This window comes from Agromyces sp. Y558 (genome assembly GCF_059445415.1).
Genome location: NZ_JCAIUH010000004.1, coordinates 213786 through 268184 on the forward strand (window position 1 = coordinate 213786; position 54399 = coordinate 268184).

The 54399-nt window shown below is 67.6% G+C and carries 68 protein-coding genes (2 of these 68 running past the window's edge); 9 read left to right on the forward strand and 59 right to left on the reverse strand.

Translation table 11 applies throughout. The features are described 5' to 3' along the window. Window positions 1-208, forward strand: partial view of a MalY/PatB family protein gene (locus tag AC1C2T_RS18465; RefSeq protein WP_495386259.1) — the end only. Its footprint begins 950 nt before the window's first position; 208 of the gene's 1158 nt are visible here — the last part of the coding sequence; its start codon lies beyond the left edge, outside the window; it ends in the stop codon at window positions 206-208. Between the two features lie 157 nt (window positions 209-365). Here AC1C2T_RS18465 and guaB read toward each other — a convergent pair whose 3' ends face one another. Next, complete coding sequence (gene guaB, locus AC1C2T_RS18470) at window positions 366-1868, reverse strand: IMP dehydrogenase (protein ID WP_495386260.1); 1503 nt, start codon at window positions 1866-1868, stop codon at window positions 366-368. A gap of 338 nt (window positions 1869-2206) precedes the next feature. On the opposite strand from guaB, the gene AC1C2T_RS18475 reads away from it, so the two are divergent. Genes AC1C2T_RS18475 through AC1C2T_RS18490 form a run of 4 tightly spaced genes read left to right on the forward strand, consistent with a single transcriptional unit; the run spans window position 2207 to window position 6112 of the window. Beyond that, window positions 2207-3457 (forward strand): branched-chain amino acid ABC transporter permease, encoded by a 1251-nt coding sequence (locus AC1C2T_RS18475; RefSeq protein ID WP_495380234.1) that lies wholly within the window; start codon window positions 2207-2209, stop codon window positions 3455-3457. A 13-nt stretch (window positions 3458-3470) separates the two neighbouring features. After that, window positions 3471-4451, forward strand: a complete 981-nt coding sequence (locus AC1C2T_RS18480) for a branched-chain amino acid ABC transporter permease (protein ID WP_495362947.1) — start codon at window positions 3471-3473, stop codon at window positions 4449-4451. After that, window positions 4441-5352, forward strand: coding sequence for an ABC transporter ATP-binding protein (locus AC1C2T_RS18485; RefSeq protein ID WP_495386261.1), 912 nt, complete (start codon window positions 4441-4443; stop codon window positions 5350-5352). Before AC1C2T_RS18480 ends, AC1C2T_RS18485 begins: the two co-directional genes overlap by 11 nt. After that, the gene (locus AC1C2T_RS18490) at window positions 5339-6112 is read left to right on the forward strand and encodes an ABC transporter ATP-binding protein (RefSeq protein ID WP_495362949.1); all 774 of its coding nucleotides are present in this window, start codon (window positions 5339-5341) and stop codon (window positions 6110-6112) included. Before AC1C2T_RS18485 ends, AC1C2T_RS18490 begins: the two co-directional genes overlap by 14 nt. Window positions 6113-6333: 221 nt before the next feature. On the opposite strand, the gene AC1C2T_RS18495 is transcribed toward AC1C2T_RS18490, so the two are convergent. From AC1C2T_RS18495 to AC1C2T_RS18510, 4 genes are all read right to left on the reverse strand, one after another. Then, the gene (locus AC1C2T_RS18495) at window positions 6334-7638 is read right to left on the reverse strand and encodes an ABC transporter substrate-binding protein (protein ID WP_495362950.1); all 1305 of its coding nucleotides are present in this window, start codon (window positions 7636-7638) and stop codon (window positions 6334-6336) included. Window positions 7639-7894: 256 nt separating this feature from the next. Then, window positions 7895-8851, reverse strand: a complete 957-nt coding sequence (rarD, locus tag AC1C2T_RS18500; protein ID WP_495362951.1) for an EamA family transporter RarD — start codon at window positions 8849-8851, stop codon at window positions 7895-7897. Window positions 8852-9071: 220 nt separating this feature from the next. Next, on the reverse strand, window positions 9072-9368 hold the full coding sequence (gene groES, locus AC1C2T_RS18505) for a co-chaperone GroES (protein ID WP_495362952.1): 297 nt from the start codon (window positions 9366-9368) through the stop codon (window positions 9072-9074). A gap of 127 nt (window positions 9369-9495) precedes the next feature. Continuing rightward, window positions 9496-9708, reverse strand: a complete 213-nt coding sequence (locus AC1C2T_RS18510; RefSeq protein WP_495386262.1) for a hypothetical protein — start codon at window positions 9706-9708, stop codon at window positions 9496-9498. Between the two features lie 39 nt (window positions 9709-9747). Here AC1C2T_RS18510 and AC1C2T_RS18515 point away from each other — a divergent pair, with 39 nt between their 5' ends. Further along, window positions 9748-10935 (forward strand): class I SAM-dependent methyltransferase, encoded by a 1188-nt coding sequence (locus AC1C2T_RS18515; RefSeq protein WP_495362954.1) that lies wholly within the window; start codon window positions 9748-9750, stop codon window positions 10933-10935. Window positions 10936-11025: 90 nt separating this feature from the next. On the opposite strand, the gene AC1C2T_RS18520 is transcribed toward AC1C2T_RS18515, so the two are convergent. The 10 genes from AC1C2T_RS18520 to glmS form a co-directional block, all read right to left on the reverse strand. Continuing rightward, entirely contained in the window at window positions 11026-11550 is a 525-nt protein-coding gene (locus AC1C2T_RS18520) for a DUF4190 domain-containing protein (protein WP_495386263.1), read from the reverse strand. A gap of 10 nt (window positions 11551-11560) precedes the next feature. Then, window positions 11561-12325: a DUF4190 domain-containing protein gene (locus AC1C2T_RS18525; RefSeq protein WP_495386264.1), complete on the reverse strand. Its 765-nt coding sequence runs from the start codon at window positions 12323-12325 to the stop codon at window positions 11561-11563. A gap of 7 nt (window positions 12326-12332) precedes the next feature. Then, entirely contained in the window at window positions 12333-12875 is a 543-nt protein-coding gene (locus tag AC1C2T_RS18530; RefSeq protein WP_495386265.1) for a DUF4190 domain-containing protein, read from the reverse strand. 105 nt (window positions 12876-12980) lie between these two features. Then, a complete protein-coding gene (gene tsaD, locus AC1C2T_RS18535) occupies window positions 12981-14084 on the reverse strand; it encodes a tRNA (adenosine(37)-N6)-threonylcarbamoyltransferase complex transferase subunit TsaD (RefSeq protein ID WP_495362958.1) in 1104 nt (367 codons plus the stop codon). Continuing rightward, window positions 14081-14668 (reverse strand): GNAT family N-acetyltransferase, encoded by a 588-nt coding sequence (locus tag AC1C2T_RS18540; RefSeq protein ID WP_495386266.1) that lies wholly within the window; start codon window positions 14666-14668, stop codon window positions 14081-14083. The genes tsaD and AC1C2T_RS18540 overlap by 4 nt, the downstream gene beginning before the upstream one ends. Next, window positions 14665-15300 (reverse strand): tRNA (adenosine(37)-N6)-threonylcarbamoyltransferase complex dimerization subunit type 1 TsaB, encoded by a 636-nt coding sequence (gene tsaB / locus AC1C2T_RS18545; protein WP_495386267.1) that lies wholly within the window; start codon window positions 15298-15300, stop codon window positions 14665-14667. Before tsaB ends, AC1C2T_RS18540 begins: the two co-directional genes overlap by 4 nt. A gap of 10 nt (window positions 15301-15310) precedes the next feature. After that, window positions 15311-15856, reverse strand: coding sequence for a tRNA (adenosine(37)-N6)-threonylcarbamoyltransferase complex ATPase subunit type 1 TsaE (gene tsaE, locus AC1C2T_RS18550; RefSeq protein WP_495386362.1), 546 nt, complete (start codon window positions 15854-15856; stop codon window positions 15311-15313). Continuing rightward, the gene (gene alr / locus AC1C2T_RS18555; protein WP_495386268.1) at window positions 15856-17001 is read right to left on the reverse strand and encodes an alanine racemase; all 1146 of its coding nucleotides are present in this window, start codon (window positions 16999-17001) and stop codon (window positions 15856-15858) included. The genes tsaE and alr overlap by 1 nt, the downstream gene beginning before the upstream one ends. Then, a complete protein-coding gene (locus AC1C2T_RS18560) occupies window positions 16998-17366 on the reverse strand; it encodes a holo-ACP synthase (protein WP_495386269.1) in 369 nt (122 codons plus the stop codon). Before AC1C2T_RS18560 ends, alr begins: the two co-directional genes overlap by 4 nt. A 22-nt stretch (window positions 17367-17388) precedes the next feature. After that, complete coding sequence (glmS, locus tag AC1C2T_RS18565; RefSeq protein ID WP_495362963.1) at window positions 17389-19239, reverse strand: glutamine--fructose-6-phosphate transaminase (isomerizing); 1851 nt, start codon at window positions 19237-19239, stop codon at window positions 17389-17391. Window positions 19240-19327: 88 nt separating this feature from the next. Here glmS and coaA point away from each other — a divergent pair, with 88 nt between their 5' ends. Beyond that, the gene (gene coaA / locus AC1C2T_RS18570; protein ID WP_495386270.1) at window positions 19328-20284 is read left to right on the forward strand and encodes a type I pantothenate kinase; all 957 of its coding nucleotides are present in this window, start codon (window positions 19328-19330) and stop codon (window positions 20282-20284) included. A 123-nt stretch (window positions 20285-20407) separates the two neighbouring features. On the opposite strand, the gene glmM is transcribed toward coaA, so the two are convergent. The 18 genes from glmM to AC1C2T_RS18660 all read right to left on the reverse strand — a co-directional run bounded on the left by glmM (window position 20408) and on the right by AC1C2T_RS18660 (window position 35433). Further along, on the reverse strand, window positions 20408-21769 hold the full coding sequence (glmM, locus tag AC1C2T_RS18575; protein ID WP_495386271.1) for a phosphoglucosamine mutase: 1362 nt from the start codon (window positions 21767-21769) through the stop codon (window positions 20408-20410). 23 nt (window positions 21770-21792) lie between these two features. Next, entirely contained in the window at window positions 21793-22278 is a 486-nt protein-coding gene (gene rpsI, locus AC1C2T_RS18580; protein ID WP_495352960.1) for a 30S ribosomal protein S9, read from the reverse strand. A 43-nt stretch (window positions 22279-22321) separates the two neighbouring features. After that, the gene (gene rplM, locus AC1C2T_RS18585) at window positions 22322-22768 is read right to left on the reverse strand and encodes a 50S ribosomal protein L13 (protein WP_495352959.1); all 447 of its coding nucleotides are present in this window, start codon (window positions 22766-22768) and stop codon (window positions 22322-22324) included. A gap of 220 nt (window positions 22769-22988) precedes the next feature. Further along, the gene (gene truA, locus AC1C2T_RS18590; RefSeq protein WP_495386363.1) at window positions 22989-23876 is read right to left on the reverse strand and encodes a tRNA pseudouridine(38-40) synthase TruA; all 888 of its coding nucleotides are present in this window, start codon (window positions 23874-23876) and stop codon (window positions 22989-22991) included. Between the two features lie 348 nt (window positions 23877-24224). Then, window positions 24225-25280: a GNAT family N-acetyltransferase gene (locus AC1C2T_RS18595; RefSeq protein WP_495386272.1), complete on the reverse strand. Its 1056-nt coding sequence runs from the start codon at window positions 25278-25280 to the stop codon at window positions 24225-24227. Between the two features lie 89 nt (window positions 25281-25369). Further along, window positions 25370-26407 carry a GNAT family N-acetyltransferase gene (locus AC1C2T_RS18600; protein WP_495386273.1) on the reverse strand — a complete coding sequence of 346 codons (1038 nt, stop codon included), beginning with the start codon at window positions 26405-26407 and terminating at the stop codon, window positions 25370-25372. Window positions 26408-26493: 86 nt separating this feature from the next. Beyond that, complete coding sequence (gene rplQ, locus AC1C2T_RS18605; protein WP_495362968.1) at window positions 26494-27030, reverse strand: 50S ribosomal protein L17; 537 nt, start codon at window positions 27028-27030, stop codon at window positions 26494-26496. 50 nt (window positions 27031-27080) lie between these two features. Continuing rightward, entirely contained in the window at window positions 27081-28070 is a 990-nt protein-coding gene (locus AC1C2T_RS18610) for a DNA-directed RNA polymerase subunit alpha (RefSeq protein ID WP_495362969.1), read from the reverse strand. 138 nt (window positions 28071-28208) lie between these two features. Next, window positions 28209-28607: a 30S ribosomal protein S11 gene (gene rpsK / locus AC1C2T_RS18615; RefSeq protein ID WP_170024924.1), complete on the reverse strand. Its 399-nt coding sequence runs from the start codon at window positions 28605-28607 to the stop codon at window positions 28209-28211. 44 nt (window positions 28608-28651) lie between these two features. Then, complete coding sequence (gene rpsM, locus AC1C2T_RS18620) at window positions 28652-29026, reverse strand: 30S ribosomal protein S13 (RefSeq protein WP_495352953.1); 375 nt, start codon at window positions 29024-29026, stop codon at window positions 28652-28654. Window positions 29027-29205: 179 nt separating this feature from the next. Then, window positions 29206-29322 carry a 50S ribosomal protein L36 gene (gene rpmJ, locus AC1C2T_RS18625; RefSeq protein WP_282836964.1) on the reverse strand — a complete coding sequence of 39 codons (117 nt, stop codon included), beginning with the start codon at window positions 29320-29322 and terminating at the stop codon, window positions 29206-29208. 69 nt (window positions 29323-29391) lie between these two features. Continuing rightward, window positions 29392-29613: a translation initiation factor IF-1 gene (gene infA / locus AC1C2T_RS18630; protein ID WP_495352952.1), complete on the reverse strand. Its 222-nt coding sequence runs from the start codon at window positions 29611-29613 to the stop codon at window positions 29392-29394. A gap of 199 nt (window positions 29614-29812) precedes the next feature. Continuing rightward, entirely contained in the window at window positions 29813-30964 is a 1152-nt protein-coding gene (locus AC1C2T_RS18635; protein ID WP_495386274.1) for a mannitol-1-phosphate 5-dehydrogenase, read from the reverse strand. After that, complete coding sequence (locus tag AC1C2T_RS18640) at window positions 30961-31401, reverse strand: PTS mannitol transporter subunit IIA (RefSeq protein ID WP_495362971.1); 441 nt, start codon at window positions 31399-31401, stop codon at window positions 30961-30963. Before AC1C2T_RS18640 ends, AC1C2T_RS18635 begins: the two co-directional genes overlap by 4 nt. Window positions 31402-31431: 30 nt before the next feature. Then, the gene (locus tag AC1C2T_RS18645) at window positions 31432-33021 is read right to left on the reverse strand and encodes a PTS mannitol transporter subunit IIBC (RefSeq protein ID WP_495386275.1); all 1590 of its coding nucleotides are present in this window, start codon (window positions 33019-33021) and stop codon (window positions 31432-31434) included. Beyond that, entirely contained in the window at window positions 33018-34721 is a 1704-nt protein-coding gene (gene ptsP / locus AC1C2T_RS18650; RefSeq protein WP_495386276.1) for a phosphoenolpyruvate--protein phosphotransferase, read from the reverse strand. The genes AC1C2T_RS18645 and ptsP overlap by 4 nt, the downstream gene beginning before the upstream one ends. Before the next feature lie 45 nt (window positions 34722-34766). After that, complete coding sequence (locus AC1C2T_RS18655) at window positions 34767-35033, reverse strand: HPr family phosphocarrier protein (protein WP_495362974.1); 267 nt, start codon at window positions 35031-35033, stop codon at window positions 34767-34769. An 88-nt stretch (window positions 35034-35121) separates the two neighbouring features. Next, complete coding sequence (locus tag AC1C2T_RS18660; protein ID WP_495362975.1) at window positions 35122-35433, reverse strand: PTS sugar transporter subunit IIB; 312 nt, start codon at window positions 35431-35433, stop codon at window positions 35122-35124. A gap of 225 nt (window positions 35434-35658) precedes the next feature. On the opposite strand from AC1C2T_RS18660, the gene AC1C2T_RS18665 reads away from it, so the two are divergent. Next, window positions 35659-37560: a BglG family transcription antiterminator gene (locus AC1C2T_RS18665; protein ID WP_495386277.1), complete on the forward strand. Its 1902-nt coding sequence runs from the start codon at window positions 35659-35661 to the stop codon at window positions 37558-37560. A gap of 46 nt (window positions 37561-37606) precedes the next feature. Here AC1C2T_RS18665 and map read toward each other — a convergent pair whose 3' ends face one another. The 23 genes from map to rpsJ all read right to left on the reverse strand — a co-directional run bounded on the left by map (window position 37607) and on the right by rpsJ (window position 50251). After that, entirely contained in the window at window positions 37607-38434 is an 828-nt protein-coding gene (map, locus tag AC1C2T_RS18670) for a type I methionyl aminopeptidase (RefSeq protein WP_495386278.1), read from the reverse strand. Window positions 38435-38440: 6 nt separating this feature from the next. Beyond that, the gene (locus tag AC1C2T_RS18675) at window positions 38441-39091 is read right to left on the reverse strand and encodes an adenylate kinase (protein ID WP_495386279.1); all 651 of its coding nucleotides are present in this window, start codon (window positions 39089-39091) and stop codon (window positions 38441-38443) included. Next, on the reverse strand, window positions 39088-40410 hold the full coding sequence (gene secY / locus AC1C2T_RS18680; RefSeq protein WP_495362979.1) for a preprotein translocase subunit SecY: 1323 nt from the start codon (window positions 40408-40410) through the stop codon (window positions 39088-39090). Before secY ends, AC1C2T_RS18675 begins: the two co-directional genes overlap by 4 nt. A 115-nt stretch (window positions 40411-40525) precedes the next feature. Further along, window positions 40526-41200 (reverse strand): 50S ribosomal protein L15, encoded by a 675-nt coding sequence (gene rplO, locus AC1C2T_RS18685; RefSeq protein WP_495362980.1) that lies wholly within the window; start codon window positions 41198-41200, stop codon window positions 40526-40528. Then, complete coding sequence (gene rpmD, locus AC1C2T_RS18690; RefSeq protein ID WP_022893865.1) at window positions 41200-41385, reverse strand: 50S ribosomal protein L30; 186 nt, start codon at window positions 41383-41385, stop codon at window positions 41200-41202. Before rpmD ends, rplO begins: the two co-directional genes overlap by 1 nt. Beyond that, a complete protein-coding gene (rpsE, locus tag AC1C2T_RS18695) occupies window positions 41385-42077 on the reverse strand; it encodes a 30S ribosomal protein S5 (protein WP_495362981.1) in 693 nt (230 codons plus the stop codon). Before rpsE ends, rpmD begins: the two co-directional genes overlap by 1 nt. 41 nt (window positions 42078-42118) lie before the next feature. Beyond that, window positions 42119-42478 (reverse strand): 50S ribosomal protein L18, encoded by a 360-nt coding sequence (rplR, locus tag AC1C2T_RS18700; protein ID WP_495362982.1) that lies wholly within the window; start codon window positions 42476-42478, stop codon window positions 42119-42121. Window positions 42479-42480: 2 nt separating this feature from the next. Continuing rightward, window positions 42481-43017: a 50S ribosomal protein L6 gene (gene rplF, locus AC1C2T_RS18705; RefSeq protein ID WP_495362983.1), complete on the reverse strand. Its 537-nt coding sequence runs from the start codon at window positions 43015-43017 to the stop codon at window positions 42481-42483. Between the two features lie 4 nt (window positions 43018-43021). Then, on the reverse strand, window positions 43022-43420 hold the full coding sequence (gene rpsH, locus AC1C2T_RS18710) for a 30S ribosomal protein S8 (protein WP_495362984.1): 399 nt from the start codon (window positions 43418-43420) through the stop codon (window positions 43022-43024). Between the two features lie 147 nt (window positions 43421-43567). Then, window positions 43568-44155 (reverse strand): 50S ribosomal protein L5, encoded by a 588-nt coding sequence (gene rplE / locus AC1C2T_RS18715; RefSeq protein ID WP_495362985.1) that lies wholly within the window; start codon window positions 44153-44155, stop codon window positions 43568-43570. Next, on the reverse strand, window positions 44155-44514 hold the full coding sequence (gene rplX, locus AC1C2T_RS18720; RefSeq protein ID WP_495362986.1) for a 50S ribosomal protein L24: 360 nt from the start codon (window positions 44512-44514) through the stop codon (window positions 44155-44157). The genes rplE and rplX overlap by 1 nt, the downstream gene beginning before the upstream one ends. A 2-nt stretch (window positions 44515-44516) precedes the next feature. Next, window positions 44517-44885: a 50S ribosomal protein L14 gene (gene rplN, locus AC1C2T_RS18725; RefSeq protein ID WP_495362987.1), complete on the reverse strand. Its 369-nt coding sequence runs from the start codon at window positions 44883-44885 to the stop codon at window positions 44517-44519. A 32-nt stretch (window positions 44886-44917) separates the two neighbouring features. After that, window positions 44918-45238, reverse strand: a complete 321-nt coding sequence (gene rpsQ, locus AC1C2T_RS18730) for a 30S ribosomal protein S17 (protein WP_495362988.1) — start codon at window positions 45236-45238, stop codon at window positions 44918-44920. 2 nt (window positions 45239-45240) lie between these two features. Further along, entirely contained in the window at window positions 45241-45582 is a 342-nt protein-coding gene (rpmC, locus tag AC1C2T_RS18735; protein ID WP_495362989.1) for a 50S ribosomal protein L29, read from the reverse strand. Then, window positions 45582-46001 carry a 50S ribosomal protein L16 gene (rplP, locus tag AC1C2T_RS18740; protein ID WP_495362990.1) on the reverse strand — a complete coding sequence of 140 codons (420 nt, stop codon included), beginning with the start codon at window positions 45999-46001 and terminating at the stop codon, window positions 45582-45584. The genes rpmC and rplP overlap by 1 nt, the downstream gene beginning before the upstream one ends. 2 nt (window positions 46002-46003) lie before the next feature. Further along, the gene (gene rpsC, locus AC1C2T_RS18745) at window positions 46004-46756 is read right to left on the reverse strand and encodes a 30S ribosomal protein S3 (protein ID WP_495352930.1); all 753 of its coding nucleotides are present in this window, start codon (window positions 46754-46756) and stop codon (window positions 46004-46006) included. After that, complete coding sequence (gene rplV / locus AC1C2T_RS18750) at window positions 46756-47121, reverse strand: 50S ribosomal protein L22 (protein WP_495362991.1); 366 nt, start codon at window positions 47119-47121, stop codon at window positions 46756-46758. The genes rpsC and rplV overlap by 1 nt, the downstream gene beginning before the upstream one ends. 25 nt (window positions 47122-47146) lie before the next feature. Further along, on the reverse strand, window positions 47147-47428 hold the full coding sequence (gene rpsS / locus AC1C2T_RS18755) for a 30S ribosomal protein S19 (protein ID WP_495352928.1): 282 nt from the start codon (window positions 47426-47428) through the stop codon (window positions 47147-47149). Between the two features lie 12 nt (window positions 47429-47440). Continuing rightward, entirely contained in the window at window positions 47441-48280 is an 840-nt protein-coding gene (rplB, locus tag AC1C2T_RS18760; protein ID WP_495362992.1) for a 50S ribosomal protein L2, read from the reverse strand. A 17-nt stretch (window positions 48281-48297) separates the two neighbouring features. Continuing rightward, window positions 48298-48603, reverse strand: coding sequence for a 50S ribosomal protein L23 (rplW, locus tag AC1C2T_RS18765; protein ID WP_495362993.1), 306 nt, complete (start codon window positions 48601-48603; stop codon window positions 48298-48300). After that, the gene (gene rplD / locus AC1C2T_RS18770; protein WP_495362994.1) at window positions 48600-49274 is read right to left on the reverse strand and encodes a 50S ribosomal protein L4; all 675 of its coding nucleotides are present in this window, start codon (window positions 49272-49274) and stop codon (window positions 48600-48602) included. The genes rplW and rplD overlap by 4 nt, the downstream gene beginning before the upstream one ends. A gap of 3 nt (window positions 49275-49277) precedes the next feature. Continuing rightward, entirely contained in the window at window positions 49278-49934 is a 657-nt protein-coding gene (gene rplC, locus AC1C2T_RS18775) for a 50S ribosomal protein L3 (protein ID WP_495362995.1), read from the reverse strand. A gap of 8 nt (window positions 49935-49942) precedes the next feature. Further along, window positions 49943-50251, reverse strand: coding sequence for a 30S ribosomal protein S10 (rpsJ, locus tag AC1C2T_RS18780; protein ID WP_495362996.1), 309 nt, complete (start codon window positions 50249-50251; stop codon window positions 49943-49945). A 499-nt stretch (window positions 50252-50750) separates the two neighbouring features. On the opposite strand from rpsJ, the gene AC1C2T_RS18785 reads away from it, so the two are divergent. Further along, entirely contained in the window at window positions 50751-51200 is a 450-nt protein-coding gene (locus AC1C2T_RS18785) for an OsmC family protein (protein ID WP_495362997.1), read from the forward strand. A 6-nt stretch (window positions 51201-51206) separates the two neighbouring features. On the opposite strand, the gene AC1C2T_RS18790 is transcribed toward AC1C2T_RS18785, so the two are convergent. From AC1C2T_RS18790 to fusA, 3 genes are all read right to left on the reverse strand, one after another. Continuing rightward, window positions 51207-52421 carry an acyltransferase family protein gene (locus tag AC1C2T_RS18790; protein ID WP_495386280.1) on the reverse strand — a complete coding sequence of 405 codons (1215 nt, stop codon included), beginning with the start codon at window positions 52419-52421 and terminating at the stop codon, window positions 51207-51209. Window positions 52422-52526: 105 nt separating this feature from the next. Continuing rightward, window positions 52527-53720 carry an elongation factor Tu gene (gene tuf / locus AC1C2T_RS18795; RefSeq protein ID WP_495362999.1) on the reverse strand — a complete coding sequence of 398 codons (1194 nt, stop codon included), beginning with the start codon at window positions 53718-53720 and terminating at the stop codon, window positions 52527-52529. Between the two features lie 113 nt (window positions 53721-53833). Next, window positions 53834-54399 carry the final stretch of an elongation factor G gene (gene fusA, locus AC1C2T_RS18800; RefSeq protein ID WP_495363000.1) on the reverse strand. Its footprint extends 1549 nt past the window's final position, so only the last 566 of its 2115 coding nucleotides appear in the window; its start codon lies off the right edge, out of view; its stop codon occupies window positions 53834-53836.

A 54399-nucleotide genomic window follows, 5' to 3' on the forward strand; every position in this document is an offset into this window, starting at 1 on the left:
GACCTACCTCGCCTGGCTCGACCTCTCAGCTCTCGGCTGGGGTGACGACCCCGCCGCCTACGCGCTCGAACACGCCAAGGTCGCGCTCGGCATCGGCCCGACGTTCGGCGCGAGCGTCGGCATCGGGCATGCCCGGCTCAACTTCGCGTGCACGCCCGAGGTGCTGAGCGAGGCGGTCACGCGGCTGGCGGACGCGAGGGTCGGTTGAACGGTGGTCGCGGCGCTGCGCGCCGGCGCTTCGCGGCTGCGGGCCCTGCGTTTCGCGATCTGCCGCAGCACGCTTCGCAACGCTGGCGCGTCGCGGCGCTACGGCTACCGCCTTGGTGAAGGAAGCGCGTCGCAGCTCCGCTGCGCCGCGCTGACCTTCACCTGGTGTAGTTCGGCGCCTCGACGACGATCTGCACATCGTGCGGGTGGGACTCCTTGAGGCCTGCGGGCGTGATGCGCACGAACTTGCCCTTCGACTTCAGCTCGGAGATCGTGCGCGCCCCGACGTAGAACATCGACTGGCGGAGGCCTCCGATGAGCTGGTAGGCGACGGCCGACAGCGGCCCGCGGTAGGGCACCTGGCCCTCGATGCCCTCGGGGATGAGCTTGTCGTCCGACGGGACATCCGCCTGGAAGTAGCGGTCCTTGGAGTACGAGGTCTTCTGGCCGCGGGTTTGCAGCGCGCCGAGCGAGCCCATGCCGCGGTACGCCTTGAACTGCTTGCCGTTCTGGAAGACGAGTTCGCCGGGGCTCTCGGCCGTGCCCGCGAGCAGCGAGCCGAGCATGACCGTGTCGGCACCGGCGACGAGCGCCTTCGCGATGTCGCCCGAGTACTGCAGGCCGCCATCGGCGATGAGCGGCACTCCGGCGGGCTTCGTGGCCTTGGATGCCTCGTACACGGCCGTGATCTGCGGCACGCCGACACCCGCGACGACGCGCGTGGTGCAGATCGAGCCCGGACCGACGCCGACCTTCACGGCGTCGGCACCCGCGTCGACGAGCGCCTGGGCGCCCTCCCTCGTCGCGACGTTGCCGCCGATGACGTCGATGTGCGCGAACGTCGGGTCGGTCTTCAGTCGCCGGATGATGTCGAGCACGCCGGCCGATTCACCGTTGGCGGTGTCGACGACGAGCACGTCGACCCCGGCGTCGCGCAGCGCCTCTGCACGCTCCCACGCATCACCGAAGAAGCCCATCGCGGCACCGACCCTGAGGCGGCCCTCGCTGTCTTTCGTGGCGTTCGGATACTGCTCCGACTTGTCGAAGTCCTTGACGGTGATGAGGCCCGTCAGGCGACCGTCTTCGTCGATGAGGGGCAGCTTCTCGATCTTGTGCTTCGCGAAGATCGCGAGCGCCTCGTCGGGGTTCATGCCGACGCGGCCCGTGATGAGCGGCATCTTGGTCATGACCTCGCTCACCGAGGTGGTGGGCTTCTCGAAGTCGGAGACGAAGCGCATGTCGCGGTTCGAGATGATGCCGACGAGCTTGCCGTCTGCGTCGACGACCGGCAGGCCGCTGACCCGATACGTCGCGCAGAGCGCGTCGACGTCGGCGACGGATGCCTCGGGCGTCGTCGTCACCGGATTGGAGACCATACCCGACTCGCTGCGCTTGACCCGGTCGACCATGTCGGCCTGATCGGCGATCGACAGGTTGCGGTGCAGGATGCCGATGCCGCCCTGACGGGCCATGGCGATCGCCATTCGTGCCTCGGTCACGGTGTCCATCGCGGCGGACAGCAGCGGAGTCGCGACGGTGATTCCACGGGAGAGGCGCGACGTGGTGTCGGCTTCACTCGGGATCACATCGGTGTGGCCAGGCAGCAGGAGGACGTCGTCGTAGGTGAGTCCTGTGAGTCCGAACGGGTCGGCCTGGTCCATATCGCTCCTCGTGTCGAGTTATGCCCGAATGCCGCGCGCCAAGGGTCAGGCGTGCAGTACCAATGTTAAGCGAGTTTGCATCTGAGCCATTCCCGGATAACAATCGAACGCCGTTTGCCTCATGTGCGAAACGTATGAGACATAATCGGCACGTACTGTCGACGACGTTGTCGGCAGTAAAGGACCGAACCCTGACGGCCACCAGCTCGAGGGGCGCCCTTGGAGGTGCAGTGAAACCCACACGAATGCTCGCCCAACGGTCTCCAAGGAGGTGGCTCGTCCTCCTCGGAATCCTTTTGTCCGCACTCACTCTGTCCGGCATCGCAGCGTCCCCTGCGATGGCGGAGGATGGGAGTACGGCCCAGGCCACCGAGCAGGCAGAGCCGACAGAAGAGCCCGAAACGGAGTTCGAGTACCACTTCCGTGGAAACGTGCAGTACGACGGTGAACCCCTCGAGGGTGTCCAGATCACGGTCGAGGGCAACGGCTTCGAGGCCGAGACCGAGACCGACGCCGACGGACGGTGGGAGGTGGGAGTGCCCGAGAAGGAGGGCACCTTCATCGTCACGCTCGACGAGGACACGCTTCCCGAGGGTGTCATCGTCGCCGAGGAGGGCGGCGCAGAGCGCGAGGCGACGTTCGGGCTGACGCGCAACGCGTCGGTGAACTTCTTCCTCGGCCAGGGCGAGCGCGTCACCGTCAGCTTCTGGGACCAGTTCTTGGAACGTGCAGTGAACGGGCTGAACTTCGGGTTGCTCCTCGCGCTGGCGGCGGTCGGGCTCTCGCTGATCTTCGGCACCACGGGATTGTCCAACTTCGCCCACGCAGAGCTGATCACGTTCGGCGCGCTGATGACGTTGACCTTGGGGAGCACTCTCGCGCTGCCTATCTGGCTCGCCATCATCATCGCGGTGATCCTCAGCGGCTTGCTCGGTTGGGGACTCGATGCTGCGATCTGGAAACCTCTCCGAAAGAAGGGCCTCGGTCTCATCCCGCTGATGATCGTCAGCATCGGTCTGTCGCTCGCTTTGCGGTACACCTACCAGTACTTCTACGGCGGCCAGACCCAGCAGCTCGTCGGCGCGACGGGCGTCGCCCGATTCTCGCTCGGCCCGATCTCGCTCAGCTGGATCGACGTTGCGAGCATGGCGACCAGCGTCGTCGTACTGCTCGCCGTCGCCTACTTCCTGTTGCGGACCCGCATCGGAAAGGCGACCCGGGCTGTTTCCGACAATCCCAGCCTCGCCGCCGCGAGCGGCATCGACGTGAACTTCGTCATCCGCATCGTCTGGGTACTCGGCTCAGCGCTGGCCGGCTTGTCGGGGATCCTCTGGGCGTATTTCCGGCCGGGTGTCAGCTGGGACATGGGCTTCCAGATCCTGCTGCTGGTCTTCGCCGCGGTGACGCTCGGTGGCCTCGGCACCGCCTTCGGTGCACTCCTCGGCGCCGTCATCGTCGGACTCTTCGTCGAGTTGTCGACGCTGTGGCTGCCGAGCGACATGAAGTACGTCGGTGCGCTGGTCATCATGATCGTGGTGCTGTTGTTCCGACCACAGGGCATCCTGGGTCGTCGAGAGCGAATCGGATAGGAAGGGGAAGACCATGGACTGGGGAGCAATCTTCGGAAACGCGGCCGTCGAGCTGATCAGCCCGACCACTGCTGCATACGCACTTGCCGCACTGGGTCTGGCGATCCACTTCGGCTTCACGGGCCTCCTGAACTTCGGTCAGGCAGGGTTCATGCTGCTCGGCGCATACGGATATGCGATCCCGGCTCTCAGGCTGGGCTGGCCGGTGTGGGCGTGCATCCTCACTGCGGTCGCGACATCCATCGTGTTCGCGCTCGTACTCGGCATCCCGACGCTGCGCCTGCGCGCCGACTATCTCGCAATCGTGACGATCGCCGCCGCCGAGGTGCTGCGGCTGATCTTCACGACCAACGAATTCCAAGCGGTCACGGGCTCGGCGAACGGACTCTCGGAGTACCAGACCGGACTCCTGGCGTTCAACCCGTTCCCGCCTGGGCGATACGGCTTCGGCCCGTTCATCTTCGACAATCGTGTCTGGTTCTTCCTCGTGCTCGCGTGGATCATCGTCGCCATCGCCGTGGTGCTCACGTGGCTCCTCATGCGCAGCCCGTGGGGCCGCGTCCTCAAGGGCATCCGTGAAGACGAAGACGCGGTGCGCGCGCTCGGCAAGAACGTGTATTCCTACAAGATGCAGAGCCTGATCATCGGCGGTCTCTTCGGCACCTTCGCCGGCATGATATTCGTCATGCCACGCGCGGTCGTGCCGTCGTATTTCCAGCCGACGCTCACGTTCTTCATCTACGCGATCCTGCTGCTCGGCGGGGCCGCGACCATCCTGGGGCCGATCCTCGGGTCCATCGTGTTCTGGGTGCTGCTCTCGTTCTTCTCGGGCTTCATCGCCCGTGCAGTCGAGGCCGGGTGGCTGCCCTTCATGACGCAGGTGCAGGCCGGTCAGATCCGGTTCATCCTCGTCGGAGTGGCGATCATGTTGATAGTGGTGTTCATGCCACAAGGCATCCTCGGAAACCGAAAGGAGCTCGCTTTTGTCAAATGAACAAGCCTCCTCGAAGCCGGTCAAGTCGACCGGGCTCCACGTCGGCGACCCGGCGCCCGGAGTCAAGAAGGTCGACCCGATCCTGGTCGCCGACAGCGTCAAGCGAACGTTCGGCGGCCTCATCGCCGTCGACGTCGAGCACGTCGAGATCCCCCGCGGCGCGATCACCGCACTGATCGGGCCGAACGGTGCCGGCAAGACCACGTTCTTCAATCTCCTGACCGGATTCGACCGGCCGGACACGGGCACCTGGTCGTTCGAAGGACGACCGCTCGCCCACGTGCCGGCCTACCGCGTGGCACGCATGGGCCTGATCCGCACCTTCCAGCTGACGAAGTCGCTCGGCCTCCTGTCGGTCATGGACAACATGAAGCTCGGCGCGAAGGACCAGATCGGTGAGAATCTGTTCCGCTCGCTCATTCCCTCGCTCTGGCGCAAGCAAGACGGTGAGATCGAAGAGAAGGCGCTCGATCTCCTCACCCGGTTCAAGCTCGACGCGAAGAAGGACGACTACGCGGCGAGCCTGTCGGGCGGGCAGCGGAAGCTCCTCGAGATGGCCAGGGCGCTCATGAGCGACCCGACACTGGTCATGCTCGATGAGCCGATGGCCGGGGTGAACCCCGCGCTCACCCAGTCGCTGCTCGACCACATCCTGAACCTCAAGGCCGAGGGCATGACCGTGCTCTTCGTCGAGCACGACATGCACATGGTGCGCCACATCGCCGACTGGGTCATCGTGATGGCCGAGGGTCGTGTCGTCGCCGAGGGCGATCCCCACGTGGTGATGGAAAACCCCGCAGTCATCGACGCGTACCTCGGGGCCCACCACGATGCCGACCTCGGCAGCACCGACAGCGAGCACATCGAAGTACTGAAGGAGCTCATCGATGACGAACAGTAGCCCAGCACCGGCGGTCGCCGAGCCGCCGGCCACCGATCTCGTCGTCGACGTGCGCAACGTCGTCGCGGGGTACCTGCCCGGAGTGAACATCCTCAACGGATGCTCGCTCACGGCCGCGCCCGGCGAGCTCATCGGCATCATCGGCCCGAACGGCGCCGGAAAGTCGACGCTCCTGAAGGCGATCTTCGGTCTCGTGAAGGTGCGCGAAGGCGGCATCTACCTGCACGGCGAAGAGATCACCAACCTCCAGGCGAACAAACTCGTCGCGCAGGGCGTCGGTTTCGTCCCGCAGACGAACAACGTGTTCCCCTCGCTGACCATCCAGGAGAACCTCGAGATGGGCATGTACCTGAAGCCGAAGGGCCTCAAGGAGCGGCTGGAGTTCGTCACCGAGATCTTCCCTGAACTCGCGAAGCGTCTCGGCCAGCGTGCCGGCTCACTCTCGGGCGGAGAACGGCAGATGGTCGCCATGTCGCGCGCACTCATGATGGGTCCCCACGTGATGCTGCTCGACGAGCCCTCTGCCGGGCTCTCGCCCGTGCGGCAAGACGAGGCGTTCCTCCGGGTCAAGGAGATCAACAAGGCCGGCGTGACGACCATCATGGTCGAGCAGAACGCACGCCGCTGCCTGCAGATCTGCGATCGCGGATACGTGCTCGACCAGGGCCGCGACGCCTACCACGGCACGGGCCGCGAGCTGTTGAACGACCCGAAGGTCATCGGCCTCTACTTGGGAACGCTGGGCCAAGACGACGACTGAGCACGGCACGACACGAAGAGGGGCGGATGCTGCGGCATCCGCCCCTCTTCGCATGCCACGGCTGCCGCGAAGGTCCCGGCCGAAACCCGGGCCCCGCACCACTCGCAGCCGGCACTCGCAGCCACCGCACGCCGCCACCGCACGCAACCACCGCACACCGCCACCGCACGCAACAGGGCCCCGACCGAAGTCGGGGCCCTGTCGTTCACTCACTCAGCGGATCAGCCGTCACCGATGCGCTCGTAGGTGTTGTCTTCGAGGTACTGGAAGATGCCGATGGTGGCTTCCGTCGGGTCTCCGTTCTCATCGAAGGTGATCGGGCCCGAGGGGCCGTCGTAGTCGATCTGCTTGCCCTCTTCGAGGAGCGCGACGCCCTCTTCGTAGCTCGTGACCTTCTCGCCGTCGCCTGAGCCGCCCGAGACCTGACGCAGGTACTTGGCGATCTCGGGACCCTCGGTGCTGTTGGCCGCGTACGCCGCCAGCGAGAGAAGCACGACCGCGTCGTACGACTCAGCCGCGTAGCTGAAGTCGGCCAGCGCGGGGTCGACCTCGAGCAGACGGTCGGTGAAGTCACCGAGCGTTCCAGTGTCGAGACCGGGGAGCGTGCCCTTCGAACCGGCCACGAGGCCGGGGGCGAAGTCTGCACTGTAGTCCGACAGGTTGCCGTCGACGAAGTACAGCTGGTCATTCGGGTAGCCCGCACCGACGAGCGCCGGCGTGATGATCTTCGCCTGGTCGAACGTGATCAGTGCGATCGCGTCGGGGTTGGCAGCCGTCACTTCAGCGATCTGAGCGTCGAAGCTCGAGTCGCCCTCGTTGAAGAGCGCCTCTGCGACGACTTCACCGCCGGCCGCCTCGAAGGCGGTCTTGGTGAACTCCGCGAGACCCGTGCCATAGGAGTCGTTCAGCACGATCAGGCCGAGCGTCGCGTTGCCGTCTTCGGCGATCAGGTTGCCGAGCACCTCGCCCTGGAGCACGTCGGAGGGAGCGGTGCGCCAGAAGAGTCCGTTGTCGTTGTACTCGGTGAAGTCGGCCGAAGTGTTCGCCGGCGAGAACTGGATGACTCCTGCAGCGACGATCTGGTCGATGACGGTCTTCGAGACGCCCGACGACGCTGCACCGATGATGGCCGACACGTCTTGCGAGAGGAGGTCGGTCACGGAGACGGTCGCGGTGTCGGTGGTGGTGTCGCCCGAGTCGCGGAAGATGATCTCGACGCCGAGACCGGAGTCCGCGACCGCGTTGACGTCATCGGCACCGAGCTGAACGCCGGCCTCTTCGGGCGGGCCGAGGAACGCGAGCGCACCACTCTGCGGAAGGATCGTTCCGAGCTTGAGCGACAGGTCGCGCTCGCCCTCGGCGATGGGCAGCGCGTCGCCGGTGTCGGCAGGTTCGTCGGAATCGGCGGGGGCGGGGGCACCCGAACTGCACGCGGTGAGGAGAAGGGCACTGACGCCAGCGATGGCGATGCCCGTCCAGGCTGCGCGAGCCGAGCGCGAGGCCGAGGCCTTCGCGAATACGCTCATGTTGCTCCTTGGGACTGAAGGAAATTGGTACACAATGCAGCGCCATGGTGACGCCGTTGTTTGACAGTATTCCGCGCCAATGGCGGAAACAAGTCAGGGCGGTCACAACCGTGTAACACCGCGGCAATCGTTATCTCGCCGACACCTCCCCCCGATACGGCGCACGGAATCAGCGAGGAGGCCCCTATTCACGCGGAATTCGCGCGTCAGCGGCATCCGCTCGCCTGCTCGGCGCCCGGCCCGCGCGGAAGGGGGGTCACACCGGCTCGACAACCACCCGTCTCGACGCGCGGACCCCGCGGAGCAGGTCGATCGTCAGCACGATGAGCGCCACCCAGACGAGCCCGAAGCCGATCCAGCGCTCGAGCGGCATCGGCTCGTGCAGCACGACGACGCCGACGAGGAACTGGATGAATGGGGCGAAGTACTGGATGAAGCCCATGAAGATGAGCGGCAACCGTCGGGACGCCGCCGCGAAGAGCAGGAGCGGCACCGCGGTGACCGCGCCGAGGCCGATCAGCAACACCGTGTGCCAGACGCTCACCGTGCCGATCGTGAGCCCCGTCGTCATGGCGACGAACACGAGCTGCACGACGGCGAGCGGTGCGAGCCAGACGGTCTCGATCGTGAGCCCGGAGACCGCGTCGACCTTCGGGCCGACACGCTTCTTGATCAATCCGTAGAAGCCGAACGAGAACGCGAGTACGAGTGCGATCCACGGCAACTGACCGTAGCCGAACGCGAGCACCACGACCGCGACGATCGAGATGCCGACCGCGATCCACTGGGTGAGGTTGAGGCGCTCGCGCAGCACGAGCACGCCGAGGAAGACCGTGACGATCGGGTTGATGAAATAGCCGAGTGAAGCCTCCACGACCTGGTTCGAGAGCGTCGCGTAGACGTAGGTCTGCCAGTTGATGAAGATCAAGATGCCGGCGAGCCCCATGATGAGCACGATCCGCCGATCGCGGAAGAGCACTGCGAGAGGTCGCCAGGCGCGCGTGATGGCGATGAGCAGGGCGCAGAACACGACCGAGAACAGCACTCGCCAGGCCACGATTTCGAACGGCCCGGCAGGCGCGAGCGCGATGAAGTAGATCGGGAGGAATCCCCACAGCCCGTATGCGCCGATCGCGAAGAAGAGGCCCGAGCGGCTCACCCCCGTAGAGGGATGCGCCGGAGGGGACGTCTCGATCTCGGGGCTGGATGACACCAGCACAGACTACGCCCGGCCAGCACCCCTCGAGCGTACGGTTCCGGTCGCTGCACCGCCCGCATTCCGACACGAACCGCACGCAAGATGGGACGGTAAGCGAGGAGCCGCGAACGCGAACGAGCGGGTGAGCGGATGCCGCGACATCCCCTCACCCGGAACGACGACGAGGCCCGGATGCCCCCACTGGGCATCCGGGCCTCGGATGAATCGTGTCGCCCTAGCGGACGACGACTGCGAGCACGTCGCGAGCCGACAGGACGAGCAGGTCGTCGCCGTCGAACTTCACCTCGGTGCCGCCGTACTTCGAGTAGATCACCTTGTCGCCGACCGCGACGTCGAGCGGGATGCGGTTGCCGTTGTCATCGATGCGACCGGGGCCCACTGCCACGACCTCGCCCTCCTGGGGCTTCTCCTTGGCAGTGTCGGGGATGACCAGACCCGATGCGGTGGTCTGCTCGGCGTCGACCTGCTTGATGACGATGCGATCCTCGAGCGGCTTGATGGAAACCGACACGGTTGACCTCTTTCTTGACGAAGACTGGTTGGCAGCCTCAGAGCGAGAGTGCTAAGCCGAGTCTAGGCCCGATTTGGCACTCGTGCAACGTGAGTGCCAGCCCGTTCAGCCATAGGCGAACGCTGCCTCAGCGCGATGCCAGCGTGGCCGCCGGGCTGCGGATCAGCAACGCATCGCTCCGCCGGCGACGCGATGCCAGCGTGGCCGCCGGGCTGGGGATCAGCATCGCACCGCTCCGCCGGCGATGCGATGCCAGCGTGGCCGCCGGGCTGCGGATCAGCATCGCTCCGCTCCGCCGGCGATGCGATGCCAGCGTGGCCGCCGGGCTGGGGATCGGCATCGCTCCGCTCCGCCGGCGATGCGATGCTAGCGTGGCCGGGTGGATCGCGCTGAACTCGTCGAACTGCTCTCGCCAGAGGGCCTCACGCTGCTCGACGGGCTGCCCGAATGGGACTCGAAGGCCGACATCGTCAAGACCGTCGCCGACCTTCGCAAGCAGGGGCATCGGCCCAGCCTCGTGGCCGCCGTGCTCAGCCAGGCGAAGCTCCGCGGGAAGGCCGAGGCGAAGTTCGGCCCGTTCGCCTCGCGGATGCTGTTCACCGAAGCCGGTCTCGAGCAGGCGACGCGGTTGAAGGTCGCGGCGCTGCACGCCGGGCGCTTCTCGCGGGCCGGTGTCGGCCATGTGGCCGATCTCGGCTGCGGCATCGGCGGCGACGCCCTCGCCATGGCGGCGATCGACCTCGAGGTCACGGCGGCCGAGGCCGATGAGGTCACCGCGGCGATCGCCGCGTACAACCTCACGCCCTTTCCCCGGGTGCGAGTGCTGCACGAGCAGGCCGAGCGGGTCGCTCTCGGCGGCATCGATGGGGCCTGGCTCGACCCGGCGCGACGCACGACCGCAGGCGGCACCACGACGAGAATCACGGATGCCGCCGACTACTCCCCCTCGCTCGACTTCGCCTTCGGGCTGGGTGAGCGCATGCCCACCGGCGTGAAGCTCGGCCCCGGCACCGATCGCGACGTGATCCCCGCAGAAGCAGAGGCGCAGTGGGTCTCGGTCGACGGCGACCTCGTCGAGCTCGGGGTCTGGTTCGGGTCGGTCGCCCGTCCCGGCATCCGCCGCGCTGCCCTCGTAATCCGCGGTGATGCCGCCCAAGAACTCACAGCGGGGGCCGACAGCGAAGATGCACCGGTCGGGCCGCTCGGAGACTACCTGTACGAGCCCGACGGCGCCGTCATTCGCGCGCGGCTGATCGGTGATCTCGCGCGCGCCCACGGTGCCTGGATGCTCAGCTCCGGCATCGCGTACCTCACCGCCGACACCGCGTTCGACTCGCCGTTCGCTCGCGGGTTCCGCGTGATCGAACGGCTGCCCGCCGACGAGCGCCAGCTGCGCCAGGCGTTGGCGGCACGGGACATCGGCACGCTCGAGATCAAGAAGCGCGGCACGGATGTCGACCCCGCCCGACTGCGCACCCGGTTGAAGTTGCGCGGCGCGGCGTCTGCGACCATCGTGCTGACTCGCGAAGCGGGCCGGCACGTCGCCCTGCTCGTCGAGCGGATCTGAGTCGACGCTCGTCGACTGGCCGGCCGAACGGCCGTCACCTTTGCGTGAAGCTTCGGCCGTCAGTCGGCTCGACCTCGGTGCGGCTCGAAGTCAGTGCGGCAGAGCACCGAAGACGATCGCGTAGTAGCCGATCCAGACGGCCGAGAACACGAGCCCGGCGATGCCGGTGCCGATGCCGACGAAGGCCAGCGTGCGGCCCCGTTCCTCGCGGCGAAGACCGAGTACGCCGAAGACGATCGCGGCGATGGAGAGTGGCAGCATCCAGCCCACGAAGAGCGATGCAGCGGCGCCGATGGTGCCGACGACGGCCGCGATCCAGCTGAACACCCGCCGTTGAGTCTGCTCTTCGACGGCCTCGGTCGGGTCGTTGCCCGGCCGATGCACGATGAGCAGCTGCCCGGTGGAGATCGATCGGAGCTGACCTGTGTCGAACGGGACGTCGAACTCCCGCACCGCGGGGTCGGCACGGAACGTCGGTTCGGCGGGTTGGAACGGCGCCAAGGGCTCGAGCGACCTCGCACGCTCGTCGCTCGCACCGTTCGACCCGTCGTCGCGAGCCCCGGGAGAGCGGTCGGGGGTCTCGCCGTCGGGCGAAACCCCCTCGCGCTCAACCACGGATCGCTCCTCAGTACCCGTAATAGCTGTCGTAGCCGGAGAAGACGACGCCCCACAGGACGAACGAGAGCAGTGCGATGGCGATGCCGACGAATCCGAGGATGATGCCGGTCAGCCACATGCCCTTCGCTGCAGGCTCCTTCTTCTTGCCGAGGAAGCCGAGCACGACTGCGGCAGCCGGAATGAACAATTGCAGCACGCCACCGACGAACGGAATGAAGACGACGAAGAAGCCGATGAGGCCCACGATGCCCGCGATGAGCGAGATCAGGCTGAACACGGGTGTCGCCTTCGCGGGTGCGGCGGTGCCGTAGGCGGGTGCGCCATAGGCGGCCTGTGCCGGTGCACCGTAGGCGGGCTGGCCCGGTGCACCGTAGGCCGGCTGCGCGGGCGCACCGTGCCCCGGTGCCGGCGCGCCGGCGGGCGGAGCGCCGTAGGCGGGCGGCGGGGGCGGGGGCGTCGGAGCGCCGTAGCTCGGCGCCGCGGGGGGCACCGGAGGTGCGGGCGGGGCAGGCGGCTCGGGTGCGGCCGGCGGTTCAGGCGCCGACGGCACTTCGGGCACGTCGGGCGTCGACGATGCCGGAGCTGCCGCAGCGGCGTCGACCGGCACGATGGGCTCGGGCGCGCTCGGAATCTCGGGCTCGGGCGCGCTCGGAATCTCGGGCTCGGGCGCGTCGGGCAGCTCGGGCTCGGGAACGTTCGGTGTCTCGGGCTCGGCGGGCACCTCCGGGACGTCTGGCAGATCGGGGACGTCGGGGTTCTTGGGATCACTCATGGTTGCCTCAGTACCCGTAGGTCGTGCCGTAGTTGGCGAACACCGCGAACGCGATGATCGCGAGGATGACGAAGATCACGCCGACCAGGATGCCGACGAAACCGAGGATGATGCCGGTCAGCCACATGCCCTTCGAGGCCGGCTCCTTCTTCTTCGCGATGAAGCCGAGCACGACGGCGGCGATCGAGAACAGCAGACCGAAGTAGAAGAACGAACCGATGAGGCCGACGATGCCGCCGACGAGGGAGAGGATGCTCAGCACCTGCGACGGCTTGGCCGACGCGTCTCCGTAGGCGGGCGCTGCGGGCGCGGGCTGGCCGTAGGGCGGCGCGGCAGGTGCCGGCTGGCCGTACGCGGGCGCCGGAGGCGCTGCAGGGTGCGCGGCGGGAGGAACGGGCGCGGCGGCGGGCGGCACCGGCGGGGCGGGAGGAACGGGCGCGGCGGCGGGCGGCACCGGCGGGGCGGGGGGAACCGGTGCAGCGGGCGTCTCCGCCGGCGGTACCGGCGGCACTGCGCCGTCGGGCTGCTCAGGAAGGTTCGGATCGGTCACGGTGGGTTCTCCTCGATGCTGTGGAATACGACCCCGCCACGATGACAGGCGCTCCCGGGCGCTGTCAACGACAGTGGCATCCGGTCTCGTGATCACACTATCGCGCTACGTACGGGGCTGCACGGATTCCGACGCACGTGACGACGCGGACTCGGCCGCCATCTGGATCTCGGTCGCCGGCAGGGTCGAGTCTGCACCGAAGTCGAGCGTCGACGGCGGATGCCCCGCCATCACGAGTTGCGCGCCGAGTGCGGCGATCATCGCGCCGTTGTCGGTGCAGAGCGACAGCGGCGGAATGCGCAGTGCGACACCCGCGGCATCCGCTCGCTCGGTGGCCAATTCGCGCAGGCGGGCATTCGCCACGACGCCGCCGCCGAGCAGCAGGCGCGGCACACCCAGTTCGGTGCACGCCGCGACGGCCTTCGTCACGAGCACATCGGCGACCGCTTCGCGGAAGCTCGCAGCGACGTCGGCGACCGGCACGGGCTCGCCGGCCGCTTCGCGCTGCTCGACCCATCGAGCGACGGAGGTCTTCAGGCCCGAGAAGCTGAAGTCGTAGCGGTGCTCCGCGAGGTCTTTGGGCTGGGTGAGTCCGCGTGGGAACCGGATGGCTCGCGGGTCGCCGCCGATCGCTGCCCGATCGATCTCGGGCCCGCCGGGGTAGGGCAGCCCGAGGAGCCGCGCCACCTTGTCGAAGGCCTCGCCCGCGGCGTCGTCGATGGTCTCGCCGAGGAGCTCGACGTCGGAGACGAGGTCTCGCACGAGCAGGAGCGAGGTGTGCCCGCCCGAGACGAGCAGCGCGACAGTGGGCGTCTCGAGCGGAGCCGCAGTGTCGAGCAGGTCTGCGCCGACGTGCCCGACGAGATGGTTCACTGCGTAGATCGGCACGTCGAGGGAGATGGCCAGCGCCTTGGCGGCGCCGACGCCGACCATGAGCGCGCCCGCGAGGCCGGGGCCACTCGTCACCGCGATCGCGTCGAGATCGGCGAAGGTGACGGATGCCTCGGCGAGCGCCGCCCGGATCGTGGGCCCGAGCGCCTCGAGATGTGCACGCGCGGCGATCTCGGGCACGACGCCGCCGTATCGGGCGTGCTCCTCCATCGAGGAGGCGATCGTGTTGGCGAGGAGCGTCGTGCCGCGCACGATGCCGACACCGGTCTCGTCGCACGAGGTCTCGATGCCGAGGATGAGCGGGGCGTCGCGGTTCATCGAGTCGCCCCTGCGCCGCCCGCAGCGCGCTCGCCCGCGTCTTCGGCGGCGGGGCGGGTGACCGCCGGCGGCACCGTCAGCCGCATGTGCACCGCGTCGATGCCGCGCCGGTAGTATCCACGGCGCACGCCGATCTCCTCGAAGCCGAGCGAGTCGTAGAGCGCACGGGCGATGGGGTTGTCGGCGCGCACCTCGAGGAAGAGCTCCGAGACATGACGGCGTCGAGCTTCGGTGATGAGCGCGTGCATGAGGCCGCGGCCGAGGCCGATGCCCCGGGTCGACGGTGCGACCGCGATCGTCTGGATGTCGCCCTGCCCGCCGCCGGCCGGAGCGAGGAGGCCGGCGTAGCCGAGCAGGCCACCGGCGGGATCGGCATCGGCATCCGGATCGGCATCGCGATCGGGGCGAGCGTCGCGCTGGGCTTCGATCCGGTCGTCGACCGCCACCAGGTAGTAGCCGTGTTCGCTCTCGATCTCACGGCGCATGGCGTCTTCGGGCCAGGCATCGGCCTCGAAGGTCGCGCGCTCGAGCACCATGATGCGCTCGAGATCGTCGGTCGTCGCTCTCCGCATGAACACGCTCATCGCAACACCTTCTTGCCGGCCGACGGGGTGACATCGGGTGCTCGCAGGTAGATCGGCTCGTCGGGCGTGAGCGGCAGGCGACCGGCGGCGAAAGCGAGTTCGGCGAGCATGCCGACCGCGCCCGCCGAGACGATCGCGGCATCGAAGCGGATGCCGCGTGGCGCGGGCACCTCGTCGCGTGGCGCGAGTTCGGGGCCGCTGACCCGCACGGGCAGTCCATCACCGTCGAGTCCGTCGTACTCGGAGATCGCGAACTCGCGACGTCGCGCGTCGGTGACCACCTGCAGCAGGCCTGCGTCGCCCGCGCGGTACCGGGCCAAGGCGATCGCGTCGTGGCTCACGACCGGCACGAACGGGCGGCCGATGCCGAGTGCGAATGCGTGCGCTGCGGCGATTCCGACGCGCAGGCCGGTGAACGGCCCGGGCCCCATTCCCGCCGCGACACCCGACAGGTCGCGTGGTTCGACGCCGGCGCCGGCGAGCGCGTCACGGATGAATCCGCCGATCACCTCTGCGTGGCGCATGGTGTCGTCGGTGCCGGTCTCGACGAGACAGCGCAGTTCACCGCTCGCGCCGTCTCGATCGACGACGGCGACACTCGTGCCCGTCGAGGTGTCGATCGCGAGGAGCATGGCCTCAAGCCTACGCGGGCGCGGCGTACGGAGTGGCGACCCAGCGGGGCCCGCGGCCGATCACCGTGACCGTTCGCGGCTCGTCGGCATCGAGTGCGGTGCGGTCGAGGCCGTCGACCGTGGCATCCATGCCGCCCGCGCCGCCGACCTGCCCCGCGGCATCCGCGGTGCTCGCACCAGTCGGCCGCTCGATCACGACCTCGAGCCATGAATCGGTGACGTCCTCCACGAGCCCGCCGCCCCATTCGACGACGACGACGGAGCGATCGAAGTCGAGGTCGAGGTCGTCGAGCAGTGCAGCGCTGCCGAGCCGATAGGCGTCGACGTGCACGAGCGGGGCGCCGCCCACGAGGCTCGGATGGGTGCGAGCGAGCACGAAGGTCGGGCTCTGCACGGGCCCGCGTACGCCGAGGCCCGCGCCGATCCCGCGGGTGAGTGTGGTCTTGCCCGCGCCGAGCGGGCCAGTGAGCACGACGACGTCGCCCGCGCGCAGCACTGCCCCGAGCTCACGACCGAACGACTCCATCGCGGGAGTGTCGACCGCCTCGAACCGCATCACGCCCCGCCAAGGTAGCGGCGCGGCACGCGCGGGCCGATGCGGGTCACGATCTCGTAGCCGATGGTGCCTGCGGCATCGCCCCAGTCGTCCGCCGACGGTGCACCCGTCTCGGGGTCGCCGAAGAGCACGACCTCGTCACCCGTCTCGACCCGGTCGTCGCCGACGTCGACGACGAACTGGTCCATCGCGATGCGGCCGACGACGGGGCGGCGCGCGCCCGCTATCCAGACCTCTGCCCGATCGGAGGCCTGGCGGGGAACCCCATCTGCATACCCGAGCGGCACGAGGGCGAGCGTCGTCGCGCGCGCGGCGCGCCAGATGTGGCCGTACGACACACCGGTTCCGGGCTCGACGCGGCGCACGGCGGCGACGCAGCCTCGGAGCGTCATGGCGGGTCGCAGCCCCAGATCGGCGGCGGTCGTGCCGTCGCCGAACGGCGGGATGCCATACGCGCCGATGCCGATGCGCACGAGATCGAAGCGAGCGGCGGGCACGCGCAGCGCTCCCGCGGTCGAGGCGAGATGACGCACCTCGGCGCGCAGGCCCGCCGCCGCTGCCTGCTCGAGGCCGCGTTCGAAGGCGGCCAGCTGGCGCGCATCCTCATCGGGAGAGGTGTTCGCGAGATGGCTGAACAGGCCGCGCACTCGGATACGGCCTGCACTCTCGAGCCCCGCCGCGAGTGCGACCGCCTCTGGCCAGTGCTCGGGGGCGACGCCGCTGCGACTGAGACCGGTGTCGAGTTTCAGGTGCACGGCCGCCACGCGGTCGACGGATGCCGCCGCATTCGCGATGGCCTGAAGCTGATCGATCGACGAGACACCGAGGTCGATGTCGCGCTCGATCGCGGGGCCGAACCTCGCGCCGGGGTCGTGCAGCCACGCGAGGAGCGGCGCATCGATGCCCGCGTCGCGGAGCTCGTGCGCCTCGTCGATGTCGGCGACACCGAGCCAGTCGGCACCGCCCGCGAGAGCCGCCCGAGCCACCGGTACCGCGCCGTGCCCGTAGGCGTTCGCCTTCACGACCACCATCGTCAGCGCCGGCGCCACGACGGCCGCGAGTGCGCGGATGTTCTCGCGTACGGCGTCGAGATCGACGACGGCTTCGCGGAACGGTCGCAGCGAGGCATCCGTCGGCCCGCTCACGAGGCTCCTCCTGCCCCGTTCTCAAGCACGACGAAGGCACTCGCGATGCCGGCGTCGTGACTTATGGAGACGTGGACCCGATCGATGCCGAGGTCATGGGTGAGTTGCGCGATGGCGCCAGACAGCTCGAAATCAGGGTTGCCGTGCTCGTCTTGCACGACCCGCATGTCGTGCCACCGGATGACCGGGTTCCCTCCGAGCGCCTTGATGAGCGCCTCTTTCGCGGCGAATCTCGCGGCGAGCGACCGCGCAGGGCGGTCCCGTTCGCTCTCAGCGAACAGTCGGTCGCGAAGTGCGGGAGTGCGCGTCAGCGAACGCTCGAAGCGGCCGATGTCGACGACATCGATGCCGATCCCCGCGATCACGGCGCCACCTCCCGCGCCCCGTTCACTCGACCGTGACCGACTTCGCGAGGTTGCGGGGCTGGTCGACATCGAGCCCCTTCGCCTGCGAGAGCTCCATCGCGAAGATCTGCAGCGGCACGACGGCGAGCAACGGCTCGAAGAGCGGCGCCGCGAGCGGGATGCGAAGCACCTCGTCCGCAAACGGCAGCACTGCGGCGTCGCCGGCCTCGGCGATCGCGATCACGCGGGCGCCGCGGGCGCGGATCTCCTGGATGTTCGAGACGACCTTCGGGTGCAGGGCTGCGGAGCCTCGCGGGCTCGGCACGACCACGAAGACCGGCTGGCCCGGTTCGATGAGCGCGATCGGGCCGTGCTTGAGCTCACCGGCAGCGAAGCCCTCGGCATGGATGTACGCGAGCTCCTTGAGCTTCAACGCACCCTCGAGCGCGATCGGGTAGCCGACGTGACGGCCGAGGAAGAGCACCGAACGCGTGTCGGCCATCCAGTGCGCGAGCTGCGCGACCTTCTCGGACTCGGCGAGCACGACCTCGAGCTTCTCGGGCACCGCCGCCAGCTCGTCCAACTGCGTCGCGAGCGCGTCGGCGGAGAGCGTGCCCCGCACCCGTGCGAGATGCAGGCCGAAGAGGTAGAGCGCCGCGATCTGCGCGACGAACGCCTTCGTGGAGGCCACAGCGACCTCGGGCCCGGCGTGCGTGTAGACGACCGCATCGGACTCACGGGGAATCGTCGCGCCCTGCGTGTTGCAGATCGAGATCGTTCGCGCTCCGTGCTCACGCGCGTACTTCACGGCCATGAGCGTGTCCATGGTCTCGCCCGACTGGCTGATCGAGACGACGAGCGTGTCAGCATCGAGCACCGGCTCGCGATAGCGGAACTCGTGGCTGAGCTCGACCTCGACCGGCACCCGTGCCCACTGCTCGATCGCGTACTTCGCGACCATGCCCGCATAGGCGGCGGTGCCGCACGCGATCACGGTGATGCGACGGATTCCGCGAAGCTCCTCATCGCCGAACGACTCGAGTTCGGGAATCACGACCTGACCGTCGACGACGCGGCCGAGCAGCGTGTTCCGCACGGCCTCGGGCTGCTCGGAGACCTCCTTGCGCATGAACGACGACCAGCCGCCCTTCTCGGAGGCGGACGCGTCCCACGCGACGTCGAACGGCTCGACCTCGACCGGCTGCCCGTCGAAGTCGGTGACCACGACATCGTCGGCAGTGATCGTCACGATCTGGTCCTGGCCGATCGCCACGGCTCGCTTCGTGTACTCGACGAAGGCCGCGACATCCGAACCCAGGAAGTTCTCGCCCTCGCCGAGACCGATGACGAGCGGGGAGTTGCGGCGTGCGCCGACGACGACGCCGGGCTCGTCGCGGTGCACGGCCAGCAGAGTGAACGCGCCATCGAGTCGGGACACGATCCTGCGGAACGCCTCGCGCAGATCGCCGGTCGCCCGATACTCCCGGCCGAGGAGAACGGCGGCGACCTCGGTGTCGGTCTCGCTCTCGAAGACGAAGCCCTCGCCTTCGAGCTCGGCCTTCAGCTCGGAGAAGTTCTCGATGATGCCGTTGTGGATGAGGGCGAGCCGGCCCTCATCGCCGAGGTGCGGGTGCGCGTTGCGATCGGTGGGCCCGCCGTGCGTCGCCCAGCGCGTGTGTCCGATGCCGGTGCCGCCTCGATGCAGCGGGTTCGCGGCGAGCTCATCGGCGAGCATCTGGAGCTTGCCGGCCCGCTTCGCGGTCTCGATGGCACCGTCGTCATCGACGACCGCCACTCCCGCTGAGTCGTAGCCACGATATTCGAGGCGACGAAGGCCTCCCATAAGGACGTCGAGGCTGTTTCGCTCTCCGACGTATCCGACGATTCCACACATGGGAGCGATTGTACTGGCGCTGCGCTGTGCACTCCCCCGCCGTCGCGGCCCGAGCGCCGTCGCCCGAGCGCCTGACTACACTGGCACGGTGCCTGATCCGCAGAGCCAGTCGTCGCCCGCGGCGCAGATCTCCCCGTTCATCGAACTCGATCGGGCCGACTGGGCCGCGCTCGCACCGTCGATGCCCTCCCCATTGCGCGAGACCGAGATCGTGCAACTGCGCGGTCTCGGCGAACCGCTCGACCCCCGAGAGGTCGCCGAGGTCTACCTGCCGCTCAGTCGGTTGCTGAACCTCTACGTCGGCGGTACGAAGTCGCTGCACAAGGTCACGAGCGAGTTCCTGCGCGAGCGCTTCGAGTCGACGCCGTTCGTCATCGGCGTCGCCGGCTCGGTCGCCGTCGGCAAGTCGACGATCGCCCGATTGCTGCGCGAACTCCTCGCTCGCTGGGAGCACACGCCGCGCGTCGAGCTCATCACGACCGACGGGTTCCTCTTTCCGAACGCCGAGCTCGAACGACGCGGCCTCATGGCCCGCAAGGGATTCCCCGAGTCGTACGACCGGCGTGCACTGCTCCGCTTCGTGAGTGAGGTGAAGGCGGGCGCCGCCGAGGTTCGCGCGCCGTTCTACTCGCACCTCGCCTACGACATCGTCAGCGATGCGCAAGTCACCGTGCGTCGGCCCGACGTGCTCATCGTCGAGGGCCTGAACGTGCTGCAGCCTCCCGGCCCCGGGCATCGTCTCGCCGTGAGCGACCTCTTCGACTTCACGATCTACGTCGATGCGCGCACGAGCGACATCGCGCGCTGGTACGAAGAGCGCTTCCTGAAGCTCCAGCGCGGAGCCTTCGCGAACCCGCGTTCGTACTTCCATCGCTATGCGAGCCTCACCGAAGCCGAAGCGCGTGCTCGGGCACGCGAGATCTGGCACACCATCAACGAGCCGAACCTGCTGCAGAACATCCGTCCGACGCGGTCGCGCGCGTCCCTCGTGCTTCGCAAGGGCTCTGATCACACCGTCTCGAGCGTGCTGCTGCGCAAGCTCTGACGCGCGCGGCGCAGGGATGACGCATCCATCTCGCGCCGAACGTGCAGTCGCCGCCCATCCACGGGCGAAACGTGCACTCTCGACGCGAACCGCAGCGGCCGAGCACCCGCCGAACAGCCTCGACTACAGCGCGAGCTGCGCCAGCACCACGGCAGCGAGCGTCGCGGCGTGCCGCTCCGCGACGTCCTGCTCGGCGGCTTCGACCATGACGCGCACCATCGGCTCGGTGCCGGAGGGACGCAGGAGGACCCGCCCGGAGTCGCCGAGCTCGGCCTCGACGGCGGCGACTGCCGCAGCGACCTCCGCGTCGTCGCCGAGCGCGTGGTGGTCGACACCGCGCACGTTCACGAGCACCTGCGGGTAGACCGTCATCACCGAGGCGAGCTCGGCGATCGTCTTGCCGGTGCGTGCCATCTCGGCCGCGAGGTGCAAGCCGGTCAGCACACCGTCTCCGGTCGTGGCGAACTCGCTCATGATGACGTGGCCCGATTGTTCCCCACCGAGCGCGAGCCCCTCGGCCGCGAGCGCCTCGAGCACGTAGCGATCGCCGACCTTGGTCTCGACGACGCGGATGCCCTGTTCGGCCATCGCACGGCGCAGGCCGAGGTTCGACATGACCGTCACGACGAGCGTGTCGTCGGTCAGTGTGCCGCGTTCTTTCATCGACACCGCGAGGATCGCCATGATCTGGTCGCCATCGATGATCTTGCCGTCGGCGTCGACAGCGAGGCAGCGGTCGGCGTCGCCGTCATGGGCGATGCCGAGGTCGGCCCCGTGCTCGACCACGGCCGCCTGGAGCTGCTCGAGGTGGGTCGACCCGACGCCGTCGTTGATGTTCATGCCGTCGGGGTCGGCGCCGATGACGACGACGTCGGCTCCGGCGTCGGTGAACGTCTCGGGCGAGACGCCGGCGGCAGCGCCGTGCGCGCAGTCGAGCACGACCTTCAGGCCGTTGAGCCGGTGGGGCAGCGTGCCGAGCAGATGCACGACGTAGCGGTCTTCGGCATCGGCGAAGCGGCGGATGCGGCCGACGCCGTCTCCGACCGGAGCGAGCTTCGGCCGGCCGAGGAAGGACTCGATGCGGTCCTCCACCTCGTCGGGGAGCTTCGTCCCGCCGAACGAGAAGAACTTGATGCCGTTGTCGGGCGCGGGATTGTGCGATGCCGAGATCATCACGCCGAAATCGGCGCGGATCGAGTCGATCAGGAACGCGGTCGCCGGCGTCGGTATGACACCGGCATCGAGCACGTCGACCCCCGAGGCGGCGAGGCCGGCCGAAACGGCGGCGGTGAGGAATTCACCTGAGACGCGCGGGTCGCGCGCCACGACCGCGACGGGCCGCCGGCCGGCGGCTCGACGCTCTTCTGCGTGCCGCCCCTGAGTGAGGACGGCGGCAGCAGCCTGAGCGAGGCCCAGGGCGAGGTCAGCCGTGAGTTCACGGTTGGCCAGGCCCCGGACCCCGTCGGTTCCGAAAAGCCGAGGCATCTACGGAGATCCGGGCGCTGAGATCAGCGCTTCGAGAACTGCGGCGCCTTGCGGGCCTTCTTGAGACCGGCCTTCTTGCGCTCGATGACGCGAGCGTCACGCGTGAGGAAGCCCGACTTCTTGAGCGTCGCACGGTTGTTCTCGCGGTCGATCTCGTTCAGCGCACGAGCGATGGCGAGGCGCAGCGCGCCGGCCTGACCCGAGGGACCGCCACCCGTGATCTTCGCGACCACGTCGTAGGAGCCGGTGAGCTCGAGCACCGTGAAGGGATCGGTGATGAGCTGCTGGTGCAGCTTGTTCGGGAAGTAGGCCGCGAGCTCGCGACCGTTGACGGTGATGCTGCCGGCGCCGGGAACGAGGCGCGCACGGGCGATCGCCTGCTTGCGGCGACCGACGGCGGCACCGGGCACGGTGAGCACGGGGCGGGGGGTGCTGGGAGCGGCCTCAGCGGCGCTCTCGGTGGTGTAGCTCTCGGGAGCCGCTTCGATCTGGTCTGCGATCTTCGCCATGGTGGTGTGAATCCTTATTTCGAGAACGTCGAGGGTGCCGGAATTACTGGGCGACCTGGGTGAGGGTGTACGGCTTCGGCTGCTGAGCCGAGTGCGGGTGCTCCGGCCCGGTGTAGACCTTCAGCTTCTTGAGCTGGGCCCGACCGAGCGAGTTCTTCGGGAGCATGCCACGGATCGCCTTCTCGACGGCGCGGACGGGGTTCTTCTCGAGAAGCTCGGCGTAGCTGACGGCCTTGAGGCCGCCCGGGTACCCCGAGTGGCGGTAGGCCTTCTTCTGCTCGAGCTTCTGGCCGGTGAGGGCCACCTTGTCGGCGTTGACGATGATGACGAAGTCACCGGTGTCGACGTGGTTCGCGAAGATCGCCTTGTGCTTGCCGCGCAGCAGGGCTGCGGTGTGGCTCGCGAGGCGACCGAGCACGATGTCGGTTGCGTCGATGACGACCCAGTCATGCTGGATGTCGGACGGCTTGGGAGTGAAAGTGCGCGTCACGGAAGTGCTGCTTTCTGATCGAGTGAGGGGTTCGTGAATCCCACTCCGGTGGGTGTTCGCCCGCGATGCGTTCGAACGCCCTGGTGGAGGGCTCAACTTCGCATGTCGCCGCAGAGGACGACACCAAAGGGAAAGCTTAGCGGGTCGAGGCGCGGGCGTCCAATCCCCCGGGTGAGCCGCCGCCTGCGTCAGCACAGTCCTGCATCAGCACAACCCTGAATCAGCGCAACCCTGCGTCGATCGGATGCGCCCGGAGCGCACGCCGCGCACGGGTCTGCGCCGCCCGCGTCTCGAGCTCGTCGTCATCGGGGTATCCGACCTCCGTCAGCACCAGGCCCTTCGCAGGCATGACCTTGAAGGCGCTCGTTCGCTGCGCCGCACGAAGCAGTTCCATGGGTGAGTCCACACCCAGACGCCCCTCGCCCACCGCGACGACCGCGCCGATCAACGCGCGCACCATCGAGCGGCAGAAGGCGTCGGCCTGCAGCGACGCCACGAGCACGCCGTCTGCGTCGCGGCGCCACCGGTAGGACTGCAACGTGCGGATCGTCGTCGCCTCGGCACGCGGCTTGCAGAACGCCGCGAAGTCGTGGAGGCCGACGAGCGACTCGGCCGCGGCCGACATCGCCCGTTCGTCGAGGGCACGCGGGATGGCGACGGTGCGACGGCGCTCGAGCGGGTCGCGTCGAGCGGATGCATCGGCGACGCGGTACTCGTACCGGCGCCACATCGCCGAGAACCGGGCGTCGAACCCATGAGGCGCGCGATCGATGCTGTTGACGACGACATCGGCGCCGGCCCCGAGGATGCCGGTGAGTCGTCGTGCGAGCACACCCGCCTCGCTCGCCACCTCGGCCGGGTGCCCTCGTCGCGGCCGCGTCACCGCCCGCAGCGCGTCCAACGAAACATCGAGGTGCGCGACCTGCCCGACCGCGTGCACCCCGGCGTCGGTGCGCCCGGCCACCATGAGCCTCGGAACAACGCCCGTGCGCCGGAACAGGGTCGCGAGCCCGGCTTCGAGCACCCCCTGCACCGTGCGCTGCCCGGGTTGGCGGCTCCAGCCGTTGAAGTCGGTGCCGTCGTATGCGATGCCGAGCCGAAGGCGCACGACGGATGCCTCGGCGCCGCCGGTGCCCGCATCGGCCGGGTCGCTCGCCTCGCCCGCGGGGTTCGCACCGCCCGCAGGGTTCGCACCGCCCGCAGCATCCACTCGTTCGATCACCGAACCAGCCTAGGGTCCGCGTCACCGTCTCGCGCACTCCCAGGGCGCTGCCGTCTCGGCGCATGCCTCCTGGGATGGCGATGCGACGGCGACCCGCGCACCAGGGCCGCCGACGGTGAGCATCACGAGCCACCGGTCACGAGCACCCAACCCGCCCCGTGCCGACTGTGGGCAACGAGACCGTTGAGCGGATGCCGCGAGATGGAGAGGATGGAGTGCCGCAGGCAAGCGCCGTCAGTACTCACGCACGTGACTCACATGGGTGTGTGCGGGCGCGAAGCCGATGCCCTCGTAGAGAGCGAGAGCCCCGCTCGGGTTGGCCGCGTCGACGGTGAGGGTGGCGCGCTGGAGTCCGGCATCCCGTGCAGCCTGGAAGTGCCGCGCGAGCAGGGCCTGCGCAATGCCTTCACCGCGGCGATCGCGCACGACACCGACGAGCTGCACGTAGCTCGAGGAGAATCCCTGCCTCTCCCGGTCGCCTTGGTTGAACAACGCGAGCACGAAGCCGACCACCCCCGCCCCGCTGGTCCCGGTCGACTCGTCTGGCGCCTCCGCAACGGCGACGAACGAGAGTTCGGGAGCGAATCTCTCCGAATGCACCATCGATGACCACTCCTCGACGCTCCTCGACTGGCTGCCCCAGTGGTCGCGGAATGCGTCGTTTCGCGCGACTCGCGTCGGCTCGGCGAGCTCGTCACTCCAGCCTGCGATCGTCACGTCGACCGGATGATGGAACATGGGGAGCGGCTCGGAGAGGTCCCGCTCGAGGATGAAGAAGTGCCTCGTAAGCGGTTGTCCGTGCCCCTCGAGAAGCGCGGAGGCATCCGGCGACCGTTCATCGGCATACGCCATGATCCAGCCGGGCAGCGTCAAGTCGCTGGATCGCAACTGCTGCCGCGCCCGTGCGAGTTGCCACTGAAGCAGGGCGGCACCGAGGCCGCGTCGGCGCACGGCGGGGTGCACCGAGCCGAGGACGATCGAGCGCACGAGCGTCTCCTGCCCCGGCGGCATGACCGCCGTACCGTATGCGAGCACGTCGCCGCCAGGTCCGGTCGCGAGCATGGTGTCACGAACGGCGTCGATGTGCGACAGCTCGAACGGCTCGCCGACCTCCTCCCTCGTCTCGACCCAGTCGGGGTGGTCCGTTGCGGCGACGGCGGCGAAGAAGACGAGCATGGCATCGATGTCAGCCTCGGTCGCCGGGCGCCACAGGGCATCCGGATGCTGCGGAGTCTCGACGTCCTCTGCGGGAACCCGGTCACTCAGCCGTACGCTCTGCTGCTCGCTCATCCGCTCATCCTGCCGAATCAGGCCGGTCGACGCGATCCGACGCGACGTCTCCGCGACGTCGTGTTCGTTGCACGAGGGACGCCGGAGCGCTACACCACGATCGTGTAGCTGGTCTCGCGGGTCGCCGCTCGGAACCCCATGCGCTCGTACAGGGCTAGCGCACCGGTGGGGCTCGCGGCGTCGACCTCGAGCGTGGAGTACTCGAGCCCGGCGACACTGGCAGCCGCCAGGTGGGTCGCCAGCAGCGCCTTTGCGATGCCGCGCCCGCGTTGGCCGCGCACGACGCCGACGAGTGGCACGTGCGCACTCGAGAAGCCCTGCCCGGCCCAGTCGTCTTCCTTCACTTCGGCGAGCACGAACCCCACGACACGGTCGCTCGCCTCTTCGACGGCCACGACCGAGAGATCGGGTCGGAACACCGCGCTCGAGGCGAAGGCCCGCCATTGCTCCTCGGATGTCGGCTGGCTGCCCCAGTGATCGCGGAACGCGTCGTTGCGAGCCTCTCGCACCTCGTCGATCCGCGATGACGTCAGCATCTCGATGCGAACACCGTCGCCGGGACCAGCATCATCGATCGGCTCCCCGAGATCTCGGCGCAAACCCGCGAAGTACCGCGCCGCGCTGAACCCCGACGACTCGAACAGCGGACCGGCCCCCCGCGCGCGGTCGTCGGAGAAGGCCATTATCCAGCCGGGAAGCGGCAGATCGGATGCCGCGAGCTGCTGTTCGCCCCGCGCACGCTGCCAGGCGAAAAGCACTCGGCCGATGCCCCGCCGACGCAGTTCGGGATGCACGCCGCCCGCGAGGATCGTGCGCACGAGCGTGTCGTGCTCCGGCGGGTGGTACGCGATGCCCCACGCCACCGCCCGACCGTCGGCATCGAGCGCGACGACCGTGTCGAGTTCGCGGTCGACGAACGACATCCCGAGGTCGTCGGCGAGCTCCTCGCGCGGCACCGCGTACTCGGGATGGTCGGCCGCCGCCATCGCCGCCTCGAGTGCGACGAGCAGGTCGAGGTCGTCATCGCCGACCGGACGCCATGTCACGACGTCGGGATGCGAAAGGGGCGGGAGCGTCTCGGGAGCCGCGATGCGCTCGGAGAGCGGCGGCAAGTCGTGCTCGGTCACTCTTTCAGCCTAGACGGCGACACGTGCGTGGCACGCAGAAGGCCCCGGTGCAATCGCACCGGGGCCTTCGTGAACGAGTGTCGAGACTACTTGGCCTCGGCGGCCTCGGTCTCGGCGGGCGCCTCGTCGGCGACAGCCTCGGTCGTCTCATCGGCGGCAGCCTCGGTCTCGACGACCTCGGTCTCCTCGACGACCTCGGCCGGAACCTCCTCGGCGACGGGCGCCTCGGCGGCGGCCGGCTTGGCTGCGCGCTTCTTCGGGGTCACGGGCTCGAGCACGAGCTCGATGACCGCCATGGGCGCGTTGTCGCCCTTGCGGTTGCCGATCTTCGTGATGCGGGTGTAACCGCCTTCACGGTCGGCGACCTGCGGTGCGATGACCGTGAACAGCTCGTGCACGACGGTCTTGTCGCCGATGACACCGAGCACACGACGACGCGCGTGCAGGTCACCGCGCTTGCCGAACGTCACCAGACGCTCGGCGAGCGGACGCAGGCGCTTGGCCTTCGTCTCGGTCGTGGTGATGCGCTTGTGCGTGAACAGCGCAGCAGCGAGGTTCGCGAGCATCAACCGCTCGTGGGCGGGGCCGCCTCCGAGGCGGGGGCCCTTCGTGGGCTTCGGCATGGTTCGTTCTCTCCAGTAGGTGGGGGTGGGCGGGCGGGCGCAGTGCCTGCCTAGTTGTTCTCGTCTTCGAAGCCCGTGTAGAAGTGGGCGCCGTCGAACCCGGGGACCGAGTCCTTGAGCGACAGACCCATTTCGGTGAGCTTGTCCTTGACCTCATCCACCGACTTCTGACCGAAGTTGCGGATGTTCATGAGCTGCGATTCCGACAGGGCGACGAGCTCGGACACCGTGTTGATGCCCTCGCGCTTCAGGCAGTTGTAGCTGCGCACCGACAGGTCGAGGTCTTCGATCGGGATCGAGAGCTCGCTGGAGAGCACGGCATCGACCGGCGCGGGGCCGATCTCGATGCCCTCGGCGGCGGTGTTCAGCTCGCGGGCGAGACCGAACAGCTCGGTGAGCGTGCGGCCCGCCGAAGCGATCGCGTCGCGCGGCGTGATGGCCGCTTTCGACTCGACGTCGACCACGAGACGGTCGAAGTCGGTGCGCTCGCCGGCACGGGTGGCCTCGACACGGTAGGTGACCTTGAGTACCGGCGAGTAGATCGAGTCGACCGGGATCTGGCCGGCCTCTGAGTACTCGTTGCGGTTCTGGCTGGCCGAGACGTAGCCGCGGCCACGCTCGATCGTGAGCTCGAGCTCGAACTTCGCCGAGTCGTTGAGCGTCGCGATGACGAGCTCGGGGTTGTGCACCTCGACGCCGGCCGGAGCCGAGATGTCGGCGGCGGTGACCTCACCGGAACCCTGCTTGCGCAGGTACGCGGTGATCGGCTCGTCGTGCTCGCTGGAGACGACCAGGTTCTTGATGTTGAGGATGATCTCGGTGACATCCTCCTTCACGCCCGGAACGGTCGAGAACTCGTGGAGCACGCCGTCGATGCGGATGCTCGTCACGGCTGCGCCGGGGATCGAGGAGAGGAGGGTGCGACGGAGCGAGTTGCCCAGGGTGTAACCGAAGCCCGGCTCGAGGGGCTCGATCACGAAACGCGAACGGAACTCCGAGATGTTCTCTTCGGTGAGCGTCGGGCGCTGTGCGATCAGCACTGTTGATTCCTTTCGGCAGGGTGTCCGCTATATGACACCTGCGAGTACGAGGATCTTGAGTTGTATGAGAGAACGGATGTCCCGGCGATCGAGGAGAGCCCGGCTGAGCCGGACGCCTCCTCGATCACCGGGAAGAGATCAGACGCGACGTCGCTTGGGCGGGCGGCATCCGTTGTGCGCCTGGGGCGTCACGTCGTTGATGCTGCCGACCTCGAGCCCTGCGGCCTGAAGGGAACGGATCGCGGTCTCGCGGCCCGAGCCGGGGCCCTTGACGAAGACGTCGACCTTCTTCATGCCGTGCTCCTGCGCCTGGCGGGCGGCCGACTCTGCGGCCAGCTGCGCGGCGAACGGGGTCGACTTGCGCGAGCCCTTGAAGCCGACGCCGCCGGAGGAAGCCCAGCTGATCACGGCACCGTTGGTGTCGGTGATCGAGACGATCGTGTTGTTGAACGTCGACTTGATGTGGGCCTGGCCCACTGCGATGTTCTTCTTTTCCTTCTTGCGCGGCTTGCGAGCTGCCGTCTTGGGTGCTGCCATGATTTCTCCTGAATCCTAGAGGCGCTGGATCACTGGGCCGAGGCCTAGCGAGCCTTCTTCTTGCCGGCCACGGTGCGCTTCGGTCCCTTGCGGGTGCGAGCGTTGGTCTTGGTGCGCTGGCCTCGGACCGGGAGACCGCGACGGTGGCGGATGCCCTCGTAGGAGCCGATCTCGACCTTGCGGCGGATGTCGGCTGCCACCTCACGGCGCAGGTCACCCTCAACCTTGAAGTTGACCTCGATGTAGTCGCGGAGGGCGATGAGCTGCTCGTCGCTGAGGTCCTTCACGCGAATGTTTCCGTCGATGCCGGTCTCGGCGAGCGTGGTGAGCGCTCGCGTGCGGCCGACGCCGTAGATGTAAGTCAGTGCGATCTCCACGCGCTTCTCGCGCGGGATGTCGACTCCTGCCAGACGTGCCATGTGTGGCTTCTCCTGTTTCGAAGTGGAGGTGTGGAACAACGCCGGTGCCCGGGCCTCCGACCCGAGGTGTCCGTATCGCTGATCGAGTAGCCGCGAAGCGGCGTATCGAAATCGATACTTCTGGCGCTGCCGATATGTTCAGTTGTGGGGAACGGGGCGCGTGCGCCCCTCGTCTGTGACTAGCCCTGACGCTGCTTGTGGCGCGGGTTGGCCTTGCAGATGACCATGACGCGGCCGTGGCGGCGAATCACCTTGCAGTGGTCGCAGATGGGCTTGACGCTGGGGTTGACCTTCACGATTATTCCTTGGATTTCGCTGTCCTCGTACCCGCGGGACGCCGCGGGCCGTTACTTTCCGAACAGCCCTTACTTGTAGCGGTAGACGATGCGGCCGCGCGTCAGGTCGTATGGGCTCAGCTCCACGATCACGCGGTCTCCGGGGAGAATGCGGATGTAGTGCTGGCGCATCTTCCCTGAAATGTGCGCGAGGACCTTGTGCCCGTTCGAGAGTTCCACCCGGAACATCGCGTTCGGAAGGGCCTCGGTGACCGAGCCTTCAATCTCGATGACGCCGTCTTTCTTGGCCATAGCCTCACTATCGCTTGGAGTTTGGGATGCTGGTCGTGCGATGGTTCTGCGCAGAGCGCAGCTCCGTCAAACACAGAAGATCTGTGGGAACACAGACCGTCAGGCATGCCGAAGCAGGCGTGCAGAACACCAAGGGTCAACTATAGGCGATTCGGGCCCGCTTCGCCAGTTGAGCCACGGATGCCGCGGCGACGACGCGTCACGCTGTCGACTGCGCGTCGGTGAACACAGCGATGAGCCCGGATTCGAGCGGATGCTCCGCCTCGATGCCCGTCACCTCGTGCACGAGCTCCGCGGCGCCCCGCGCCGGCAGCAGAGCCTGCAGCTCGACGCTCTCTGGGTCGGCGGGCACATCGAAGCGAAGGGCCGCGCCGACCGCGGCGAGGAGACCCTCGACCGGTTGCCCGCGCTCGGCGAGCTCGGCCGCCGGTCCGATGAAGCGCTCGTGCCTGCCGAGCTTGCGCAACGGCTGGCGGCCGACGCGCTCGACGGTGTCTGGCAGCTCGGGGTTGCGGAAGCGCTCGAGAATGCTCGCGCGGTACTCCGCCTGTTGCGCCTCGGTGAAGCCGTGCTTGTCGACGATGAGCGCCGACGTCTCCGCGAGCACGCGCTCGACCGCGCCAGCGACGCCTGGATCGGCGAGCGCGTCGCTGATGCGCTCATGGCCGGCGAGGAAGCCGAAGTACGCCGTGGCGGCGTGCCCGGTGTTCACGGTGAAGAGCTTTCGCTCGATGTAGGGCCCCAGGTCGGCCACGAAGTGCGCGCCGGGGATGTCGGGCGCAATGGCGCCGAACGGCGGGCGCTCGATGGACCACTCGAAGTACGTCTCGACCGTGACGTCGAGCCCAGCGCCCGGTGCCTGGGCAGGCACGATGCGGTCGACCGCTGTGTTGGCGAATACGGCGCGCGCGGCGAGCGCCGGCCACTCCGGCTCGGAGACGAGCGCGGCCATCTCGTCTCGCAGCACGTCGGTGGCGTTGATCGCGTTCTCGCAGGCCATGATCGCCAGGGGCGGGGCATCCGCTGCCCTCGCGCGGAGCGCCGCCACGAGGTGCGGGGCGATGAAGCGCAGAATGGTCGGCCCGACCGCGGTCGTCGCGATCTCGGCGGTCTCGAGCTCGGCGGCGAGCGCCGCGGCATCCGTCGCACTGTTGACGGCGCGATAGCCGTCGACGACCCGGTCGCGGTCGCCGGCGCCGACCTCGTGCACGGTGTAGTGGTCGGATGCCGCGAGCGCATCGATGAGCTCGGCGTTCACGTCGGCGAACACGACCTCGTAGCCCGCCTCGTGGAGCAGGAGACCCACGAAGCCGCGCCCGATGTTGCCGGCGCCGAAGTGCACGGCCTTCACGAGTCGTTGACCTCCGAGAGCAGTGCGAAGATCTCCTCCGCCGACGCGGCGTCGACGAGCGACTGCACCGAGTCGTCGTCGGAGAAGATGATCGCGATCTTGGAGAGGATCTCGAGGTGCTCGTTCTCGAGCCCCGCGATGCCGACGACGAACCGCACCGGCTCGCCGCCCCAGTCGAGAGGCTCGTCGTACCGCACGAACGAGAGCGCGGAGCGCAGAATCGCGTCCTTGCCCTCGTTCGTGCCGTGCGGGATTGCCAGGAAGTTGCCCATGTAGGTCGAGACGGATCCCTCCCGCTCGAGCATCGAGTCGAGGTAGTCCGGGCGCACCGCGCCGGCATCGACGAGGATGCCGCCGGCGTCGCGGATCGCCTGCTCGCGGTCGGCCGCACGAGGTGCGAGCCGCACGTTCTCGGGAGAGAGGATCTGTTCGGTCATGGGCCGTTCCTTTCTATAGGCGCTGGCCTTTCAGCGCACGCCTTCGGATTCCAGCAGGTGCACGATCTCGTCGTACTTCGGCGAGTTCATGAAGTTGTCGACCGAGATGTGCAGGGCGTTCGGCGACTGCAGTCGTGCCCGGTCGGTGAGGTCCTGATGGGTGACGACGAGGTCGACGTCGTCGGTGAGGCTGGCGATCGCCTTGTTCGTGACGTCGACGCTGTCGATGCCGGCCTTCTTGATCTTATTTCGCAGCACCGTGGCACCCATGGCGCTCGAGCCCATGCCGGCGTCGCAGGCGAAGATGATCGTGTGGATGGGTTTCCGCTCGAACGCCGCGGCCTCCCCCTCTGCGAGCAGCGCACCGCCTGCGGCGGCACCTTCCGTGGCAAGGTTGCCGAGCACGGTCGAGGTCTTGCCCTTGTTCGCCTCGGTCTGGGCGATCGCCGCGCTCAGGTCACCGGCGTTCGCGTTCTCGAGGTCGCGCTTGCGACTGGCCCGCAGAATCACCGAGGCCACGAGGAAGGAGACCGTGGTCGCGAGCACGACCGAGAGGATCACCCCGACGAAACTGTCGTTGGCGGTCTGGATGAGAACCGCGATGATGCTGCCCGGTGCGGCAGGCGCTCGCAGACCGCTGCCGAAGATCGCGTTCGTCGCGACGCCCGTCATGCCGCCGAGGATCGCCGCCGCGATGAGGGCGGGCTTCATGAGCACGTACGGGAAGTAGATCTCGTGGATGCCGCCGAAGAATTGGATGACGATGGCCCCGGGTGCACTCGCGCGGGCGGCTCCGATGCCGAAGAAGCTGAAGGCGAGAAGGATGCCGAGACCGGGGCCGGGGTTCGCCTCGACGAGGAAGAGGATCGACTTGCCCGTCTCGAGCGCCTGCTCGGTGCCGATCGGCGTGAACACGCCGTGGTTGATGGCGTTGTTCAGGAACAGCACCTTCGCCGGCTCGACGATGATGCTGAGCAGTGGGAGGAGGGAGAGCGCCACGAGCCAGTCGACGATCGCGCCGAGCGCCTGGCTGATCCACGCCACCGCCGGCCCGAATCCGAAGAAGCCCGCAATCGCGAGGAGCATGCCGAGGATGCCGGCCGAGAAGTTGTTGACCAGCATCTCGAAGCCGGCCTTGATCTTCTGGTCCCAGATCGAGTCGACCTTCTTCATGATCCAGGCTGCGAGCGGGCCCATGATCATCGCGCCGAGGAACATCGGGATGTTCGTGCCGACGATGACACCGACCGTCGCGATCGAGGCGACCACGCCGCCGCGTTCGCCGTACACCATACGGCCGCCGGTATTGGCGATGAGAAGTGGCAGCAGGTAGGTGATCATCGGCCCGACGAGCCCGACGTACTGCTGGAAGGTCGCGCCGTCTTCGGTCTGCGCGAGCGCGGTCATGGCGCCCGGCCAGCCGATCGCCTCGGCGTCGCCGTAGCCGCCGAGGATGCCGTTCGGCCACCAGCCCGTGGCGATGAACAGGGCGGTGATGAACCCCCACGCGATGAAGGCCGCGATGTTCGGCATGATCATGCCGCTGAGGAAGGTGCCGAACTTCTGGACGGCTACACGGCCTCCCCCTGGCCGCTTCGTGTCCGATGACGTCGTCGTCATGATTTGCCTCTCTGATGGTCACGACGCGGACTCCGCGTCGTGGTGATGTCGGTGGCGGCGGCGTCAGCCGCCGCTCGGGCTTCGGCCGCTCCCTCAGCGGCCAGTGCTGCCCGGGCGAGCGCCTTCGCGTCATCCGGGCTGTACCGCGCGAGGGAGGCGCGGACATCTGCGAGTGCCGATGGTGACATCGACAGGCTCGTGGCGCCGAGGCCCACGAGCACGACGGCGAGCAGCGGGTCGGCGGCGGCCTCGCCGCAGATGCCGACGGGCTTGCCGAGTTCGGCGCCGGCACGACCCACATCGGCGATCAACTGCAGCACGGCAGGATGCCACGGGTTCTGCAGGTTCGCGACGGTGCCGAGCAGGCGGTCGGCGGCCATCGTGTACTGCGTGAGGTCGTTCGTGCCGATGGAGGCGAAGTCGCTCGCGGCGAGCACGTGGCCTGCGATGAGCGCTGCCGACGGGGTCTCGACCATCACACCGGCGACACTGATGCCGAGCTCCTTGGCGAGCCCCGTGAAGTATCGCGTCTCCTCGACCGTCGCGATCATCGGCGCCATCACCCAGAGTTCGGCGTCGGTCGCCGCGTCGGCCGCGGCGAGCGCGGTGAGCTGCTCCCGGAGGATGACCTCGGAGTGTCGAAGCGCGCGGATGCCGCGGAGCCCGAGTGCCGGGTTCTCTTCGGGCGCGTCGTTGAGGAAGGAGAGCGGCTTGTCGGCGCCGGCATCGAGCACGCGTACGACGACCTTCTTGCCGGCGAACGCCGTGAGCAGCCGCGTGTAGTGATCCTGCTGCTCTCGAACGGTCGGCGCACTGTCTGCGTCGAGGAAGAGGAACTCGGTGCGGAAGAGGCCGACGCCCTCGGCGCCGAGCTTCAACGCCTCTGCGGCGCCATCGGCCGAACCGAGGTTCGCGAGGAGCGGCACCGGGGTGCCGTCGGCGAGCGCGCCCGGCGTCACCGGCGCCGCCTCGAGCGCCGCGCGCTCGGCGATGCGGGACTTCGCGTCAGCGACCTGCTCGGCCGAGGGCGAGGCGATGACGACGTCGCCTGCGGCGTCGACCACGACCATATCGCCGTCGGCGAGGCTCGCGGCATCCGCTGCCCCGACCACTGCGACGATGGACTTCTCGCGAGCGAGGATCGCGGTGTGCGAGGTCGGGCCGCCGTCGACGGTCACGAGCCCGAGCACCTGGCCGAGGTCGAGAGTCGCGGTGTCGGCGGGTGCGAGGTCGCGGGCGACGAGCACGAACGGATGCCCCGGGTTCGGCACGCCGGGGGCCGGGAGCTTCAGCAGGTGCGCGATGACGCGCTGGGAGATGTCGTCGAGGTCGGCGGCGCGCTCGCCCATGTAACCGCCCATGCCGGCGAGCAGGTCGCGATAGGCGGCGAACGCCTCGAACACGGCGCGCTCGGCGGTCTTGCCGGTCGCGAGCAGCTTCGTCACCTCGTCGATGAGGCTCGGGTCCTCTGCCATCATCGCCTGCGCCTCGAGCACGTCCTTCGCAGCTCCGCCGGCCTTGGCCCCGCGATTGGCGAGCTCCGCCGCGACGACGGAGAGCGACGCCCTCGCCCGCTCGCCTTCGCGTTCGGGGTCGAGGTGACTCGGTCGATCGACCGGCTCCGGCAGGCGCTCCGCCATGCGCACCACCGGCCCGACGGCCACCCCCTGGCCGATTCCGGTGCCCGTGATCTCCATCATTCGCCCTCTCGAGTCGTCGAATCGAACGGAGACGGATGCCCCGCCCTACTCGTCGTGGTCGGTGCTGAGCAGTTCGATGAGCTCGTCGAGCAGGGTCTGCTCGTCGCCGCCCTCGACGACGAGTGTGACCTCGTCGCCATGGTCGATGCCCTGCGAGATGACGCCGAGGATGCTCGCCGCGTTGACGGGCTTGCCGCCGGCCTTGCTGAGCGTGACCGCGGCGCCCGAGGCTGCGACGGCTTGAGTGAAGAGCTTGGCAGGCCGTGCGTGCAAGCCGTGCGTCGATCCGATTCGAACTGTTCGTTCAACCATGTTTCCGGTCTCCGTCGCGAGTGTCCATTCCCTCGTTCACCATAGCCCTCCGCCGCGAGTGAGGGAGCGGTGAGCACCGCGCGGCGGATCATGATCGTGTCCCGGTCGCGGCGAGCGCGAGATCGAGCAGCGCCTCGCCGTCGGGGGTGGTGGCCGCATCGTCGGGCAGCACCGCGAAGACGACGGATGCCGCAGCCGCGCGTTCGCGGAGCGAGTCGAGACGATCGCCGAGGTGCGCGCCGATGAGGAGCAGATCGGCTCCGGGCAGCTCGACATCGAGCCGGGACTGGCTCGTCGCCTTCGCCTCCATCGGCAGTCCGCGTGCTTTGGCAGCGCGCCGGAGGCGCACGGCGACGAATGTGCTCGAGGCGCCGGCGCCGCAGACCACGATGATGCGCATCCGGTGTCTCCTCGCCCCGCCGCTCGCGGTCTCCGTTGATCGTCTCGACCACGGCCGAAGCCGCGATCACCTCGATTCTCCGCCCTCGTCGCGGCGCCGCTCCAGCACATTCGCTTCCGCTCCCCCGGAAACCCTCTCGTGCTGGCGGGTGCACGCTCGTGCCGGATGGTTGACTGTGTTCACCGCCCGGGGCCGAGTGGCTCGGGCAAAACCCGGGAGATGCGTGTGGCCGAGAAATGGGAGCGCCTCGTCGAGGTGCTCGTCGAGCGCGCCGACTGGACGACCGCCGCCGAACTCGCGACCCGGCTCGATGTGACACCGCGCACCATCCGCAGCTATGTCGCGAATGCGAACACGAGCGCCATCGTCGTGCAGTCGGGGCCGCACGGGTACCGCCTCGATCGCGCGGCGTGGACTACCGCCCATGAGAGTCGGCCGTCGGGCACCTCCCCGGCAGCGCGTGTCGCGTGCATCATCCGAGCCCTTGCCGATGCCGACGCCGGCCTCGACGTGTACGAGACGGCTTCTTCATTGCATGTCAGTGAATCGACGGTCGAGGCCGATCTCGGCCGCATCCGGGCGCGATTGGCCGGCACCGGTCTCGCCCTCGTACGACGCGGCCCTCGCGTGAGCCTCGGCGGTCCCGAGTCGGCGACACGGCGCTTGCTCGGCACCCTCTTCCGAGAGGAGGCGGCGCGCGGCACGCAGGGCGACGCCGCGCTGCGCGAGGCGTATCCCGAACTGCCGGCGTTCCGAGTCTCGCTCGTCGCGCGCCTCGCGGAGGCGGGGTACGCGCCGAACGAGTACGCATTGAATGACGTGCTCCTCCACATCGCCATCGCCGTCGATCGAGTCGGCCATGACCACAGGCTCGACGCCGACGAGTTGCCGACGCCGTCGGACCGCACCGCAGACTTGGAGCGCACAGCGCTCGGAGACCTGCTCGACGGGGTCATCCGCACGCGGTTCGGCACCGCCGTCGGCGACACCGAACTCGCCCACCTCTCGAGACTGCTCGGCACGCGCGCAGCGACGCGCACCGTTCCGACGACGGATGCCCCTGCACCCCCGCTCTCCTCCAGATCTGCCCTGGTGCGCGCAGTGGTCGGGCGTGCGGCCGATGCGTACCTCGTAGAGCTCGACGATGACGAGTTCATCGAACGCCTCGCCCTGCACGTCGACAATCTCGTTGCGCGCTCGGCCGAGCACCGGCCGTCGCGCAATCCCCTGACCGCGACGATCAAGTCGGCGTATCCGCTCATCTACGACCTCTCGGTCTACATCGCCCACGAACTCGCCGTGGCCGAGGGCATCGTCGTCGACGACGACGAGATCGCCTACATCGCGATGCATGTCGGGGCGTACCTGGACCGTCGCCGGGCGAGCGCCGAGCGTGTGCGCGTCATCATCGTCGCGCCGGCCTACCACGACGTGCACCTGGCGCTCGCCGAACGCATCACGAAGGCCTTCCCCGATGACATCGACCTCGTCGGCCTCGTCGATCATGCCGGGGTCGAATGGTCGAACCTGCCGGCCGAGCTCGTCGTCTCGGTGCTCACCCCGCCGGTTCCGACTCCGAACTTCGTACGGATCTCGCTGTTTCCCACGGAGCACGACCTCGAACGTATCCGATCCGAGCTCGGTCGAATCCGGCGGGTTCGGCGACGCGCGCGCCTCGCCGTCGCGCTCTCGCAGTACATCACGCCCGAGCTCTTCGTCCGCGGCCTGCACGGGCAGGACCCCGAGCAGGTCATCCGTCTCCTCGGCGACCGCATGATCGCCGCGGGCGTCATCGACCACTCCTACGTCGACGGCACGCTCGAGCGGGAGCGACTCTCGTCGACCGCGTTCACCGAGTACCTCGCGGTGCCGCACGCGCTGACGATGTCGGCGAATCGCACCGCGATCGCGATCGCGATCGATGAGACGCCGATCGACTGGTCGGGCGCCCGCGTCAACGTGGTCGCCCTCATCGCCTTCGCCGACGACGGGCGAGCCGAGTTCCAAGACGTCTTCGACCAGTTCGTGGAGGCGTTCTCGGAGCGCTCGAACGTCGAGCGACTCGTTCACGGTGCCACCGACTACCCGGGGCTGCTGGCCGAGCTCGCCCGCCTCATGGAGCCGTAGTCGGCGCCGTCCGCTCCCGGCACCGGTTCGCCGGGCACGATCTCAGTCAGGCGATCGGTGCCGGCCTGATGCCGAACGGTGCAAGGCCCGCAGCGCCGCCGTCGGGTGCGGTGAGCACCCAGATGCCATCGGCGTGCACCGCGACGGAGTGTTCCCAGTGCGCGGCGTCCGATCCGTCGGAGGTGGTCACCGTCCAGTCGTCGTCGCGGGTGAACGTGTCGATCGCACCGCCGACGATCATCGGCTCGATCGCCACGACGAGTCCGGGCTTGACCGCCGGTCCGCGGCGATCGACGCGGTAGTTGAACACCGGCGGCTCTTCGTGCATCGAGCGTCCGATGCCGTGGCCGACATAGTCGGTGAGGATGCCGTAGTCGCCCTCACCGTGCACGAAGTCCTCCATGGCCGCGCCCACCTCGTTGAGGTGGGCCGCTCCGGCCAGCGTTGCGATGCCGAGCCACAGGGACTGTTCCGTGACACGGCTCAGCTGCTCACGGGAGGCGACGACGTCTGGGCGCGCCGGGTCGGGCAGCACGAGGGTGAACGCCGAGTCGCCGTTCCAGCCGTCGACCTCGGCCCCGCCGTCGACCGAGACGATGTCGCCCGGGCGGAACGGACGGTCACCGGGGATGCCGTGCACCACGTCGTCGTCGACCGAGACGCAGAGTGTATGCCGGTACCCGGGCACGAGCTGAAAGTTCGGTCGCCCGCCCGCATCGCGGATCACCCGCTCTGCCGCCGCGTCGAGCTCGATCGGCGTCGCACCCGGAACCAGGAGGCGCCGTGCCTCTGCGAGGGCCGCTGCAGTCGCCTCACCCGCTGCCCGCATCGACCGGAGCTCGGGCGGCGACTTGTAGATCGAACGTCTGAACACTCTGGCTCAGGCTGAGACGTCGTAGCCGTTGGACGGCGTGAGGCCGCGCTCGGCCAGACCCTGGAAGATGCGCTGGGTGACTTCGTCGAGCGAACCCACCCCGTCGATGCGGACGACGACGCCGCGCGGCCGGTACACGTCGAGGATCGGGGCCGTCTCGCGCTCGTAGATCGCAAGCCGGTTCGCGATGACCTCTTCGGTGTCGTCGGTGCGCCCCTGATCAGCGGCCCGCTGCTGCAGTCGAGCGATGCTCTCGGCACGGGGAACATCGAGCTCGATGACGGCGTCGAGCGCCTCACCGCGGCCCGTGAGGAACACGTCGAGGTCCTCGACCTGCGCACGGTTGCGGGGATACCCGTCGAGCAGGAAGCCCTCCGCGGCATCCGCTTGGCTGAGCCGATCGCGAACGAGCTCACTCGTGAGCGCATCGGAGACGAGGTCACCCGCCTCGATGATCGCCTGCACCCGCTTGCCGAGTTCGGTGCCACCTGCGACGTTCGCCCGGAAGATGTCACCCGTGGCGATCTGGGGCACTCCGAAGGCCTCCGCGACGAGCACGCCCTGCGTTCCCTTGCCGGAGCCCTGAGGCCCGACGATCAGGAAGCGGGCGGAGCCGGTGGCGGAAGGCGCGCCGTCTTGAGGCCCTCGAAGGGTCATCGAAGAAGTCCTTCGTAGTGTCGCTGCTGCAGCTGGGCGTCGATCTGCTTCACCGTCTCGAGGCCGACGCCGACGATGATCAGGATCGATGCGCCGCCGAACGGGAAGTTCTGGTCGGCGCCGACCCACGCGAAGGCGATCAGCGGGATCAGCGCGACGAGGCCGAGATAGAGCGAGCCCGGCAGGGTGATGCGGGTGAGCACGTAGTCGAGGTACTCGGCGGTCGGTCGACCCGCACGGATGCCCGGGATGAACCCGCCGTACTTCTTCATGTTCTCGGAGACCTCGTCGGGGTTGAACGTGATCGCCACGTAGAAGTACGTGAAGCCGACGATGAGCAGGAAGTACATGAGCATGTACAGCGGGTGGCTGCCCTGCGTGAGGTAGTTCGTGATCCAGGTGACCCACGGCTGCGGGGTCTCGCCGGCCGCCGGGGTGTTGAACTGCGCGATGAGCGCAGGCAGGTACAGCAGTGAGGAGGCGAAGATGACCGGCACCACGCCCGCCATGTTGACCTTGATCGGGATGTACGTGTTGTTGCCGCCGTACGTGCGCCGGCCGACCATGCGTTTCGCATACTGCACGGGGATTCGTCGTTGCGACTGCTCGACGAAGACCACGGCGACCACGACCACGAGGCCGATGGCGAGCACGATCGCGAACACGTCCCAGCCGCGGGCGATGCCGATCGACCAGAGCGAACCGGGGAACGTCGCGGCGATCGAGGTGAAGATCAGGAGCGACATGCCGTTGCCGATGCCGCGCTCGGTGATGAGCTCGCCCATCCACATGATGACGCCGGTACCGGCGGTCATGGTGACGACCATGAGCAGGATCGCATACCACGCGTCGTTCGAGATGAGCTGCGAACACGCGGGATCGTTCGACGGGAACAGCGCGCCGGAACGGGCGACCGTGATGAGCGTCGTCGACTGGAGCACGCCGAGAGCGATCGTGAGGTACCGCGTGTACTGGGTGAGACGTCCCTGGCCGGACTGGCCCTCTTTGTACAGGGACTCGAAGTGGGGGATCACCACGCGCAGCAACTGCACGATGATCGACGCGGTGATGTAGGGCATGATGCCCAGCGCGAAGATCGACAGCTGCAGCAGCGCGCCACCCGAGAACAGGTTGACGAGGTCGTAGAGACCGGCCGCCCCCGCCTGGTTGGCTGCGAGGCAGGCCTGCACGTTGCCGAAATCGACGAATGGCGCGGGAATGAACGAGCCGAGCCGGAACAGGGCGACGATGCCCAGCGTGAACCCGAGCTTGCGGCGAAGATCCGGCGTGCGGAAGATCCGCCCGATGGCGTTGAACACTCGTCCTCCTGTTGCTCCGTGTGGAGTCAGTCCATATGCGACTCGAGCCAGTCGAGACCCCCGTGAATCATACGCGAGGTCTCGACTGGCTCGAGCAATCGGTGCTGTTTCCGGTCTACTTGACCGAGCCGCCAGCGGCGACGATCTTCTGCTCGGCCGAGCCGGAGACCTTGTCGACCGCGACGGTGAGCTTCACCTGGATGTCACCGTTGCCGAGTACCTTGACGCGCTCGTTCTTGCGAACAGCGCCCTTGTCGACGAGATCGGCGATGGTGACATCGCCGCCCTTCGGGTACAGCTCGGCGAGCTTCTCCAGGTTGACCACCTGGTACTCGACGCGGAACGGGTTCTTGAACCCGCGCAGCTTCGGCGCACGCATGTGGTACGGAAGCTGTCCACCCTCGAACCCGGGGCGGATGCTGCCACGCGCCTTCGAGCCCTTGGTGCCGCGACCGGCCGTCTTGCCCTTCGAACCCTCACCGCGTCCGACGCGGGTCTTGTCCTTCTTGGCACCGGGAGCCGGGCGGAGGTGGTGCACCTTCAGCACCTGCTCGCGCTTCTCCGCGACATCCGCCTTGGCGGCGGCCGTCTTGGTGGACGCGGCCTTCGCTGGGGCCTTCTTCTCGGTCGCAGCCTTCGCCGCAGCCTTCGGAGCGTCGGCCGCCGCTCCGGCAGCCTTCTTCTCGGCTGCCTTGGGGGCGGCCTTCGCGGCGGCGGGCTTGGCGGCCGCCTTCTTCGTCGGAGCCTTCTTGGGGGCTTCGGCGGCGACGTCCTTCTTCTCGTCAGCCATTAGTCAATCTCCTCAACCTTCACGAGGTGCGCGACGGTGTTCACGTAGCCGCGGTTCTGCGGGGTGTCCTCGCGAATGACCGAAGCGCCGATGCGCTTGAGCCCGAGGCTGCGCAGCGTGTCGCGCTGGTACTGCTTCTCGCTCACCTTGGACTTGATCTGGGTCACCTTCAGCTGCTTGGCCATCAGGCACCTGCCTTCGATGCTGCGGCAGCCTCAGCTGCCTGGGCTTCGGCACGCAGCAGACGGGCCGGAGCGACCTCGTCGTAGGGCAACCCACGACGCGCAGCGACCGCACGCGGCTCTTCGAGCTCCTGCAGGGCCGCCACCGTGGCGCGCACGATGTTGATGGTGTTCGACGAGCCGAGCGACTTGCTCAGGACGTCGTGGATGCCGGCGCACTCGAGCACGGCGCGCACCGGACCACCGGCGATGACACCGGTACCGGCGGACGCGGGACGCAGCAGGACGACGCCGGCTGCGGCCTCACCCTGCACGGGGTGCGGGATGGTCGCTCCGACGCGGGGGACGCGGAAGAAGTTCTTCTTCGCCTCCTCGACGCCCTTGGAGATCGCGGTCGGAACCTCGCGCGCCTTGCCGTAGCCGACGCCGACGAGTCCGTTGCCATCGCCCACGACGACGAGCGCCGTGAAGCTGAAGCGACGGCCGCCCTTGACGACCTTCGACACGCGGTTGATGGTCACGACGCGCTCGAGGAACTGGCTCTTGTCGGCGTCACGGCCACCGCGGTCACGGCCACCCTGGTTGCGGTCGCGACCGCCACCGCCGCCGCCGCCACCGCCACCACGACGAGCATCGCGCTCGTTGCGGGCCGGCTCTGAAGCGGCTGCCGTCTCGACGGGTGCCTCTACGGTCACCTCGGGCTCCTTCGTAGTGCCATTTTCAATAGGTACGGTGCTCACAGGTTGAGCCCTGCCTCTCGCGCTCCATCGGCGATCGCTGCAACGCGACCGGCGTACTTGTTGCCGCCGCGATCGAAGACGACCGACTCGATGCCGGCCTGCTTCGCGCGCTCCGCGACGAGCTCGCCGACCTTCTTGGCCTTGGCGGTCTTGTCACCGTCGAACGCACGGAGGTCGACCTCCATCGTGGACGCGGATGCCAGCGTGCGGCCGGCGGCGTCATCGACGACCTGCACGAAAACGTGCCGTGCCGAACGGGTGACAACGAGGCGCGGACGCATCTCGGTGCCGACGACCTTCTTGCGAAGGCGGGTGTGGCGGCGCGAACGCGCAGCCGTCTTGGTCTTCACGGCCATGATTACTTACCAGCCTTTCCGGCCTTGCGACGCACGACCTCGCCGGCGTAGCGGATGCCCTTGCCCTTGTAGGGCTCCGGCTTCTTGATCTTGCGGATGTTCGCGGCGGTCTCGCCGACGGCCTGCTTGTCGATGCCGGCAACGGTGATCTTGTTGTTGCCCTCGACGGTCAGCGTGATGCCGGCCGGCGCTTCGACGACGACGGGGTGCGAGAAACCGAGCGCGAGCTCGAGGGAGCCGCCCTTCTGGGCCACGCGGTAGCCGGTGCCGACGATTTCGAGTGCCTTCGAGTAGCCCTGAGTCACACCGATGATCTGGTTGGCGATGAGGGTACGCGTGAGGCCGTGCAGCGAACGCGAGGTGCGCTCGTCGTCGGGTCGGGTGACGAGAACCTGGTTCTCCTCGAGCTTGACCTCGATGGGGGCGGCGACGGTGAGCGAAAGCTCGCCCTTCGGGCCCTTCACGGCGACGGCCTGGCCGTCGATCTTGACGTCGACGCCCGCGGGGATGTCGATGGGAAGTCGTCCGATTCGTGACATGGAACTACCACACGTAGGCGAGGACTTCTCCGCCTACGCCCTTCTTCTCGGCCTGGCGGTCGGTGAGCAGACCGCTGGAGGTGGACAGGATGGCAACGCCGAGACCGCCGAGCACCTTGGGGAGCTCCGTCGACTTCGCGTACACGCGGAGGCCGGGCTTGGAGACGCGCTTGATGCCCGCGATCGAACGCTCGCGGTTTGGGCCGAACTTGAGCTCCAGCGTGAGGGTCTTGCCCACTCGCGCGTCAGTCAGCTCGAAGTCGGCGATGTAGCCCTCCTTCTTCAAGATCTCGGCGATGTGCGCCTTGAGCTTGGAGTTGGGCATCGACACGGAATCGTGGTGCGCGGAGTTCGCGTTCCGCAGACGGGTCAGCATGTCAGCGACCGGGTCGGTCATCGTCATGGCAAGTGTTTCCTTACGTTCACCAGGTTTCAACGCCCGTTACACGAGCGGTGACCTGTGGTGTCGGCCCCCACGGATGTGGGGAACCGGTTCGGATGCCGCGGGCGCCCTTCGACGAGCTCAGGGACCGGACGCGGCATCCGTGGTTCAGTTGGCGGACTCGGCCGCCTTGAAGGGGAAGCCGAGCTGCTTGAGCAGCGCGCGACCCTCTTCATCGGTCTTGGCGGTGGTCACCACGGTGATGTCCATGCCACGAACGCGGTCGATCTTGTCCTGGTCGATCTCGTGGAACACGGACTGCTCCGTGAGACCGAAGGTGTAGTTGCCGGTGCCGTCGAACTGCTTCTCGGACAGGCCCCGGAAGTCCCGGATGCGCGGCAGAGCGAGCGAGAGCAGGCGGTCGAGGAACTCCCACATGCGGTCGCCGCGAAGCGTCACGTGTGCACCGATCGGCTGGCCCTCGCGCAGCTTGAACTGCGCGATGGACTTGCGAGCCTTGGTGACCTGCGGCTTCTGGCCGGTGATCTTGGTGAGGTCGGCGATAGCACCGTCGATGACCTTGCCATCGCGCGCGGCCTCGCCGACGCCCATGTTCACGACGATCTTCACGAGACCGGGCACCTGGTTCACGTTGGTGTAGCCGTGCTCCTCGATGAGGGTCTTCGAGATCTCGTCCCGGTACTTGGTCTTCAGTCGCGGCTGGATTTTGCCAGCCTGCGTAGCCGTATCGGTCATTACAGGTCCTTACCTGATTTCTTGGCGTAGCGGACGCGGACCGTCTTCTCGACGCCGTCCTTCGTCACGGTCTCGTTGCGGAAGCCGACACGGGTCGGCTTCTTCGACTCGGGGTCGACGAGCGCGACGTTCGACACGTGGATCGACGCCTCTTGGGTCTCGATGCCACCCGTCTTCGAGCCGCGCTGCGTCTGGCCGACGCGAACGTGCTTCGTCACGAAGTTGATGCCCTCGACGACGACGCGGTTCTTGGCGACGAGCACCTCGAGCACCTTGCCCTGCTTGCCGCGGTCTCCGCCGCGCGCCTGGCTGCGGCCCGAGAGGACCTGCACGAGGTCGCCCTTCTTGATGTTGGCCATGTTCAGATAACCTCCGGTGCCAGCGAGATGATCTTCATGAACTTCTTGTCGCGAAGCTCGCGACCGACGGGTCCGAAGATTCGGGTGCCGCGAGGGTCGCCGTCGTTCTTGAGGATCACCGCTGCGTTCTCGTCGAACTTGATGTAGGAGCCGTCGGAGCGACGGGTCTCCTTGACGGTGCGGACGATGACGGCCTTGACCACATCGCCCTTCTTGACGTTGCCGCCGGGGATCGCGTCTTTGACGGTGGCGACGATCGTGTCACCGAGGCCGGCGTAGCGACGCTTCGAGCCGCCGAGAACGCGGATCGTGAGCAGCATCTTCGCGCCGGTGTTGTCGGCGACCTTGACTCGTGATTCCTGCTGAAGCACTGTGAACTCCTTCTTTCAAGTAAGCCCGAGGCTTACTTGGCCTTCTCGACGATCTCGACCAGACGCCAGCGCTTGGTGGCGCTGAGCGGGCGGGTCTCGCTGATCACGACGAGGTCGCCGATGCCTGCGGTGTTCGCCTCGTCATGCGCCTTGACCTTGGAGGTGCGGCGGATGACCTTCCCGTAGAGAGGGTGCTTCACGCGGTCCTCGACCTCGACGACGATGGTCTTGTCCATCTTGTCGCTGGTCACGTAGCCGCGACGGACCTTGCGGTAGCCGCGGACGAGTTCGGCCGCGGAGTCGACCTCGGCCGCGGTGCCGACTCCGGCAGCTGGCTTCTTGGTCTCAGCCATGATCAGGCCTCCTTCGTCTCTGCTTCGGCAGCGTCATCAGCGACCGGTGCGGTCTCGGATGCCTCGGCCTTGGCCTTCTTGGTCTTCTTCTCGGCCTTGACCGGAGCTTCGACCGGCGCGGGCGTGGCCCGGATGCCGAGCTCGCGCTCGCGGATGACCGTGTAGATGCGCGCGATATCGCGCTTGACCGCGCGGAGGCGGCCATGGCTTTCGAGCTGACCCGTGGCCGACTGGAAGCGCAGGTTGAACAGCTCCTCCTTGGCCTTCTTCAGCTCATCGACGAGTCGCTCGTCTTCAAATGTGTCGAGCTCGACGGGGCTGAGCTCCTTGGTGCCGACGGCCATTATGCGTCGCCCTCCTCGCGCTTGATGATGCGTGCCTTGAGGGGCAGCTTGTGGATGGCACGGGTCAGAGCCTCACGAGCGAGTTCCTCGGAGACACCGGAGACCTCGAAGAGGACTCGACCCGGCTTGACGTTCGCGACCCACCACTCAGGCGAACCCTTACCGGAACCCATGCGGGTTTCGGCCGGCTTCTTCGTGAGCGGACGGTCGGGGTAGATGTTGATCCACACCTTTCCACCGCGCTTGATGTGACGGGTCATCGCGATACGAGCGGACTCGATCTGACGGTTCGTCACATACGCGGGGGTCAACGCCTGGATACCGTACTCACCGAAGGTGACCGTGGTGCCGCCGGTGGCGTGGCCCGAACGGCCGGGGTGGTGCTGCTTGCGGAACTTGACTCGACGGGGAATCAACATGGTTATGCCTCAACTCCTGCTGCCGCCGGCTCCTGCGCCTTGGGCGCACGACGGGGACGGTCGCTGCGCTCTGGGCGCGACGACTTCTGGTTGGCCTGCTCGCGGGCGAGCTCCTTGTTGGTGATGTCGCCCTTGTAGATCCAGACCTTCACACCGATGCGGCCGAACGTGGTCTTCGCCTCGTAGAAGCCGTAGTCGATGTTCGCGCGAAGCGTGTGCAGTGGCACACGGCCTTCGCGGTAGAACTCCGAACGGCTCATTTCGGCGCCGCCGAGGCGGCCGGAGACCTGAATTCGAACGCCCTTGGCGCCGGCGCGCTGGGCACCCTGCAGACCCTTGCGCATCGCGCGGCGGAATGCCACACGAGCGGAGAGCTGCTCGGCGATGCCCTGAGCGACGAGCTGTGCGTCGGCCTCGGGGTTCTTCACCTCGAGGATGTTCAGCTGGATCTGCTTGCCGCTGAGCTTCTCGAGGTCGGAGCGGATGCGCTCCGCTTCGGCTCCGCGGCGACCGATCACGATGCCGGGACGCGCCGTGTGGATGTCCACGCGGACACGGTCACGGGTGCGCTCGATCTCGATGCGCGAGACACCGGCACGGTCGAGCGACGTCTGGAGCAGTCGACGGATCTTGATGTCTTCTGCAAGATAGTCGGCATAGCGCTGACCGGGCTTCGTCGAGTCTGAGAACCACCGCGACACATGGTCGGTGGTGATGCCGAGACGGAAGCCGTACGGGTTGACCTTCTGACCCATTACTTCGTACCCTCCTCGGGCGTGGCGAGCACGACGGTGATGTGGCTCGTTCGCTTGTTGATGCGGAAGGCACGACCCTGGGCACGCGGCTGGAATCGCTTGAGGGTAGTGCCCTCATCGACGAATGCGCTGCTGATGTAGAGGTCCTGCTCGTCCAGATGGGTGTTCGAGGCATCGGCCTTGACGCGAGCGTTCGCGATGGCCGAGGCGACGAGCTTGTACACCGGCTCGCTCGCACCCTGGGGTGCGAACTTCAGGATGGCGAGTGCCTCCTGTGCCTGCTTACCGCGGATCAAGTTGACGACGCGACGGGCCTTCATGGGGGTCACGCGGATGTGTCGCACGCGTGCGATCGACTCCACCATTTCTTCTCCTCCTTCACGTCACCGCTTAGCGGCGACGGCCCTTCTTGTCGTCCTTCACGTGTCCACGGAAGGTGCGGGTGGGGGCGAACTCGCCGAGCTTGTGACCCACCATGGTCTCGGTGACGAACACCGGGATGTGCTTGCGACCGTCGTGCACCGCGATGGTGTGACCCAGCATGGCCGGGATGATCATCGAACGGCGTGACCAGGTCTTGATCACGTTCTTGCTGCTGGCCTCGTTGGCCGTGATCACCTTGCGAAGCAGGTGGTCATCGACGAAGGGGCCCTTCTTCAGACTGCGTGGCATCTTCTACAACTCCTACTTGCGCTTCTTGCCGACATTGCGACGGCGAACGATGAGCTTGTCGCTGGGAAGATCGCGCTTGCGCGTACGGCCTTCCTTCTGGCCCCACGGGCTGACGGGGTGACGTCCACCGGACGTCTTGCCCTCACCACCACCGTGCGGGTGATCGACCGGGTTCATGGCCACACCGCGCACGGTCGGGCGGACGCCCTTCCAACGCATGCGGCCGGCCTTGCCCCAGTTGATGTTCGACTGCTCGGCGTTGCCGACCTCGCCGACGGTCGCGCGGCAGCGCGCGTCGACGTTACGGATCTCGCCCGAGGGCAGACGCAGCTGGGCGTAGGGGCCGTCTTTCGCAACGAGGCGAACGGAGGCACCGGCCGAACGGGCCATCTTCGCGCCGCCACCGGGGCGGAGCTCGATCGCGTGGATCACGGTACCGGTGGGGATGTTCTTCAGCGGCAGGTTGTTGCCGGGCTTGATGTCGGCCGCGGCGCCAGACTCGACGATGTCGCCCTGAGCGAGCTTGTTCGGAGCGAGGATGTACCGCTTGGTGCCGTCGACGAAGTGCAGCAGCGCGATGCGCGCGGTGCGGTTGGGGTCGTACTCGATGTGAGCGACCTTGGCGTTGATGCCGTCTTTGTCGTTGCGACGGAAGTCGATCACGCGGTACTGGCGCTTGTGGCCACCACCGATGTGACGCGTCGTGATGCGACCCTGGTTGTTGCGACCACCAGTCTTGGACAGCGGGCGGAGCAGCGACTTCTCGGGCGTCGACCGCGTGATCTCCGCGAAGTCGGCGACCGACGAACCGCGACGACCAGGGGTCGTGGGCTTGTACTTACGAATAGCCATTCTTTTTCCTCTGCTCCCTAGCCGACAGCCGTGAAGATGTCGATCGAGCCGGACTTGAGCGTGACGATCGCGCGCTTGGTGTCCTTGCGCTTGCCAAGGCCGAACCGGGTACGGCGCGTCTTGCCCTGACGGTTCAGGGTGTTGATCGACGCCACCTGGACGTTGAAGATCTTCTCGATCGCGAGCTTGATCTCGGTCTTGTTCGAGCGAGGGTCCACGATGAACGTGTACTTGCCCTCGTCGATCAGGCCGTAGCTCTTCTCCGAGACGACGGGCGCGATGATGATTTCGCGCGGGTCCTTGTTGTTCGCGGCGGCGGTCATGCCGAGACCTCTTCCTTCACTGCGCTGTCAGCCTTGGGCGCCTTGGAGGCCACGAAGGCCTCGAGCGCAGCGGTGCTGAAGACGATGTCGTCTGAGACGAGCACGTCGTAGGCGTTCAGCTGGTCGACGCGCAGCACGTGCACGGTCGGGATGTTGCGCACGGCGCGCTGCGCGAGCTCTTCATCCTGCGTGAGCACGATGAGGAAGCGCTTGGCCGGAGCGATCGCACCGAGGAGAGCGACGGCGTCCTTCGTCCTCGGCGTCTCGCCGGCGACGAAACCGGAGACCGCGTGGATGCGGCCGCCGCGTGCGCGGTCGGAGAGCGAGCCGAGGAGGGCTGCGGCGATCATCTTCTTGGGGGTGCGCTGCGAGTAGTCACGCGGCTGCGGGCCGTGGACGATGCCACCGCCGGTCATCTGAGGAGCGCGGATCGAACCCTGACGGGCGCGGCCGGTGCCCTTCTGCTTGAACGGCTTGCGACCGGCGCCGGAAACTTCGCCGCGGGTCTTGGTCTTGTGCGTGCCCTGGCGCGCTGCTGCGAGCTGGGCGACGACGACCTGGTGGATGAGCGGGACGTTGGTCTGCACGTCGAAGAGTTCGGCGGGCAGCTCGACCGAGCCGGACTTCTTGCCGGTCGCGTCGAGCACGTCAATGGTGTTGGCGGTAGCCATGGACTACGCCCCCTTCACTGCGTTGCGGACGAAAACGAGGCGGCCGCGAGCACCGGGAACTGCGCCCTTGACGAGCAGCAGGCCCTTCTCGGCGTCGACGGCGTGCACGCGGAGGTTGAGCACGGTCACGCGCTCGCCACCCATGCGACCGGCCATGCGCATGCCCTTGAAGACACGGCTGGGGGTCGAGGAGGCACCGATCGAGCCGGGCTTGCGGTGGTTGCGGTGCGAACCGTGCGAAGCGGAGACACCCTTGAAGTTGTGGCGCTTCATGACACCGGCGAAGCCCTTGCCCTTGCTCGTGCCGACGACGTCGACGAGCTGGCCGGCTTCGAAGGTGGCCTCGACGGTGAGCTCCTGGCCGCGCTCGTACGAGGCGGCGTCAGCGGTGCGCACCTCGGTGAGGTGGCGACGCGGAGTCACGCCCGCCTCACGGAAGTGACCGGCTGCGGGCAGGTTCACCTTGCGCGGGTCGATGGCGCCTGCCGCGATCTGAACAGCCTGGTAGCCGTCTTTCTCGGGAGTGCGAACCTGGGTGACCACGTTCGGGGCGATCTCGATGACAGTGACCGGAACGAGCTTGTTGTTCTCGTCCCACACCTGGGTCATGCCGAGCTTCGTGCCCAGCAGTCCCTTCACGTTCTTGGTAGCGGAAGACATCTGTTACCTCAGAGCTTGATCTCGATGTTGACGTCGGCCGGCAGGTCGAGTCGCATGAGCGAGTCGACGGCCTTGGGCGTCGGGTCCACGATGTCGATGAGACGCTTGTGGGTGCGCATCTCGAAGTGCTCGCGGCTGTCCTTGTACTTGTGCGGCGAACGGATGACGCACACCACGTTCTTCTCCGTCGGAAGCGGCACGGGGCCGACGACCGTGGCGCCCGCGCGGGTCACCGTGTCGACGATCTTGCGCGCCGAGATGTCGATGACCTCGTGGTCATACGACTTCAGTCGAATGCGGATCTTCTGTCCCGCCATTACTGACTCTCTCTCTGTCAAGGCGTCTTACCCTTCCGAGGGCATCGGACGCCGCGTAGCTACTCCGTGTGAAGCACCACTGTTCTTCTGTCAAAGGCCGGTGATCGAGCCTGTCGAAACCACCCGGGCGGATATTCTCCGCCGCGGTGCCCTCGACACGCCCGACCTCTTGCCCGCCGACGCGCACGCAGACACACCTGTGTCTTTGCAGGCACAGGCCCTTTGCGTTGTGGTTGTCGGTTTGTCTGTTCTCCTGCCTGCGGCCTAGCCTGACCCCCGTATGAACCGGGTGGCTATGCACTGCCTGACAGTGATCCGATCGGCGCGCACGCATGCACGCGTTCGAAATGTTGAACTCATCGAGTTTGCCACAGTCCGGGCCTCCATGCAACCCGGGCGTGTCGCGTCCGCTCGGTTCACAGCCTGGTTGCAGGTTTGGATGCCTCGAGCCCGACGCATCCGTGATGGAATCGAGCTGACGACCATGACTGGAGGCCTCATGACCGAGCACGCGCACCGAGTGAGTGAGCGGATCGGACCGGGCAGCGTCTCGGTCACGCGCACCGGCTCACGCACCTATGAGGGCATGAACGAGCGCGGCTCGACAGTGCTGATCGGGCCGGAAGAGGCGGAAGGCCACTTCACCCCCGGTGAATTGCTGAAGCTCGCCCTCGCCGGGTGCGCAGGCATGAGCGCCGACCGGGTCGCGGCGCGCCGTCTCGGCGACGACTTCGCAATGACCGTATGGGCGCACGGCACCGCCGACGCCGACAACCGCTACTCGCGCGTCGACGAAGAACTGCTCGTCGACCTCTCCGTGCTCGAACCGGCCGAACGCACGAAGCTCATCGAGATCATGGTGAAGGCGATCGATCGCGGCTGCACCGTCGCTCGCAGCGTGCACGGGAGCATCGAACTCGAGACGACGATCGACGGAACCACGGTCTGACCGACGTCACTCGCGGTCGCTGCGATCGCACGCGAGCGCATGCTCCGCGGCCATGCCCGGCGCGACGACGCCGGCAGCGACGACGATCGCGACCACAGCAGCGATGCCGCCGATGACGACCGACGGGCGACCGCCGACTCCCTTCGCAGGAGTGCGGAACGGGTCCTCGATGAATCGCTTCGACAGGCCCGCGACGAGGAACGCGAGCGCGACGAGCAGCACCATGAGCCACGGCGGGCTCGGCATACCGGTGAAGTAGGGCACGAACATGAAGATCGGCCAGTGCCAGAGATAGAGCGAGTACGACACATCCCCCGTCCACTGCACGGGGGTCGCTCCGGCGAGACGGGCCGGTGACCACGCGACATCCGGCATGCCCGCCCAGATCACCGCGATGGTTCCCGCGACCGGCAGGAGCACGACGACTCCGGGGAACAGTTCGTGCGAACGGAAGGCGACGATCGGCACGACGATCAGCGCGAGCCCCACCCATGACGCCGCGCTGCGCCAACGCGCATGAACTGGACTCGGCGTGCCGGCGACGACGGCGAGGATCCCCCCGACGCCGAATTCCCACGTGCGGGTGAGTGTCGAGAAGTAGGCGAGATCCGCGTTCTGAGTGGTGAGCACGACGGAGTACGTGAGGGATGCCGCGGTGACCGTGCCGAGCACGGCCAGCACGAAGCGCCGGGAGGCCACTCCCCTGCGCGCAGCGATCCAGAGCCCGAGGATGATGAGGAGCGGCCAGAACAGGTAGAACTGCTCCTCGACCGACAGCGACCAGAAGTGCTGCACCGGCGTCGATTCCAGATCAGCCCGGCGCGGGATCTGCGAATCAATGGCCAACTGCCAGTTCTCGTAGTAGAGCGCGCTCGCCACGATCTCGCGGAACCACGATCGCCACTCGCGCTGCGGAACGACGAGGAGCGTGAGCACGGACACTGCCAGCAGCACCACGACCGCAGCGGGGAGGATACGCCGAGCACGGCGGAGGTAGAAGCTGCTCAGCGAGATTCTTCCGCGCGTCTCGGCCTCTCGGAGGAGCAGGCCGGTGATGAGGAATCCCGAGACGACGAAGAAGACATCGACGCCCATGTACCCGGCCGGCGCGACGGCCGGCCAACCGTGATGGAGCACGACCGCTCCGACGGCGAGCGCCCGGAGAGCCTGGATCTCGGGGCGAACCGTCGATCGAACGAGTGGCTGAGTGGGAACTGCCATCCGTTCCAGCGTAGAACCCTCGCCCGGTTCGCGCGAGAGCGAACAGGAAAAGGGGCCGGCCCAGAAGGACCGACCCCTTTTCCGGATCGCGAAATGCGAAAGGTGTTACTTGAGCACCTTCGTGACCGTGCCGGCGCCGACGGTGCGACCACCCTCACGGATGGCGAAGCCGAGGCCCTCCTCCATGGCGATCGGCTGGATGAGCTCGACCGTCATGTCGGTGGTGTCGCCGGGCATGACCATCTCGGTGCCCTCGGGCAGCGTGATGACGCCGGTGACGTCGGTGGTGCGGAAGTAGAACTGCGGGCGGTAGTTCGCGTAGAACGGGTTGTGACGCCCGCCCTCCTCCTTGGAGAGGATGTACGCGGTGCCCTCGAAGTTCGTGTGCGGCGTGACCGACCCGGGAGCGACGACGACCTGGCCGCGCTCCACGTCTTCGCGCTTGGTACCGCGAAGGAGCAGACCGCAGTTCTCGCCGGCCCATGCCTCGTCGAGCTGCTTGTGGAACATCTCGATGCCGGTGACCGTGGTCTTCTGCGTCGGGCGGATGCCGACGATCTCGACCTCGGAGTTGATCTTCAGCGTGCCACGCTCGGCGCGGCCCGTGACGACGGTTCCACGACCGGTGATCGTGAAGACGTCCTCGATCGGCATGAGGAAGGGCTTGTCCTTGTCGCGCACCGGGTCGGGGATCGACTCGTCGACGGCGTCCATGAGGTCGAGAACCGACTTGACCCACTTCTCGTCGCCCTCGAGAGCCTTCAGGCCGGAGACCTGCACGACGGGAGCGTTGTCACCGTCGAAGCCCTGGCTGGAAAGCAGCTCGCGAACCTCGAGCTCGACGAGCTCGAGGATCTCTTCGTCGTCGACCATGTCGGACTTGTTGAGCGCAACGAGCAGGTAGGGCACGCCGACCTGCTTGGCGAGCAGCACGTGCTCACGCGTCTGAGCCATCGGGCCGTCGGTCGCCGCGACCACGAGGATCGCGCCGTCCATCTGCGCAGCACCGGTGATCATGTTCTTGATGTAGTCGGCGTGACCCGGGGCGTCGACGTGCGCGTAGTGGCGCTTCGGCGTCTCGTACTCGACGTGCGAGATGTTGATCGTGATGCCACGCTGGCGCTCTTCAGGAGCGGAGTCGATCGACGCGAAGTCGCGCTTCACGTTGGTGGCCGACGGGTACTTGTCGGCGAGCACCTTCGAGATCGCGGCGGTGAGCGTGGTCTTACCGTGGTCGACGTGACCGATCGTTCCGATGTTGACGTGCGGCTTGGTCCGCTCGAACTTGGCCTTAGCCACTGTGGGTCCTCCTCAGGACTCGTGTAGAGCCCCCGGGCGCTGGATTGCGACCGGTGGTCTACGGGGGTTTGTGTTGATATGTTACGCGAACCGGCAGGTTCGTGCGTCTCGGACTATTCGCCCTTGTTCTTCTGGACGATCTCGTCGGCCACAGCCTTCGGGACCTCCGCGTAGCTCTGGAACTCCATCGAGTACACCGCGCGACCAGAGGTCTTCGACCGAAGGTCGCCGATGTATCCGAACATCTCCGAGAGCGGGACGTGCGCACGCACGACCTTCACGCCTGCGGCATCCTCCATCGACTGGATCTGACCGCGACGCGAGTTCAGGTCGCCGATGACGTCGCCCATGTACTCCTCAGGAGTACGGACCTCGACGGACATCAGCGGTTCGAGCAGTACGGGGTTCGCCTTGCGAGCGGCTTCCTTGAAGCCCATCGATCCGGCGATCTTGAACGCCATCTCCGAGGAGTCGACGTCGTGGGCCGCACCGTCGAGCAGGCTCGCCTTCACGCCGACCATCGGGTAGCCCGCGAGAATGCCGTACTGCATGGCATCGCGGAACCCGGCGTCGACCGAGGGGATGTACTCGCGGGGGATGCGACCACCGCTGACCTTGTTCTCGAACTCGTAGGTCTTGTCGCCTTCGATCTCGAGCGGCTCGATCGCGAACTGGATCT

What these genes read in the sequence shown, in the direction of transcription:
- AC1C2T_RS18675 (WP_495386279.1), bottom strand. Translation starts at nt 39,091, where the DNA reads ATGACCCTTCGAGGGCCTCAAGACGGCGCGCCTTCCGCCACCGGCTCC.
- rplC (WP_495362995.1), bottom strand. Translation starts at nt 49,934, where the DNA reads ATGTCTTCCGCTACCAAGAACGTGAAGGGACTGCTGGGCACGAAGCTC.
- rplO (WP_495362980.1), bottom strand. Translation starts at nt 41,200, where the DNA reads ATGGCTGACGAGAAGAAGGACGTCGCCGCCGAAGCCCCCAAGAAGGCT.
- rpsM (WP_495352953.1), bottom strand. Translation starts at nt 29,026, where the DNA reads ATGGCACGTCTGGCAGGAGTCGACATCCCGCGCGAGAAGCGCGTGGAG.
- AC1C2T_RS18785 (WP_495362997.1), top strand. Translation starts at nt 50,751, where the DNA reads ATGACCGAGCACGCGCACCGAGTGAGTGAGCGGATCGGACCGGGCAGC.
- rplR (WP_495362982.1), bottom strand. Translation starts at nt 42,478, where the DNA reads ATGGCCGTGAAGACCAAGACGGCTGCGCGTTCGCGCCGCCACACCCGC.
- AC1C2T_RS18540 (WP_495386266.1), bottom strand. Translation starts at nt 14,668, where the DNA reads ATGAGCGTGTTCATGCGGAGAGCGACGACCGACGATCTCGAGCGCATC.
- rpsH (WP_495362984.1), bottom strand. Translation starts at nt 43,420, where the DNA reads ATGACGATGACCGACCCGGTCGCTGACATGCTGACCCGTCTGCGGAAC.
- rpmC (WP_495362989.1), bottom strand. Translation starts at nt 45,582, where the DNA reads ATGGCCGTCGGCACCAAGGAGCTCAGCCCCGTCGAGCTCGACACATTT.
- tsaE (WP_495386362.1), bottom strand. Translation starts at nt 15,856, where the DNA reads ATGCGGTTCGAGGCGGTCGACACTCCCGCGATGGAGTCGTTCGGTCGT.
- glmS (WP_495362963.1), bottom strand. Translation starts at nt 19,239, where the DNA reads ATGTGTGGAATCGTCGGATACGTCGGAGAGCGAAACAGCCTCGACGTC.
- ptsP (WP_495386276.1), bottom strand. Translation starts at nt 34,721, where the DNA reads ATGATGGAGATCACGGGCACCGGAATCGGCCAGGGGGTGGCCGTCGGG.
- AC1C2T_RS18525 (WP_495386264.1), bottom strand. Translation starts at nt 12,325, where the DNA reads ATGAGTGATCCCAAGAACCCCGACGTCCCCGATCTGCCAGACGTCCCG.
- AC1C2T_RS18660 (WP_495362975.1), bottom strand. Translation starts at nt 35,433, where the DNA reads ATGCGCATCATCGTGGTCTGCGGCGCCGGCGCCTCGAGCACATTCGTC.
- rplP (WP_495362990.1), bottom strand. Translation starts at nt 46,001, where the DNA reads ATGTTGATTCCCCGTCGAGTCAAGTTCCGCAAGCAGCACCACCCCGGC.
- rplD (WP_495362994.1), bottom strand. Translation starts at nt 49,274, where the DNA reads ATGGCTACCGCCAACACCATTGACGTGCTCGACGCGACCGGCAAGAAG.
- rplW (WP_495362993.1), bottom strand. Translation starts at nt 48,603, where the DNA reads ATGACCGCCGCCGCGAACAACAAGGACCCGCGCGAAATCATCATCGCG.
- rpsJ (WP_495362996.1), bottom strand. Translation starts at nt 50,251, where the DNA reads ATGGCGGGACAGAAGATCCGCATTCGACTGAAGTCGTATGACCACGAG.
- infA (WP_495352952.1), bottom strand. Translation starts at nt 29,613, where the DNA reads ATGGCCAAGAAAGACGGCGTCATCGAGATTGAAGGCTCGGTCACCGAG.
- rpmD (WP_022893865.1), bottom strand. Translation starts at nt 41,385, where the DNA reads ATGGCCAAGCAGCTGAAGGTGACCCAGATCAAGTCCAAGGTGAGCGAG.
- rplE (WP_495362985.1), bottom strand. Translation starts at nt 44,155, where the DNA reads ATGACCGATACGGCTACGCAGGCTGGCAAAATCCAGCCGCGACTGAAG.
- glmM (WP_495386271.1), bottom strand. Translation starts at nt 21,769, where the DNA reads ATGCCTCGGCTTTTCGGAACCGACGGGGTCCGGGGCCTGGCCAACCGT.
- rpsC (WP_495352930.1), bottom strand. Translation starts at nt 46,756, where the DNA reads ATGGGTCAGAAGGTCAACCCGTACGGCTTCCGTCTCGGCATCACCACC.
- tsaB (WP_495386267.1), bottom strand. Translation starts at nt 15,300, where the DNA reads ATGCTCCTCGCGATCGACACCTCGACGGGCACGAGTGTCGCCGTCGTC.
- AC1C2T_RS18645 (WP_495386275.1), bottom strand. Translation starts at nt 33,021, where the DNA reads ATGACGACGACGTCATCGGACACGAAGCGGCCAGGGGGAGGCCGTGTA.
- rpsK (WP_170024924.1), bottom strand. Translation starts at nt 28,607, where the DNA reads ATGGCAGCACCCAAGACGGCAGCTCGCAAGCCGCGCAAGAAGGAAAAG.
- tsaD (WP_495362958.1), bottom strand. Translation starts at nt 14,084, where the DNA reads ATGAACCGCGACGCCCCGCTCATCCTCGGCATCGAGACCTCGTGCGAC.
- AC1C2T_RS18595 (WP_495386272.1), bottom strand. Translation starts at nt 25,280, where the DNA reads ATGAGCGAGCAGCAGAGCGTACGGCTGAGTGACCGGGTTCCCGCAGAG.
- AC1C2T_RS18475 (WP_495380234.1), top strand. Translation starts at nt 2,207, where the DNA reads ATGGCGGAGGATGGGAGTACGGCCCAGGCCACCGAGCAGGCAGAGCCG.
- rplF (WP_495362983.1), bottom strand. Translation starts at nt 43,017, where the DNA reads ATGTCACGAATCGGACGACTTCCCATCGACATCCCCGCGGGCGTCGAC.
- rplV (WP_495362991.1), bottom strand. Translation starts at nt 47,121, where the DNA reads ATGGTGGAGTCGATCGCACGCGTGCGACACATCCGCGTGACCCCCATG.
- AC1C2T_RS18480 (WP_495362947.1), top strand. Translation starts at nt 3,471, where the DNA reads ATGGACTGGGGAGCAATCTTCGGAAACGCGGCCGTCGAGCTGATCAGC.
- AC1C2T_RS18790 (WP_495386280.1), bottom strand. Translation starts at nt 52,421, where the DNA reads ATGGCAGTTCCCACTCAGCCACTCGTTCGATCGACGGTTCGCCCCGAG.
- AC1C2T_RS18490 (WP_495362949.1), top strand. Translation starts at nt 5,339, where the DNA reads ATGACGAACAGTAGCCCAGCACCGGCGGTCGCCGAGCCGCCGGCCACC.
- rplB (WP_495362992.1), bottom strand. Translation starts at nt 48,280, where the DNA reads ATGGCTATTCGTAAGTACAAGCCCACGACCCCTGGTCGTCGCGGTTCG.
- AC1C2T_RS18640 (WP_495362971.1), bottom strand. Translation starts at nt 31,401, where the DNA reads ATGACCGAACAGATCCTCTCTCCCGAGAACGTGCGGCTCGCACCTCGT.
- AC1C2T_RS18655 (WP_495362974.1), bottom strand. Translation starts at nt 35,033, where the DNA reads ATGGTTGAACGAACAGTTCGAATCGGATCGACGCACGGCTTGCACGCA.
- rplQ (WP_495362968.1), bottom strand. Translation starts at nt 27,030, where the DNA reads ATGCCGAAGCCCACGAAGGGCCCCCGCCTCGGAGGCGGCCCCGCCCAC.
- rpsI (WP_495352960.1), bottom strand. Translation starts at nt 22,278, where the DNA reads ATGGCGAAGATCGCAGACCAGATCGAAGCGGCTCCCGAGAGCTACACC.
- rpsQ (WP_495362988.1), bottom strand. Translation starts at nt 45,238, where the DNA reads ATGGCTGAGACCAAGAAGCCAGCTGCCGGAGTCGGCACCGCGGCCGAG.
- AC1C2T_RS18510 (WP_495386262.1), bottom strand. Translation starts at nt 9,708, where the DNA reads ATGCCGATCCCCAGCCCGGCGGCCACGCTGGCATCGCATCGCCGGCGG.
- rplX (WP_495362986.1), bottom strand. Translation starts at nt 44,514, where the DNA reads ATGGCCAACATCAAGAAGGGCGACCTCGTGCAGGTCCTCTCGGGCCGC.
- AC1C2T_RS18495 (WP_495362950.1), bottom strand. Translation starts at nt 7,638, where the DNA reads ATGAGCGTATTCGCGAAGGCCTCGGCCTCGCGCTCGGCTCGCGCAGCC.
- rpsS (WP_495352928.1), bottom strand. Translation starts at nt 47,428, where the DNA reads ATGCCACGCAGTCTGAAGAAGGGCCCCTTCGTCGATGACCACCTGCTT.
- guaB (WP_495386260.1), bottom strand. Translation starts at nt 1,868, where the DNA reads ATGGACCAGGCCGACCCGTTCGGACTCACAGGACTCACCTACGACGAC.